The organism is Paenibacillus sp. Dod16, assembly GCF_049893405.1.
Taxonomy (GTDB): Bacteria; Bacillota; Bacilli; order Paenibacillales; family Paenibacillaceae; genus Paenibacillus_AQ.
The window spans coordinates 1-57,412 of the sequence record NZ_JBNDYG010000005.1; the positions used below are offsets into that span (position 1 = coordinate 1).

The 57,412-nt window shown below is 49.6% G+C and carries 58 protein-coding genes (1 of these 58 cut by a window edge); 18 read left to right on the forward strand and 40 right to left on the reverse strand.

All coding sequences use genetic code 11. The features are described 5' to 3' along the window. From ACPV3A_RS04700 to ACPV3A_RS04760, 13 genes are all read right to left on the reverse strand, one after another. The coding region (locus ACPV3A_RS04700) for a transglycosylase domain-containing protein (protein ID WP_426198540.1) at positions 1–517 on the reverse strand (517 nt) is incomplete at its 3' end. A 207-nt stretch (positions 518–724) separates the two neighbouring features. Beyond that, a complete protein-coding gene (hfq, locus tag ACPV3A_RS04705) occupies positions 725–964 on the reverse strand; it encodes an RNA chaperone Hfq (RefSeq protein ID WP_071218242.1) in 240 nt (79 codons plus the stop codon). Between the two features lie 53 nt (positions 965–1,017). Further along, positions 1,018–1,965, reverse strand: coding sequence for a tRNA (adenosine(37)-N6)-dimethylallyltransferase MiaA (gene miaA / locus ACPV3A_RS04710; protein ID WP_426198333.1), 948 nt, complete (start codon positions 1,963–1,965; stop codon positions 1,018–1,020). Beyond that, positions 1,955–2,734: a class I SAM-dependent methyltransferase gene (locus ACPV3A_RS04715; RefSeq protein WP_426198334.1), complete on the reverse strand. Its 780-nt coding sequence runs from the start codon at positions 2,732–2,734 to the stop codon at positions 1,955–1,957. The genes miaA and ACPV3A_RS04715 overlap by 11 nt, the downstream gene beginning before the upstream one ends. 17 nt (positions 2,735–2,751) lie before the next feature. Further along, complete coding sequence (mutL, locus tag ACPV3A_RS04720) at positions 2,752–4,737, reverse strand: DNA mismatch repair endonuclease MutL (protein ID WP_426198335.1); 1,986 nt, start codon at positions 4,735–4,737, stop codon at positions 2,752–2,754. A gap of 38 nt (positions 4,738–4,775) precedes the next feature. Next, complete coding sequence (gene mutS, locus ACPV3A_RS04725; protein ID WP_426198336.1) at positions 4,776–7,544, reverse strand: DNA mismatch repair protein MutS; 2,769 nt, start codon at positions 7,542–7,544, stop codon at positions 4,776–4,778. A 363-nt stretch (positions 7,545–7,907) separates the two neighbouring features. Then, positions 7,908–9,158, reverse strand: a complete 1,251-nt coding sequence (locus tag ACPV3A_RS04730; RefSeq protein ID WP_426198337.1) for a putative amidoligase domain-containing protein — start codon at positions 9,156–9,158, stop codon at positions 7,908–7,910. Positions 9,159–9,264: 106 nt separating this feature from the next. Next, positions 9,265–9,831 (reverse strand): outer spore coat protein CotE, encoded by a 567-nt coding sequence (locus tag ACPV3A_RS04735; RefSeq protein ID WP_071218248.1) that lies wholly within the window; start codon positions 9,829–9,831, stop codon positions 9,265–9,267. 128 nt (positions 9,832–9,959) lie between these two features. Continuing rightward, a complete protein-coding gene (locus ACPV3A_RS04740; protein WP_426198338.1) occupies positions 9,960–10,940 on the reverse strand; it encodes an aromatic acid exporter family protein in 981 nt (326 codons plus the stop codon). Positions 10,941–11,077: 137 nt separating this feature from the next. Continuing rightward, the gene (locus tag ACPV3A_RS04745) at positions 11,078–11,842 is read right to left on the reverse strand and encodes an ABC transporter permease (protein WP_426198542.1); all 765 of its coding nucleotides are present in this window, start codon (positions 11,840–11,842) and stop codon (positions 11,078–11,080) included. Between the two features lie 74 nt (positions 11,843–11,916). After that, positions 11,917–12,690, reverse strand: a complete 774-nt coding sequence (locus tag ACPV3A_RS04750) for an ABC transporter ATP-binding protein (RefSeq protein WP_426198339.1) — start codon at positions 12,688–12,690, stop codon at positions 11,917–11,919. 41 nt (positions 12,691–12,731) lie between these two features. Then, positions 12,732–13,733 (reverse strand): ABC transporter substrate-binding protein, encoded by a 1,002-nt coding sequence (locus ACPV3A_RS04755; protein ID WP_426198340.1) that lies wholly within the window; start codon positions 13,731–13,733, stop codon positions 12,732–12,734. 259 nt (positions 13,734–13,992) lie between these two features. Then, a complete protein-coding gene (locus ACPV3A_RS04760) occupies positions 13,993–15,510 on the reverse strand; it encodes a carboxypeptidase M32 (RefSeq protein WP_426198341.1) in 1,518 nt (505 codons plus the stop codon). A gap of 129 nt (positions 15,511–15,639) precedes the next feature. On the opposite strand from ACPV3A_RS04760, the gene ACPV3A_RS04765 reads away from it, so the two are divergent. From ACPV3A_RS04765 to ACPV3A_RS04785, 5 genes are all read left to right on the forward strand, one after another. After that, positions 15,640–15,969: an iron-sulfur cluster biosynthesis family protein gene (locus tag ACPV3A_RS04765; protein WP_426198342.1), complete on the forward strand. Its 330-nt coding sequence runs from the start codon at positions 15,640–15,642 to the stop codon at positions 15,967–15,969. A 40-nt stretch (positions 15,970–16,009) separates the two neighbouring features. After that, complete coding sequence (locus tag ACPV3A_RS04770; RefSeq protein WP_426198343.1) at positions 16,010–16,579, forward strand: beta-class carbonic anhydrase; 570 nt, start codon at positions 16,010–16,012, stop codon at positions 16,577–16,579. 204 nt (positions 16,580–16,783) lie between these two features. Continuing rightward, positions 16,784–17,362: a PadR family transcriptional regulator gene (locus ACPV3A_RS04775; protein ID WP_426198344.1), complete on the forward strand. Its 579-nt coding sequence runs from the start codon at positions 16,784–16,786 to the stop codon at positions 17,360–17,362. Between the two features lie 56 nt (positions 17,363–17,418). Continuing rightward, on the forward strand, positions 17,419–17,859 hold the full coding sequence (locus tag ACPV3A_RS04780; protein WP_426198345.1) for a hypothetical protein: 441 nt from the start codon (positions 17,419–17,421) through the stop codon (positions 17,857–17,859). 3 nt (positions 17,860–17,862) lie between these two features. Next, positions 17,863–18,141 carry a YxcD family protein gene (locus ACPV3A_RS04785; RefSeq protein ID WP_071218258.1) on the forward strand — a complete coding sequence of 93 codons (279 nt, stop codon included), beginning with the start codon at positions 17,863–17,865 and terminating at the stop codon, positions 18,139–18,141. A 136-nt stretch (positions 18,142–18,277) separates the two neighbouring features. On the opposite strand, the gene ACPV3A_RS04790 is transcribed toward ACPV3A_RS04785, so the two are convergent. Both ACPV3A_RS04790 and ACPV3A_RS04795 read right to left on the reverse strand, forming a co-directional pair. Next, positions 18,278–18,490 carry a bacteriocin immunity protein gene (locus ACPV3A_RS04790; RefSeq protein ID WP_426198346.1) on the reverse strand — a complete coding sequence of 71 codons (213 nt, stop codon included), beginning with the start codon at positions 18,488–18,490 and terminating at the stop codon, positions 18,278–18,280. Between the two features lie 78 nt (positions 18,491–18,568). Beyond that, on the reverse strand, positions 18,569–19,171 hold the full coding sequence (locus ACPV3A_RS04795; protein ID WP_426198347.1) for a TetR/AcrR family transcriptional regulator: 603 nt from the start codon (positions 19,169–19,171) through the stop codon (positions 18,569–18,571). 168 nt (positions 19,172–19,339) lie between these two features. On the opposite strand from ACPV3A_RS04795, the gene ACPV3A_RS04800 reads away from it, so the two are divergent. From ACPV3A_RS04800 to ACPV3A_RS04810, 3 genes are all read left to right on the forward strand, one after another. Beyond that, the gene (locus ACPV3A_RS04800) at positions 19,340–19,897 is read left to right on the forward strand and encodes a hypothetical protein (protein WP_426198348.1); all 558 of its coding nucleotides are present in this window, start codon (positions 19,340–19,342) and stop codon (positions 19,895–19,897) included. Positions 19,898–20,035: 138 nt separating this feature from the next. Next, a complete protein-coding gene (locus ACPV3A_RS04805) occupies positions 20,036–21,874 on the forward strand; it encodes a UbiD family decarboxylase (protein WP_426198349.1) in 1,839 nt (612 codons plus the stop codon). Between the two features lie 120 nt (positions 21,875–21,994). Then, entirely contained in the window at positions 21,995–22,522 is a 528-nt protein-coding gene (locus ACPV3A_RS04810; RefSeq protein ID WP_426198350.1) for a GNAT family N-acetyltransferase, read from the forward strand. A 40-nt stretch (positions 22,523–22,562) separates the two neighbouring features. Here the strand turns inward: ACPV3A_RS04810 and ACPV3A_RS04815 are convergent, their stop codons facing one another. Continuing rightward, positions 22,563–23,360, reverse strand: a complete 798-nt coding sequence (locus ACPV3A_RS04815; RefSeq protein WP_426198351.1) for a formate/nitrite transporter family protein — start codon at positions 23,358–23,360, stop codon at positions 22,563–22,565. A 270-nt stretch (positions 23,361–23,630) separates the two neighbouring features. Between ACPV3A_RS04815 and ACPV3A_RS04820 the strand changes: the two genes are divergently transcribed. Next, on the forward strand, positions 23,631–24,233 hold the full coding sequence (locus ACPV3A_RS04820) for a YjgB family protein (protein ID WP_426198352.1): 603 nt from the start codon (positions 23,631–23,633) through the stop codon (positions 24,231–24,233). 94 nt (positions 24,234–24,327) lie between these two features. Here the strand turns inward: ACPV3A_RS04820 and ACPV3A_RS04825 are convergent, their stop codons facing one another. The 4 genes from ACPV3A_RS04825 to ACPV3A_RS04840 all read right to left on the reverse strand — a co-directional run bounded on the left by ACPV3A_RS04825 (position 24,328) and on the right by ACPV3A_RS04840 (position 28,886). After that, positions 24,328–25,329 (reverse strand): phosphotransferase, encoded by a 1,002-nt coding sequence (locus ACPV3A_RS04825; protein ID WP_426198353.1) that lies wholly within the window; start codon positions 25,327–25,329, stop codon positions 24,328–24,330. Positions 25,330–25,387: 58 nt separating this feature from the next. Next, the gene (locus ACPV3A_RS04830; protein WP_426198544.1) at positions 25,388–26,170 is read right to left on the reverse strand and encodes a DeoR/GlpR family DNA-binding transcription regulator; all 783 of its coding nucleotides are present in this window, start codon (positions 26,168–26,170) and stop codon (positions 25,388–25,390) included. Positions 26,171–26,359: 189 nt separating this feature from the next. Further along, complete coding sequence (locus ACPV3A_RS04835) at positions 26,360–27,343, reverse strand: formylglycine-generating enzyme family protein (protein ID WP_426198354.1); 984 nt, start codon at positions 27,341–27,343, stop codon at positions 26,360–26,362. An 82-nt stretch (positions 27,344–27,425) separates the two neighbouring features. Then, a complete protein-coding gene (locus ACPV3A_RS04840) occupies positions 27,426–28,886 on the reverse strand; it encodes a sulfatase (RefSeq protein WP_426198355.1) in 1,461 nt (486 codons plus the stop codon). Positions 28,887–29,142: 256 nt separating this feature from the next. Here ACPV3A_RS04840 and ACPV3A_RS04845 point away from each other — a divergent pair, with 256 nt between their 5' ends. After that, positions 29,143–29,946, forward strand: coding sequence for a helix-turn-helix domain-containing protein (locus tag ACPV3A_RS04845; RefSeq protein ID WP_426198356.1), 804 nt, complete (start codon positions 29,143–29,145; stop codon positions 29,944–29,946). Positions 29,947–29,963: 17 nt separating this feature from the next. Here the strand turns inward: ACPV3A_RS04845 and ACPV3A_RS04850 are convergent, their stop codons facing one another. The 9 genes from ACPV3A_RS04850 to ACPV3A_RS04890 form a co-directional block, all read right to left on the reverse strand. Continuing rightward, positions 29,964–30,569 carry a class I SAM-dependent methyltransferase gene (locus ACPV3A_RS04850; protein WP_426198357.1) on the reverse strand — a complete coding sequence of 202 codons (606 nt, stop codon included), beginning with the start codon at positions 30,567–30,569 and terminating at the stop codon, positions 29,964–29,966. Positions 30,570–30,754: 185 nt separating this feature from the next. Beyond that, positions 30,755–31,537 (reverse strand): sulfite exporter TauE/SafE family protein, encoded by a 783-nt coding sequence (locus tag ACPV3A_RS04855; protein ID WP_426198358.1) that lies wholly within the window; start codon positions 31,535–31,537, stop codon positions 30,755–30,757. A gap of 172 nt (positions 31,538–31,709) precedes the next feature. Beyond that, the gene (locus ACPV3A_RS04860; RefSeq protein WP_426198359.1) at positions 31,710–32,837 is read right to left on the reverse strand and encodes an MBL fold metallo-hydrolase; all 1,128 of its coding nucleotides are present in this window, start codon (positions 32,835–32,837) and stop codon (positions 31,710–31,712) included. Positions 32,838–32,921: 84 nt separating this feature from the next. After that, positions 32,922–33,518: a sulfurtransferase TusA family protein gene (locus tag ACPV3A_RS04865; protein ID WP_426198360.1), complete on the reverse strand. Its 597-nt coding sequence runs from the start codon at positions 33,516–33,518 to the stop codon at positions 32,922–32,924. Positions 33,519–33,627: 109 nt separating this feature from the next. Continuing rightward, positions 33,628–33,924 carry a rhodanese-like domain-containing protein gene (locus tag ACPV3A_RS04870; RefSeq protein ID WP_426198361.1) on the reverse strand — a complete coding sequence of 99 codons (297 nt, stop codon included), beginning with the start codon at positions 33,922–33,924 and terminating at the stop codon, positions 33,628–33,630. Between the two features lie 31 nt (positions 33,925–33,955). Continuing rightward, positions 33,956–34,210, reverse strand: a complete 255-nt coding sequence (locus ACPV3A_RS04875) for a rhodanese-like domain-containing protein (RefSeq protein ID WP_426198362.1) — start codon at positions 34,208–34,210, stop codon at positions 33,956–33,958. Between the two features lie 45 nt (positions 34,211–34,255). Continuing rightward, positions 34,256–34,741 carry a DsrE/DsrF/DrsH-like family protein gene (locus ACPV3A_RS04880; protein ID WP_220685784.1) on the reverse strand — a complete coding sequence of 162 codons (486 nt, stop codon included), beginning with the start codon at positions 34,739–34,741 and terminating at the stop codon, positions 34,256–34,258. A gap of 85 nt (positions 34,742–34,826) precedes the next feature. Further along, a complete protein-coding gene (locus tag ACPV3A_RS04885) occupies positions 34,827–35,054 on the reverse strand; it encodes a sulfurtransferase TusA family protein (protein WP_426198363.1) in 228 nt (75 codons plus the stop codon). Positions 35,055–35,192: 138 nt separating this feature from the next. Then, positions 35,193–35,453: a metal-sensitive transcriptional regulator gene (locus ACPV3A_RS04890; RefSeq protein WP_071218276.1), complete on the reverse strand. Its 261-nt coding sequence runs from the start codon at positions 35,451–35,453 to the stop codon at positions 35,193–35,195. Positions 35,454–35,688: 235 nt separating this feature from the next. Here ACPV3A_RS04890 and ACPV3A_RS04895 point away from each other — a divergent pair, with 235 nt between their 5' ends. Then, a complete protein-coding gene (locus tag ACPV3A_RS04895) occupies positions 35,689–37,341 on the forward strand; it encodes a CoA-disulfide reductase (protein ID WP_426198364.1) in 1,653 nt (550 codons plus the stop codon). Positions 37,342–37,457: 116 nt separating this feature from the next. Here ACPV3A_RS04895 and ACPV3A_RS04900 read toward each other — a convergent pair whose 3' ends face one another. The 3 genes from ACPV3A_RS04900 to ACPV3A_RS04910 all read right to left on the reverse strand — a co-directional run bounded on the left by ACPV3A_RS04900 (position 37,458) and on the right by ACPV3A_RS04910 (position 41,974). Then, positions 37,458–38,843, reverse strand: coding sequence for an MATE family efflux transporter (locus ACPV3A_RS04900; RefSeq protein ID WP_426198365.1), 1,386 nt, complete (start codon positions 38,841–38,843; stop codon positions 37,458–37,460). A 430-nt stretch (positions 38,844–39,273) separates the two neighbouring features. Continuing rightward, a complete protein-coding gene (locus ACPV3A_RS04905) occupies positions 39,274–40,629 on the reverse strand; it encodes an MFS transporter (RefSeq protein WP_426198546.1) in 1,356 nt (451 codons plus the stop codon). Positions 40,630–40,885: 256 nt separating this feature from the next. Further along, positions 40,886–41,974 carry a saccharopine dehydrogenase family protein gene (locus ACPV3A_RS04910; RefSeq protein WP_426198366.1) on the reverse strand — a complete coding sequence of 363 codons (1,089 nt, stop codon included), beginning with the start codon at positions 41,972–41,974 and terminating at the stop codon, positions 40,886–40,888. A 268-nt stretch (positions 41,975–42,242) separates the two neighbouring features. Between ACPV3A_RS04910 and ACPV3A_RS04915 the strand changes: the two genes are divergently transcribed. The 3 genes from ACPV3A_RS04915 to ACPV3A_RS04925 all read left to right on the forward strand — a co-directional run bounded on the left by ACPV3A_RS04915 (position 42,243) and on the right by ACPV3A_RS04925 (position 45,120). Then, positions 42,243–43,322, forward strand: a complete 1,080-nt coding sequence (locus ACPV3A_RS04915) for a LuxR C-terminal-related transcriptional regulator (protein ID WP_426198367.1) — start codon at positions 42,243–42,245, stop codon at positions 43,320–43,322. A gap of 175 nt (positions 43,323–43,497) precedes the next feature. After that, the gene (locus tag ACPV3A_RS04920; RefSeq protein WP_194542012.1) at positions 43,498–44,118 is read left to right on the forward strand and encodes a DUF1796 family putative cysteine peptidase; all 621 of its coding nucleotides are present in this window, start codon (positions 43,498–43,500) and stop codon (positions 44,116–44,118) included. A gap of 189 nt (positions 44,119–44,307) precedes the next feature. Then, positions 44,308–45,120, forward strand: a complete 813-nt coding sequence (locus tag ACPV3A_RS04925; RefSeq protein ID WP_426198368.1) for a hypothetical protein — start codon at positions 44,308–44,310, stop codon at positions 45,118–45,120. Positions 45,121–45,207: 87 nt separating this feature from the next. Here ACPV3A_RS04925 and ACPV3A_RS04930 read toward each other — a convergent pair whose 3' ends face one another. Further along, positions 45,208–45,798 carry a hypothetical protein gene (locus ACPV3A_RS04930; RefSeq protein WP_194542010.1) on the reverse strand — a complete coding sequence of 197 codons (591 nt, stop codon included), beginning with the start codon at positions 45,796–45,798 and terminating at the stop codon, positions 45,208–45,210. Between the two features lie 171 nt (positions 45,799–45,969). Further along, entirely contained in the window at positions 45,970–46,806 is an 837-nt protein-coding gene (locus ACPV3A_RS04935) for a helix-turn-helix transcriptional regulator (RefSeq protein WP_194545133.1), read from the reverse strand. A 122-nt stretch (positions 46,807–46,928) separates the two neighbouring features. On the opposite strand from ACPV3A_RS04935, the gene ACPV3A_RS04940 reads away from it, so the two are divergent. Both ACPV3A_RS04940 and ACPV3A_RS04945 read left to right on the forward strand, forming a co-directional pair. Next, positions 46,929–47,924, forward strand: coding sequence for a Gfo/Idh/MocA family oxidoreductase (locus ACPV3A_RS04940; protein ID WP_339223158.1), 996 nt, complete (start codon positions 46,929–46,931; stop codon positions 47,922–47,924). Positions 47,925–47,947: 23 nt separating this feature from the next. After that, a complete protein-coding gene (locus ACPV3A_RS04945; RefSeq protein WP_426198369.1) occupies positions 47,948–48,895 on the forward strand; it encodes an aldo/keto reductase in 948 nt (315 codons plus the stop codon). 140 nt (positions 48,896–49,035) lie between these two features. Here the strand turns inward: ACPV3A_RS04945 and ACPV3A_RS04950 are convergent, their stop codons facing one another. From ACPV3A_RS04950 to ACPV3A_RS04970, 5 genes are all read right to left on the reverse strand, one after another. Continuing rightward, on the reverse strand, positions 49,036–49,578 hold the full coding sequence (locus ACPV3A_RS04950; protein ID WP_426198370.1) for a DUF6022 family protein: 543 nt from the start codon (positions 49,576–49,578) through the stop codon (positions 49,036–49,038). Positions 49,579–49,775: 197 nt separating this feature from the next. After that, entirely contained in the window at positions 49,776–50,363 is a 588-nt protein-coding gene (locus ACPV3A_RS04955; protein ID WP_339223154.1) for a TetR/AcrR family transcriptional regulator, read from the reverse strand. Positions 50,364–50,388: 25 nt separating this feature from the next. Beyond that, entirely contained in the window at positions 50,389–51,183 is a 795-nt protein-coding gene (locus ACPV3A_RS04960; RefSeq protein ID WP_426198371.1) for a DNA alkylation repair protein, read from the reverse strand. Continuing rightward, positions 51,180–51,635, reverse strand: coding sequence for a VOC family protein (locus tag ACPV3A_RS04965; protein ID WP_426198372.1), 456 nt, complete (start codon positions 51,633–51,635; stop codon positions 51,180–51,182). Before ACPV3A_RS04965 ends, ACPV3A_RS04960 begins: the two co-directional genes overlap by 4 nt. A gap of 158 nt (positions 51,636–51,793) precedes the next feature. After that, positions 51,794–52,138, reverse strand: coding sequence for a hypothetical protein (locus ACPV3A_RS04970; RefSeq protein WP_194542004.1), 345 nt, complete (start codon positions 52,136–52,138; stop codon positions 51,794–51,796). 133 nt (positions 52,139–52,271) lie between these two features. Here ACPV3A_RS04970 and ACPV3A_RS04975 point away from each other — a divergent pair, with 133 nt between their 5' ends. Then, complete coding sequence (locus ACPV3A_RS04975) at positions 52,272–52,553, forward strand: GNAT family N-acetyltransferase (protein WP_426198373.1); 282 nt, start codon at positions 52,272–52,274, stop codon at positions 52,551–52,553. A gap of 205 nt (positions 52,554–52,758) precedes the next feature. Then, the gene (locus ACPV3A_RS04980; RefSeq protein WP_426198374.1) at positions 52,759–55,779 is read left to right on the forward strand and encodes a PAS domain S-box protein; all 3,021 of its coding nucleotides are present in this window, start codon (positions 52,759–52,761) and stop codon (positions 55,777–55,779) included. Between the two features lie 85 nt (positions 55,780–55,864). Here ACPV3A_RS04980 and pepF read toward each other — a convergent pair whose 3' ends face one another. After that, positions 55,865–57,412, reverse strand: the 3' portion of a protein-coding gene (pepF, locus tag ACPV3A_RS04985) for an oligoendopeptidase F (RefSeq protein ID WP_426198375.1). 255 nt of this gene lie beyond the right edge of the window; 1,548 of the gene's 1,803 nt are visible here — the last part of the coding sequence; the start codon falls outside the window, past its right edge; its stop codon occupies positions 55,865–55,867.

Here is a 57,412-nt window from a genome sequence, read left to right on the forward strand (position 1 = left end):
CGATCGACATTTCCGTCGCCTTCCGGAAGAAGGTTTTATCCCTGGTCAAGAATATATTCTTCGCCAGCTGCTGTGTGATCGTGCTTCCGCCTTCAACCATGGAACGGGCCATGATATCCTTTACCGCTGCGCGGCCGATCGACCACATGTCCACGCCGTTGTGCTCCATGAACCGTTTATCTTCTGTTGCAATGAATGCTTGTATCAATTTCTCAGGAATATCCTCGTACTTCACGGGATCACTCTTCTGGAGGGATAGTTCGCCCATCAGCGCGCCATTACGGTCATATACCTTGGAAGTACCGTATGCGGTCAGCTTATCCTGATTCTGCTCCAGCAGCTTTTCACCGCTGATCAGGATGAACAAATAACCTGCAAGCGCACAGAAGATCGCAATGACGGCCGTGAAAAACAACGCCCACGCGATTCGCTTTCCCTTGCCCTTTTTCTTCTTCGCATTCGGTTTCGTGGTTTTGGATGTCTTCGAGTTGTCTTTGTTTTTATTCAACCGTGACATCTGATTATCTTTTCCAGCCATTTGTCCCCCTCCTTACTCCCTTGCGGGATCAAGCCTTCTGACTTTAAGTCGTGCCTCGGAAAGAAAAGAACAACCTTCTCAGGTTGCTCTCTGCACTCCTTATAAGCTAAACGAATTATAAACCAAAAAGTTTCAAATTAATCAGTTGACGGTATGATTCTGCTCTTTATAAAACCATTCTAAAATCTATTGATCGCTGCTGTTATCCTGCATCAGGGACACATTACGCTGCGGCATGAACGTGGAGATAGCATGCTTGTACACCATTTGCTGACGGCCGTCGCTGTCAATCACGATGGTAAAATTGTCAAAAGCTTTGATCGTTCCACGGATCTGAAAGCCGTTTGTAAGGTATACCGTGGCCGGAATGTTCTCTTTGCGCAGTTGGTTCAAGAACGTGTCTTGGATGTTAATGGACTTGTTCATTAGCCGTACCCCCAATGGTTCATTTAGATTGTTTTGAAAATATATTCAAGATTTCAGTGAAACTTTCCTGCTATTATAGCACGGATTTTTTGATAGTTTGCAGAAAAATTTCCCGAGTCGGTGACGTCTACCCACTCGATGTCCTTCATGTGGCGAAACCAAGATAGCTGCCGCTTAGCGAATCGGCGTGTATCGCGCTTGAGCAGCACGACGGCCTCCTCGTAGCTGAATTCTCCGTTAAGGTATGAAACGATTTCCTTATAACCCAACCCTTGCATGGATACAAGTCCCGGAGCGAACCCTTTGTCCATGAGCTCCGCCACCTCATCAACAAGTCCCTGGCTCAGCATAAGATCAATTCGCTCTTCAATACGGTTATATAGCATTTGCCTGTCCATTGTCAAACCGACCAAGCATAAGTCATAGGGAGATTGCTTGGTTTGGGGCGCCAGTTGGGCCGAAAGTGGGACGCCGGTCATATGGTATATTTCTAAAGCACGAACGACCCGACGTAGGTCATTAGGGTGAAGCCGTTCGGCCGTTTCAGGATCAACCTCTGCCAATTTTTGATGAAGAGCCTCGGCTCCGTGTTCATTGGCATAGCGGAACTGCTCTTCCCTAAAAACTTCATCCGCTCCGGTCTCGCTAAACTGATAGCCGTAGCACACCGACTCCACATAAAGGCCGGTTCCGCCAACAATGAACGGAAGTTTTCCCCGCTGCGTGATCTCCGTAATGAGCCTTTGGCTTTGCTCTTGAAATTCGGCTACCGAATAGGGGTGATCGGGCTCGTGAATGTCAATGAGATGATGGGGGACGCCTTCCATTTCTTCGACTGAAATTTTGGCTGTTCCGATATCCATTCCCCGGTATACCTGCATCGAATCGCCCGAGATAATCTCACATCCGAATTCCTTCGCAATTTCAATGCTCATTTTGGTTTTACCTACAGCTGTCGGTCCTATAAGAACGAGCAGTTTCGGTTTGGTTTCAACTGTCAATGGAAATCACTCCGTACGTTATTTTCGATTTTCCCCGTTCAGGCAATGTAAAGCCAAGCCGTTCAAACTCTCCGCTGGATCGCGCTTCCTTCATGACAACGGTTTTGCGCGCGACCCTGACCGCTTCTCTCACACTTTCCATTTCCAGCGGCTCCCCGTTTGCATAATGTCTCAAAGGATGGATGGAAGCCGATTCGGCGATCGGTTCACGGAACATCGGATCAAAATAAACAATGTCTACGCTCCGGTCCGGCAGCGACTTCAAATAATCCAAGTGATGGCTGTGCCTGACCTCGATTCGCCTCATCGCCTGATCACTGGCCTCCAAATGGCTTTCATAGGTCCGAAGCCCTTCTTTCAGCAGCGCATACAAGGGAAGCGAGCTTTCCAGAGCAGTGATCCGACTGTTCGGGCCGCCCTTGCCCGAAAATACCAGGGAGTCGGCTCCAAGCCCCGCCGTACAATCCAGTACGGAATCCCCTTCCTCCATTCCGGAAGCCTCCAGCATGGGATCGGGTTTTCCGCTCAGTACGCGTTTCAATCGGACAAACCCCATACTCGGATGAAATTCCATGACCGAGCCGTCCGGTCCGCTAAGACGTACATGTCCGTTGAGTACGACCAACACGTCGTCATCTCCGAATCTGCGTGCTAATTTTCGCAATGAATGACCGCCGCGCTGGACATAACGGCAGCCGGTTTCCCGGGCTAAACTTATCGCGCGCTCCACAATGTCCGGCGCTTCCGCTTCTCCAGTTGTTATTATCATGAAGGTCCTCCTTGCTGTTACATAACGCGCTTAAACATTTTCTCCAAATCATAAGCCGAGAAGGAAACCACAATCGGTCGTCCATGCGGACATGTGTATGGCTGCCGGCAGGCGCCCAAACGCTGTATCAACGTCATCGCCTCCTGCTCCGTCAGCTTCTGATTGGCTTTGATGGAAGCCTTGCAGGAACACATGATCGACGAGGTTTCTCTCAGCTTGGCGATATCGATATTGCGTTCGCTCAACACCCATTCAGCCATCTCTTCGATAATGGCCTTCTCGTCGCCCTTGGGGAACCAGAACGGATGGGAGCGCACCAGGAAGGTATGACCGCCAAAAAACTCCATATACACGCCAACCTTTTCAAACCAGTGCAGCCGTTCCTTCACCTTTTCCGATTCCGAGGGCGTAAATTCCAGCGTAATCGGCAGCAGCAGCTCCTGGGATGCGTCTGCCGGGTTGCCAAACTGTTCGTAGTAATACTCGTAGTTAATCCGCTCATGCGCGGCATGCTGATCAATCAGGTACAGCCCGGTATCATTCTGCGCTATGAGATAAGTGCCGTGATGCTGGCCGATAAGCGTGAGCTCCGGAAATGGCGGGATCTCTGGAGCTGGTCCTGAGGCCGACTGCAGCCACTCTTTCGTTACGGCAGGAATTCCGGCATTCCCCCTGGTCTCATTGCGGTATTCACTGCGATAAGAAGAAGCTGCTGCCGTTTCCCGCATTTGCGAGGTGGCGGATGTACCTGCTGCTCCGGACCCATAAGCGCGCTTGATATCCGGCTCAGACCGGGTGAAGACCTGCCCCTCCGGCCATGTCGCTGCAGGTGGCGCCTTGAGAGGCATGTTTCCGCCAATTGAAGGCTCGCCGCTTCCGGGGATCGCGATATCCCGTTCACTGCTGCTGTCGTTCGGCGAGGCATGGCTTTGCGCAGGAGAAAATTGCAGCTGTTCCTGGATATAGGCGTTGTCGCTTTTGCCAATATTTTGTTTGGCCGGGCGTGGAATCAGGATTTCCTGCTGCAGCACCTTGCGAATTTCTTCCTCCACCAAAGCGAACAGCTCCTGCTCTTTACTGAACCGCACCTCCAGCTTGGAGGGATGCACATTCACATCAATCAAAGAGGGGTGCATGGACAACTGAATGACAACGAGCGGAAACCGGTTGATTGGCAGCAGCGTATGATAACCTCTCAAAATCGCCTGCATCAAGCCGTAGTTCCGAATATACCTCCCATTGATGATCAGCGACATGCCGTTACGGTTTGCCCGGGTATAATCCGGGCGGCTGATATATCCGCTTAGCGTGTAGTCCATATTCTCCGCTTCAAACGGCAGCATCGCTTTGGCCGATTGGGTACCGTATATGGCCGCAATGACCTGAAGGGCATCGCCGTTGCCCAGCGTCTGCAGCAGCGAGTTTCCATTGTGCCTGAGCGTAAAGGCAATATCCGGCCGGGAAAGGGCCAGACGATACATATAGTCGGATATATGCCCCAGCTCGGTTTGGATCGTTTTCATATATTTCAGCCTTGCCGGCGTATTGAAGAACAATTCCTTCACGAGAAAATCCGTTCCTCGGGGTGCAGCCGTTTCTTCGTTCACGCGCAGATGACCGCCTTCGATTTCGAGCACCCGTCCGCGGCCATCCTGAGCATTGGACGTAACCAGACGCACCTTGGATACGGCCGCGATGGATGGCAGGGCTTCGCCCCGGAATCCAAGGCTGGTGATTTGAAACAGATCGCGGCCTTCAGCGATTTTGCTTGTCGCATGGCGGTAAAAAGCCGTCTCGCAATCCTCCGGATCAATGCCGGCGCCGTTATCCGTTACGCGAATGCTGTCCAGTCCGCCTTCTTCGACCGTTACGTCAATCTTGGTGCTCCCGGCATCAATGGCGTTCTCGACTAGCTCCTTTACAACGGAGGCAGGCCGCTCCACCACCTCACCGGCAGCAATCTGGTTTGCAATATGCTCGTCCAAAATCCGAATAATCCCCATCGTTCCTACCTCCGTTTCATTTCATCCCCATGCCAAAATCACATATCCTTCGCTTGAAGCTTCAGGTCGTTCAGGAATTGCATGGCCTGAAGCGGCGTCATATTCATCACGTCCGCGCCTTTAACGGCAGCAATGAGGCTCTTGACGGCAGGATCTTGAGAAGTTTCCTGCGCCATGGAATGCTGATCCTTGCCAGGCTTAACACTCGGTTCAGGCACTTCCTCCTCGCCAAAAATGGAGAGCTGCACCACGCCGCCCTTCCGGTCGGCGCCGCTCAAGCTTTCGGTATACGGCATCTTATCATCACGATGCTCATATACAGCTTCCGATCCGCTTCGTCTCTCATCGGAAGGAGCTGCGGCAGCTGGCTGCTCGCGCTGCATCACAATCCCTTGCTCCGATGCCACCGCGGCCAGCGAGGCCATCTCCAGGCCCTGCAGGAGCCCATAGGCGCGGTCAATGATGCTGCCGGGCAATCCTGCCAATCTCGCACAGTAAATGCCGTAGCTGCTGTCAGCCGCGCCAGGGATCAGCTTGCGGAGAAAATGCACTTTATCTCCGCTTTCCTGAACCGCCATGGAATAATTTTTGAGACCGCCAAGGCTTTCCTGAAGATGGGCGAGCTCATGGAAATGCGTGGATACCAACGCCTTACAGCCGATATGGTCATGCACATACTCAATCACGGCTTGCGCAATCGCCATGCCTTCACTCGTCGACGTACCGCGTCCCAGCTCGTCGATGATAATCAGGCTGCGGGGCGTTGCTTTTTCCGTCATGACCTGAATATCCGCCATTTCCACCATAAAAGTGCTCTGGCCGCCGATCAGATCGTCTGCCGCTCCGATGCGGGTAAAGATCCGGTCCACCAGCGGGATAACCGCGCCCTCTGCCGGAACAAAGCAGCCCATCTGGGCCAAAATCGATAACAAGGCAACCTGGCGCATGTATGTGCTTTTTCCAGCCATATTCGGACCGGTAATCAGCAGGATCGAGGAGCCGTCCTTGCGTAAATCCGTCCCGTTCGCGATAAACGATGAATCCTTCATGACGGCTTCCACGACAGGATGACGACCGCCTTCAACGATATAATCATACCCTTCGCTCAGCTCCGGCTTCACGAACCGGTATTCCGCGCTGACCGCGGCCAGGGATTGATAGACGTCAATCTCGGCAATGCGCTCCGCGAGCTTTTGGAGCCGGCTCACTTGGGTATTCAGCTTGTCCCTGAGCTCGGTAAAGAGAGCGTACTCCAGATCCACCATCTTCTCCTGTGCCTCAAGGATCAATCCTTCCTTCTCCTTCAGCTCGGGCGTGACATAACGCTCCGCGTTCGCCAGCGTCTGCTTGCGCTCATACCGGCCTTCCGGCAGGGACGACAGATTGGACTTCGTCACCTCGATATAATAGCCGAACACCTTGTTGTAACCGATCTTTAGCGACTTGATCCCCGTAGCGGCGCGTTCCTTGGCTTCCAGCTCGGCGATCCAGCGTTTGCCGCTGGTGCTCGCTTCACGAAACTCATCCAGCCGCTCGTGATAACCCGGCTTGATGATGCCTCCGTCACGCACGGATACCGGCGGTTCGTCAACAATCGCATTCTCGATCAATTCGCACAGATCGTCGCAAATATCCGTATCCGCAGCCACCCGGCGCAGCGTCTCGGAAGCAGACTCGGCACACAGCTCTTTCAGAGAAGGAATTTGTCTTAATGACAGCTTGAGCGCGTTCAAATCCCGTCCGTTCGCGCTGCCGAACGCAATCCGGCCAACCAACCGCTCCAGATCGTATATCTCTTTAAGCGCCATCCGCAAATCTTCACGCAGTATGTACTGGTTATACAAATGCTCAACAGCCTCCAGCCGCTCTTCAATCCGGCTGCGGGACAGCAGCGGTTTATCGATTCTCCGCCGCAGGAGTCTGGCTCCCATCGAGGTTTCCGTGCGATCCAGAAGCCACAGGAGCGAACCTTTCTTCGAACGCTCACGAACCGTCTCAACCAGCTCCAGGTTGCGTCTGGTGAACGGATCCAGAACCATGTATTGTCCCGGTTCATAGGAAGCAATCTGTGTCAGCTGCCCCAGCGACCGCTTCTGCGTCTCGCTTAAATACGAGATCAGCAGGGATATGCAGGCTCTTCGCTCCTCTTCCAGGCGGGCCCAAGCCGGCTCACCGAACTGGGTGCGTACCAATGCATCCTCCCTACGATCCCATGCCGTATAGACGATGTTGCGGCTGCCTAGAAGCGCCTGAGATGAAATGATATCAAGCAGCGCCGCGTCCCCAATAATCTCGGAAGGCTCATAGAGGCCAATCTCATCCCGCAGCCATTCCTCCGAAGATGGAACTGACGTCACATAAAGCTCCCCGGTTGACAGATCGCATGCCGATAAAGACATCAAGCCGCCCGTTTCCGTGACACACACCATGTAATTGTTCGACTTGTCGTGCACAACCTTGCCGTCCATGATGGTCCCCGGCGTGACGACCCGAACGATTTCCCGCCGCACCATGCCTTTCGTGACTGAAGCATCCTCCATCTGTTCGCAGATGGCGACTTTGTACCCCTTCTCAATCAACCGCTGAATATAACCCTCCGCGGAATGATAAGGGACTCCGCACATCGGTATTTTCTCTGCACCGCCGCCTTCGCGGCCGGTCAGCGTAATCTCCAATTCCTTCGATGCAAGGATTGCATCATCAAAAAACATTTCGTAAAAATCGCCTAAGCGGAAAAAAAGAAACGCATCGCGCGCTTGTTCTTTGACCTTCAAATATTGTTCAATCATCGGCGTATATTTAGCCATGACGTACCTCCATTACCTTCTAGCTTGACCTCCATTATAACAGAAATTGACCGCAAGGCATTACGGTTTAACGTGCGCGTTCAAAAAGGTCGGTTTTCAGCACCGAGAAGGTTGGATGAAGCTAGGGAGTGAGGAGCGGAGCGTACGTAGTTTGTACGTGAGCACCGGAAGGCCCGGCTGAATTCAAGATTCGATGCCGAGTTGCTTCTTGATTCACTTCGTGTTAGATATAGAATTTATTCGTTATCAGCAGAGCTGATGAAATTCTATATCGCAAGAAAACCTACCTTTGAATCGCGGTCGCTCATCCTTGATTGGCCTCGATTGGTTTTCTTATCAAAATCGGACTTTTTGAACAACCTCTTAAACGGGAATATTCCACAGCAGCCTGATATCTCTGCTTTCATCCCAGGCCCGCCCCGCTTCCATGTGAGCAAGCGCCAGTTCGATTTCGCGGGCAAAGTCCGAATATTCCGGCAGCGCTGATAAATCCCTGTGCCAGCCTGCGATACATTCTTTAAGCACGGACTTGTCGCCTTCGTAATAAGCGCGATGGTAACGCTCCGTATTGAATGGCCTCGCCAGCAAACGGTCGCTGTATCGAGCTGCCAGGTAGGCAACATACAGTGACACCTTCGCGACAAGCGGGGAAACGAGAAAGCTGGGAAGCGTACGGTATTCAAACCCGCCATACGGCTGCCTCCGAAAATCCCCCAGGAACCCATAACGGGGTCTGCGAAAACGCCCATTGGGGTCTTCGAGCAGCGCCAGCGGCAGAGCCAGATAATTATCCAGCGTCTGAAGAAGAGACAGGGAGAGCGGTACTCCGCTAAAATGAATATGGCCGCCTAGCGGGAAATCAACATAAGGCAGAGCTCCTGCCCTCCATGTCAGTGAACGATCGGTAATCAGGCTCTGGGCTTGACGCAGAGCTTTTTGCATTTCAATCATTAACGCCTTCGGATTCGCTCTCGGTAACGGTCTGAGCTCGGCAATGGGGTAAATGACCTCCCCCCGAAAACGAACGGCGTCACTGCCGACCGATCCGCCGCGCTCCATAAATTCGGATGCAAACACAATCTCCCCGTTATCCTTCATCAGCACAAACTCGGGATCCATCCCCATGAGCAGCGGCGCAGCCAAAGGGGATTCACTGTCTTCGTTATGCGCGTGAAAACCTGCCGCCGGCACCCCCTTCGCACTCATGACGGTTTTAATCCGGCCCGCTTTCATGCGGATGTCCTCGACTACATATCTTCGCCCGGCCCGGGCATTGATGATAACCTCTCCTTCATCCACACCCAGCGTATACAGCGACCGCAGGGCCGCTTTCTCCAATCGCCGATGCAGGCCATCCTCATACCTCCCGTTCTCGGGGTCAGGCTCAAACATGACTTCACTTCCCCCGAGCTGAGAGGAGCGGATCGAGACTGCGGACAGCTGCTCAACATGGACGGCGTAGCTGGCCGTGTAATGCTTTTCCTCAACCGAGCTCATGCCCAGAAGGGACGGTATCCCGGATCTGGACAGACGCGCTTGAGCGAGAAGCACAGCAGCTCCCTTCAATGGTACATATTCTTTTACAGCAGCTGGTTTTACTTTAAATTGAGCCATCTCCTAGTCCCCCTGTAAAAAAAATAAAAAAGAGGGCATCCGCCCTCCGCAAAGCTGCCCTCACTGCATATGCTAAGATTAGAATCATTCCTACAGGAGGGTTATCTTACAGTTCATCCTCCAGACCCTCGTAATCAAGGTCTTCGTAATCATCGACTTCGTCTCCCAGGACGTAATCGAATTCTTTGTCCTCGTAATCGCCATGATGATGGCTGCATACTTTGACAACGACCTTGGTTTCGGCAATCAGCTCCACCGCGTACTCTCTCTCTACCCGCAGAATGACACTCGTGCCATTCGAGGATACGCTGGCCTCAACGCAGCTCGGCTCCTGTGTCGCTTCAGCCGACACTTCCACCGTGGATGCACGATGCTTCGGATCCAGATAGGAAAGAGGCACGCGTTCTACATACGATACCGTTTCTTTCGCCACATCGGTCTGTGAATTTTTGTCATAGGAATACCAGATGTTAACATCGTAAGTACCAATAACTTCAATTCCGTCTCCGGCGGCAACCGCCTCGTATTGATGGTTTATAATCCAAGCCCCCAAAATACTGGTCGGATTATTAGGCGGAGTCACGGTATGTGTTACGGTAGAGAATTTACGACCCTTGCCGCAGATCGCCTTCGTGATGATTTCTCTACATTGGTGTTTATGACTCAATGACATCTTCGAACCTCCTCCATACAATCATTCCATACATGTGTATGCAAGACATGGGCGAATGTTGAATGAAGTGGTCCAAATAAATTCATATGATGCTAAAAATATCAGATTTTTTTTTGCAAATCCTAGAGCTATATGGCCGAATCCGCGCGCTTCTGCGGTTTTTTTGCTGTGGGCGCCTTATACTTCTTTGAGATATTCAAATAGTATTCCAGCTCATGACATAGCTGCAGGATCGCGGACCGGACCTCGAATTCTTCGCGGGTCGTCGGCAGTTCCATCTCCTTGAACCTGTCCTCCAGCTCAATCAGCAGTCCTTCGGACTTGCCCGTATATCCTTCGGCAACGACATCCTTGCTTAATTGATCGAATATTTCCGCCGTCAGCACACCGTGAGGAAGCCGCTCGTACACCTGGGATATTTGATGCATCATGCTCTGGATATTCTCCATCTGTTCCTTCCGCATATAAAAATAGATGTTCCAGGAGCCGTCCGGATGAATCATCTGGTTCTCCGATGCCCGCTTCGCTTCCTCAATTCCTTTCTCAATCTGCCGGTTGGCCTCAATCAGCTCTTTACCGTCCCATATATGTTCAGGATCCCGAAGCGTAAGCGAGAAGTGACGGAAAATGACGGAGAAGAGCCCGTCCACCTTCTGGCGGATCTCCATCATCGCTCCCTCGCTGTTCGGCATATAAACCAGGTTCACAAGCATCGCCGATCCGAGACCGATGATCAACAGTTCAATTTGGGTGAGCAAAATGTCCATCCCGATCTCTTCCCCCTGGAACACCCGAAACACCACGACCGAGCTGGTTACGATGCCTTCCTTGAAGTTCGCCTTCGAAATCGCGGGAAAGGCAAGCAATATGTATAGAGCCAATACCCAATAATGAAAGCCGAGAAAATAAAATAGAATACACGCCAGCACCAGGCCCAGCAATGAAGCGAACAATCTGGACGATATGGAGCGCACACTCCGTTTTCGCGTGACGTCAACGCCAAGTATAGCAAGAAGACCGGCGGACGTAGCCCCCGGTATGTTCAAGGCATCTGTAATTAAGATGGCAAGCAGGCTTGCCGCAGCCGTTTTGATGACACGAAATCCCATGTGATGAAGAGCCTCCAGGCGAGTTGATGATGACTATATATGTTTCCTTTTTATGTGACCACATATATAAGGTATCTTCATCCTAGCTTATTTTTATGCCATAAACAACCATGCCTGGGGGCAATAGACCAAGCCCATTAACGATGAGTCAGCAATTTCCTTTCTATATATACCACCATTTGATACATGGCTGTAGCCACAACGGCGATAATGAGCAGACTCGACAGCACAAGCGTGAAATTGAATACCTGAAACCCGTACATAATCAAGTAACCGAGGCCCGATTTGGCGACCAGAAATTCGCCGACGATGACCCCGACCCACGCCATGCCCACATTGACCTTGAGCGTTGATACGATCGCCGGATACGAAGCTGGCAAAATAACCCGCTGAAACACCTGGCGCTTGGATCCGCCAAACGTCCGGACCACCTTGATCAGATTGGAATCCACCTCATGAAAACTGTTGTATACAACGAGCGTGGTCACGATGACCGTGATGGATAACGTAGTGACAACAATAGCCGTAAAACCTGCGCCAAACATCACGATAAATATCGGACCCAGCGCTACTTTCGGCATACTGTTGAACACAACCATATAAGGGTCCAGAACCCTGTTAAGAAACGGTGACCACCAGATCAATACGGCCAGCAGCGTGCCTACCAGCGTTCCGAGCAGGAATCCGACAACCGTCTCCCCTACCGTAATCCCCAAGTGCCCCCATAACTCGCCGCTGATCATATTCCCCCATATGTTGGCAATAATTTTGGTCGGATAGCTGAAGAGCAGCACGTCTATCCATTTGAATCTTCCCGCCGCTTCCCACCAGATAAAGAATAGCAGCAGCAAGCTAAGCTGGACGGTCAGCACGCGTCTGCGTAAACTTTTCTTGCGCTTCATGTGTTTTACATAAATATCCTGGAGCCAGCCCTTCGAAGAAGAAGCATGAGGCTCATCCCTTGATGTCATAGGCTTCACTCCTTCCCGATCGTTTGCATTTCGCCCCAGATCTCATGAAACAATTCGTTGAACCCCGACTCCTTACGAGCATAAAAAGGCTGTACCCGACGTATGTTCTCAGGAATATTGAACATTCGGTGAATCCTCCCCGGGTTGCGGTTCAGGAGAATGACCCGATCGCTCATCGCAATGGCTTCGGACAAATCATGGGTCACCAGGATGGCGGTCTTCCCGCGCTCCTTCAAGGTATCCACGATCAGATCCTCAAGCTGCAACTTCGTCTGATAATCCAGTGCGGAGAAAGGTTCATCGAGCAGCAGCAGGCCCGGGTCCGTCGCCAAGGTCCTTACAAGTGCAACCCGCTGTCTCATTCCGCCTGACAACTGGGCGGGATAGAGGTTACCGCTGTCCCCAAGGCCCATCTCCTTGAGCAAACTCTGTACGATACCGCGACTTTCCGGATCCAACCGCTCCGTCAGTTCCAAGCCGATCAAGGCGTTATCCATAATGGTGCGCCAAGGAAATAAATAGTCCTGCTGCAGCATGTACCCGACCGCCGGCGACGGCCCGGTTACCGGTTTGCCATTCACATAAGCGGCTCCTTGGGATGGCTGCAGCAAGCCGGCAATGACAGACAAAATCGTTGTCTTGCCGCAGCCGCTAGGCCCAACCAGGCTGATGAACTCCCCCGGTTCCACCTTCAATTGAATCCCTTCCACAGCCAGAGAGGCTTCCCGATCCGTGACATATACGTGAGCGATATCATTCAATTCAACTACCGGTACCATTGGTGCTCTCTCCCTTCGTTCTATGGATTAGGCTTAATTCATCATTTGGCTTGTTTCGCTTTCTCGGCAAAACTGTTGTTGACGATCGTGTCAGGCGCTACCCGTTCTTTCAGTTCCCCGGCCTGCTCCATCACGTCCAGCAGATTGTTCCATTCCGCCTCGTCCACGATCGGATCGGTCGCATAGCTGCCCTGCTCCTTGTATCGTTTAACGGAAGACACTACGATGTCGCGGTCGCTATCCTTAAAATAAGGCATGATCGCATCCGCGATATCTTCGGGGCTGTTCGCATCCACCCATTGCTGTGCCTTGTACAGGGCATTCGTAAACTTCTGCACCGTGGCATCGTTTTTGTCGATAAAGCTCTGTTTTGTCATGAATACGGTATATGGCAGTCGTCCGCTTTCAACGCCAAAGGAAGCGACCACCTTGCCTCGGCCTTCTTTTTCAAAGATGGAGGCCTGCGGCTCAAAGAGCTGAACAAATTCACCGGTGCCGGAAGCATAAGCAGAGGCGATATTTGCAAAATCGATATTCTGAATCAGTTCCAGGTCCGCATGCGGATCGATTCCTTTTTTACGGAGCGTAAACTCGCCTGCCATCTGCGGCATTCCGCCCTTACGCTGACCGAGGAATACTTTACCCTTCAGGTTGTTCCAGTCAAAAGCGCCCGCATCCCTGGCCATCAAAAATGTCCCGTCTGTCTGCGTCACCTGTCCGAAGTTAATGACCGGATCTTCAGAGCCCTGTTGATACACGTAAATCGAAGTTTCCGAGCCGACAAGTGCCACATCGATGGCTCCCGACAGCAGGGCCGTCATCGTTTTGTCTCCGCCAGGGGTCGTCTGCAGATCGACATCAAGCCCCTCTTCCTTAAAAAATCCTTTTTCCAATGCGACATACTGCGGCGCGTAGAAGATCGAGCGCGTCACTTCGCCAATCTTGACCTTCGTAGCCGATCCGCCGCCACCGCACCCGGCAAGCGCCACTCCGCAAACAAGCAGCATGGTTAACGCCAGCCCCCACCATTTTTGACGCTTCATCGTAACCCTCCATTCCCATTGACCCTTTGTTTCTTTTCAGCATATGCATGTGCCTGCCCAAAGGTTAAACGCCTGATAGATATGCTGGAGACTATTAATTGGCATGATGGATCATAAACCGTCTATCGACGTATTTTCTCGGAGGACAGACCACTTTAAGTGGAAGCTTTTCTAGCGAGATAAGGGTTGAGGCTTCAGAGTTGTATACTGTTTGAATACAAAAAAAACGCAGCCACTTGGGCTGCGTTTATAATGTGAATCAAAGTTTGTAAATCTCTTTATACTTCTCTTCGAGATAATCGGCCAGATAGTCCGGATTCAGTTCTTCTCCGGTGACGCGCACGATGATCTCGGACGGCTTCTCGCTCTTTCCGTACTTGTAAACCTTGTCCGTCAGCCATTCCTTGATCGGAGCCAGGTTCCCCTCTTCGATAAGCTGGTCGAGGTGCGGCAGTTCTTTACGCATCGTATGAAGCATCTGAGCCGCATACATATTCCCGAGGGAATACGAAGCGAAATATCCGAAATCCCCGCCGGACCAGTGAACGTCCTGCAGAACGCCCATTCCGTCATTTGGCGGCATAATGCCGAGGTATTCTTTATACTTCGCGTTCCAGGTCTCCGGCAGATCCTTCACGGCCAAACCTTCGTTAAAGAGTTTCTTTTCGATCTCGTAACGAATGATGATGTGCAGGTTATAAGTAAGCTCATCCGCCTCAATTCGAATCAGAGAGTTTTCTACCTTGTTCGCGGCCAAATAAAAATCCTCGATGCCCACGTCCTTCAATTGTTCTGGGAAGTGCTGCTGCAAATCCGCGAAATAACGGCGCCAGAACGGACGGCTGCGACCAATCATATTTTCCCACAGACGGGATTGAGATTCATGGATGCCCATCGAAGTACCACCGGAGAGCGGCGTTCCTGCAAGCTCTTTATCGATATTTTGCTCATAAAGGGCATGCCCGCCCTCATGCAAAGAGCTGAATACCGCACTTAGCACATCGTCCGGAAGATACATGGTCGTAATGCGCACGTCTCCAGGGTTTAAGCCCGTTGCAAATGGATGCACACTCTCGTCCAAACGTCCCGCTTCAAAGTCGTAGCCCATTTGCTCCAGCAGGAACAAGCTGAATTTCTCCTGCTGTTCTTTCGGGAACAGCTGCTTCAAGAAGTCCGTTTTCGGCTTGAAGGTCGATTTCTGGATCGCATGAACCAGCGGTACCAGACGCGCTTTCAGACGGTCAAAGATGGCATCCACCTTTTCCACCGTTAAATCCGGCTCATACATATCAAGGAGTGTGTCGTATCTGGTGTTTTTCACGCCCCAATAATCAATAAACTCTTGTTTGAACGCAACGATCTTCGTTAAGTAAGGTTCGAAACCTTCAAAATCGCTGTTCTTCTTCGCTTCCTCCCACTTCGTCTCCGATTGGGCAGCGAGAATGGAATACTCCTGAAAGCGTTCAGGCGGGATGGATTTGCTCTGATCGTACACCTTCCTCACTTCCGCAATCATGCGGCGTTTGCGGTCATCCAGCTGCTGCGCCTGTTTCGGCTCCGCAAAAAATGATAACAGCTGTCCCATCTCTTCCGATATTTGCAGTTTAAACGCCTCTGTGGATAAAACCCCGATCGTTTCCGAACGGATTTCGGTTCCCTTGCGTGGAGCACCCGTCCGTAAATCCCAATGAAGTAGGCCAATAGCTTCGTAATAACTCATAATTTTGCGAACCAATCGATCAAATTGTTCCCATTGTGGTAAATGTTGTACTGCCATTCCGGCACACCTTCTTTTTTTAATAATAGGATTCTTCTATACTCTATTGATGATACGTTTTACAAGGTATATAATCAACTTCCAGAAAGAATAAATAACAATATACATATAAAGGAGTGTCAGGAGGCCGTGAATATTCAACTCACCCGGCAAGCCGAGCTGAAGCTGAAGGACAAGCTTGGGGACAAGCCGGGCGTAATCAGGCTGATCTATGACACGGAGGGATGCGGATGTGCCGTCAACGGCGTCCCAAGCCTGCGTATTGTAGATGAGCCGACGACGGAAGATATCGCTGTCGAGACAGGCAGCCCGGTGCCGTTTATCGTAAACCGCAAGCAGGCCGTTTTTTTCGAAGAGAAGATGAGGCTCGATGCAGATCCAGCCACTTACTCCTTCCGGCTGGACAGCAGCGGACAGAACTATGGCACCAATATTCAAGTATTAGATGCCAGAGCGTAACTACAACAAATAAATTATAGATACAAAGGAGAGAAAATCGATGGAAAAACACCTTAACAGCATACTGGAACACAATCGCTGCTTTGTAGAGAATAAAGAGTACGAATCCTACCTGACAGGGCGTTTTCCTGAGAAGAAACTCGTCATTATTACTTGTATGGATACACGATTGGTTGAACTGCTCCCTAAAGCGATGAATTTCAAAAATGGCGACGTCAAAATCATTAAAAACGCCGGCGCGATCATTTCACAGCCCTTCGGAAGTGTTATGCGAAGCGTCATGGTTGCACTGTACGAGCTGCACGCCGAAGAAGTCATCGTTGTGGGTCACTACGAATGCGGCATGGCTTCCTTGAACGCGGATGATATGATCCAGCATATGAGAGACCGCGGCATATCCGACGAAGTGTTATCCACGCTGGAAAACTCCGGCATCCGGTTATCCAAATGGCTTCGCGGTTTCGATAACATTACGGACGGCGTAAAAAATACGGTGAGCCTGATCAAAAACCACCCGCTTCTTCCTCCAAACGTTCCCGTTCATGGCATGGTCATCGACCCTAACACCGGCGCGCTTGATCTCGTCGTAGAAGGATACGAGAACCAATAAATCATTCAAAGTCAAATGGAAGCACAAACGCTTACGCGTTTGTGCTTTTTTAGTCACAATTTTGCCAAAAGCAGAGAGAAAGCCCCCTCCCCCAGTTGTCAAACCATACAGTTTCAGTGTACACTTTTTATCAACCGGACCGATAGGCGGATGACCATCCACGCCTTAGCGTCCACGATATGCGTTTCAAAGGGAGTTATGTCCATGAATACGTTGTCATACGGCTTGTTAGGATTACTAGCAAGAAGAGAATCATCAGGATACGATTTGATGCTTCGAATACAGCCCTTTTGGCAGGCCAAACACAGTCAAATCTATCCCCTGCTGTCCAGCATGGAGGAGAAACAGCTATTGTCCTCGCATTGGGTTCAGCAAAGTGATAAACCGGACAAGAAAATTTATGCGATTACAGAAAAAGGCATGCAGAAGCTGCGTGAATGGATGTACCAACCGATCGCGCCTGCAGTCACCAAGGATGAACTTTCTCTTCGAACCTTTTGCTTGTGGCTGACGGAGATCGGCATCGCCGTCGATATTTTCGAGGACCGCAGAATCGGGTATCTGGAGAAAAAACGTTATTATGAGCAGATTTTAGAGGGAATTCCGGAGGATACCCGCGAGATTGGAAGCAAGGCTTTCAGCAATTATGTACTCGCTACCAAAGGGCTGATGATGGCTGAAACCGAGCTGAAATGGTGTGATTGGGTACTGGAATTACTGAGACAGCAGCAGCATACAGCAGCCTCAAAACATGGTCGCTCAAATTTTGAAACCTTATCGTGACTCGTCCGTATTACTCTTTATTACTCTAAATTTACTGGGAGGTTCGACAGAACACGATGAAAAAAGTATTGACAATTCTTGTAGCGATTACACTGTTCTTTGTAGCGCTGACGCCTGATTCCGCAGATGCCAGAAGAGGTGGCGGAGGTTTCAAATCCGGGACCAAGTCATACAACAGCACTCCGAAAAAGGATACTAATAATGTTCAACAAACGAACAACCGTTCCAATACAGGGGCAGCCGGCAACACGAAAAAACCAGGATTTTTCAGCGGCGGCAGCTTGATGAAAGGACTTATGATCGGTGGTCTGGCCGGTTTGCTCTTCGGCAGCATGTTCGCCGGCATGGGCTTCATGGGCGAAATCATGGGATTGCTCATTAACCTGATAGCAATCTGGGCTTTGATTATGATCGTTATGGCTGTTGTACGCTCCGTGAAGAATCGCCGTAAACAAAACGATCCTCGCGACAACAACAATAACAACAATCGGTACTAATCCATGGTTCTAAGCATGGACGAAATCGTCAATGCGGTCTGCCTTCATCAGGCGGAACGCAGAGGCGTCAAACCAACCGATGTATCGCTTGAGCTTAGCTGGGACGAAGATACCGGATATACAGCTGAAGTATGGGTCGGCGGAAGAACGCAATATTTGATTGAGGCTAACCTCATCGAAGCAATTCTCCGCTACCTGTACTCCGAGTACAATATCCGCGCTTACAGTGAGCAAGTACGACTTGAGCTGGAAGACGAAATTATCGCAATCGTTCAGCAATAATACCATCTATCGATAAAGCAGCCGCTTCGCTAATATGCGAAGCGGCCGCTTTTTTGATTACCTGAGATAAGTTCGTACATATGATATCCCCTACTCGCGTACAGCCGAGACACCAAATGCACGATCATCAACGAGCTCATAGTACGATTGGTTTATAATTCAATGCCTTTTCAACGATTTCCTCAGGTGTCAGATCTTTTTCCGGCCAAAAAATCAAATTGCTAATGTCGGGGTGGGGAACATTCCGCTGCAGCAATTCGATCCATTCCCCCACCTCTTCCTCGCTGCCTTCCCCATTATACAGTCTTGTCACCAGATCAACGATTTGCGCTTTCGTGAATTCGTTCATGTACGGCTCCTTTCTAGTCATCGACCCAGCGCCGAATAAATTCCTTCTCAGAGTTATTCAACCGCTCCCCCCTCGATATCAACTGCCTTCATGTTTTTGTCCGGCTAAACCATAAAAGAAAAGCTCCATCAAGGTTTCCATGCTGCCGTTGGCATATTCCCGGCTCCCCGAATCCCACCGTCGCCCCAGCTCATGCATGAACATCGAGAAGTACAGCATCGTTACCTCTTCGGTTTGATCCTTATGAATATACCCTTCTTGTTTCCCCAGCGCGACATACTTCATGAAAAAATCTTTCACCTTCTCCTCGCTATACTGCTGGATGGTCTGACTTATGCCGCGCTCCTCGGAGGTTTGGAAATTCCGAAACTCTTCCGATAAAAAGGTCAGATTTTTAGCCTCCAACAGCATGATTTCTTGGGTCTTCTCGGCAAATGAGCGCGCGGAATCCAAAATGCGCTCATACACCGCCAACTGCTTGTCCGTCCAGTCCATGATCATATCCATATAGAGCTGATCTTTGGTTCCAAAATAGTTATATATCGTTGCAGGCGACACGCCTGCCTGTTGGGCGATTTCGTTGACGCTAACCTTTTGGTAACCGTGCCTTGAAAAAAGCTGGAAAGCGACAGCGTAGATTTGTTCCATTTTTTTATGCTTTCTGCGTTCATACCCGTTCATGTGTTCTCCACCTCAAATGAAGTATAAACCAAGTTTTAGAGTGATTCAATATTCTCACTACAAAACAATTGACATTCACCTACTCGAAGTTATACTATCTTTGTAGTACATCGCTCTATTTACTACATAACTTCAAATTAAATTACGAAGAAATGAGGGCGGTAAGAAATGAAAGCAATAAAGATTCCTTCGATTCTGCATGAGGTTTTCGGTGAACAGCAATCCGTTGGCACGATTCTTGTCATCTTGGCGTTCGGCGGATGTCTGACCCTAGCGGTAAGCCTTGTTTTTCCGGATATCCTGCATTCTTTGCCTTTATGGCGAGGTATCCTTGCTTTATTGCTTATTTTCGATATTTTCTGCGGCTGTATCGCCAACTTCACCCGCTCGACCAGTAATTTCTATGCAGCCCGTAAAAAACAGCGGATTGTGTTCATCGCCATTCATGTTCATATTCTCCTGGTCGCCGTATTGCTGGATACCAACATGGTGTATGCGGTGGGGATATGGGCATATACCATCGCTGGAGCTATGATCGTGAATGCGCTGATCGGGAAATCATCGCAGCATTTTATAGGAGGCTTGCTCCTATCGATCGGCATAGGGGGTACGTTCTTGCTGTCCAACATCCAGCCCTACATGTTATTGGCCGGCACCCTGTTTATGCTGAAAGTATTGTTCAGCTTCGCTGTCGATCATTATGGGGGCGCAGAACAACGGGCATGAATCCTGCCCCGCACTCTATCAAGATCCGTTTCCCATTCTTCCAGTCTATATCGGGTGTCATTGACCTGTGCTGTGAGATTGTCGATAATAGTAGATAGTAGAATAAGTTCACTATCTTCAAGGGATTGGAGCTATGTAATGAAATATCATAATCTGGAAGAATGCATTATGGATCTGGAGAAACATGGGCATTTGGTTCGTATACATGAAGAGGTTGATCCTCATTTGGAAATGGCAGCCATACATATGAAGGTCTATGCTGCAGGCGGCCCGGCACTGCTGTTTGAAAATGTAAAAGGTTCGAGGTTCCGTGCGGTCTCCAACCTGTTCGGGACGATCGAGCGTAGTAAATTCATTTTTCGGGATACCTTTGCATCCACGCAAGACGTCATTGCGCTGCGCAACGATCCGATGAAGGCGCTCAAAAATCCGTTCAAATATGTCGGGACAGGATTAGCAGCCAAAACCGCGTTACCTATCAAAAAAACGGGGGCTCTGCCGCCTGGGTTTCAGGAAATCCAAATTTCTGATATGCCGCTAATTAAACACTGGAAGGACGATGGCGGTGCTTTTGTCACGCTGCCTCAAGTCTATTCGGAAGATCCGGAGAAGCCCGGCGTCATGAATTCCAATCTGGGCATGTACCGGGTGCAGCTGACAGGCAACGAATATGAAACGAACAAGGAAGTCGGCATCCATTACCAGATCCACCGGGGCATCGGCATTCATCAAGCGAAGGCTAATAAATTGGGGCAGCCGCTTAAAGTAAGCTGTTTCATCGGGGGCCCCCCTGCCCATACGATTTCAGCGGTTATGCCGCTGCCGGAAGGCATGAGCGAACTAACCTTTGCCGGCTTGCTGTCCGGACGCCATTTCCGGTACAGCTATGTTGACGGCTACTGCATTAGCCACGATGCGGATTTCGTCATAACAGGGGAGATCCATCCCGGCGAAACCAAGCCCGAGGGACCTTTTGGCGATCATCTGGGCTATTACAGCCTGGTCCATCCGTTTCCCGTCATGCGCGTGCACAAGGTTTACGCCAAACAGCAGGCAATCTATCCATTTACGGTAGTCGGAAGACCGCCTCAGGAAGATACGTCCTTCGGCGAACTGATTCATGAACTGACCGGCGGTGCCATCCGGCAAGAAATCCCGGGTGTCAAAGAGGTGCATGCAGTGGACGCTGCAGGAGTACACCCCTTGCTCTTTGCCATCGGCAGCGAACGATATACCCCTTATCAACAAGTAAAACAACCGGCTGAGCTTCTCACGATTGCCAATCGGATACTGGGCACGGGTCAATTAAGCTTAGCCAAGTATTTGTTCATCGCGGCGGAAGAGAAAGAGCCTTTAAGCACACATCGCATCGAGGACTTCTTGACCTATATATTGGAACGCATCGATCTGCAGCGGGACATCCATTTTCAGACCAATACCACGATCGATACACTCGATTATTCTGGGACCGGACTCAACACCGGCAGCAAGGTCGTATTCGCGGCAGTCGGGGATAAAAAAAGGGATTTGTGCCATGAGGTGCCTGAAGCCCTAAAGGATCTCCCGGGATACACGCCAGCAAAATGGATCATGCCCGGCATTGTTGCGATCCAGGGAGTCCCTTTTGCGAGTTATGCCGAAGTGGAGCAGGAAATGGCTAGCCTAAGCGATGCAATTCGCGAGCGAGGTTCGCTCCCGTCTTGTCCGATGATCATTCTGTGCGATGACAGTGAATTCATGAGTGCGACCGTGAATAATTTTCTGTGGGCAACCTTTACGCGCAGCAATCCTTCCCATGACATTCACGGTGTGAACAGCCGCTATGAGCACAAGCATTGGGGCTGTGATACGGTCATTATCGATGCCCGTACGAAGCCGCATCAGGCCCCGCCATTAATACCGGATGAAGAGGTCGAACGCAGCATCAAGCGTTTATTTGCAGACGGAGGCAGTTTAAGTCGGATTCCGATACGATAAGTGCTGGGCAATCCTAAAGCGGACGACTAACATTAAAATGAATGCAATTTAAATGGGCTGGTCCTTTTAAGGCCAGCCCGTTGTTATATAATATTTTATTATTTACTTGGGAGGATGAACATGTTTCCAATACTAGAGACCCAACGATTAAGGCTGCGGGAGATTCAGAATCAGGATGCCGGGGCTATCTACAACTGCTTCTCGAATGATGACGTGACTCGCTATTACGGACAAGACACACTGACCACCATCGAGCAGGCTCTCCAATTCGTTGAGCTCTTCGCTAACAATTACAGGGAGAAACGCGGAATTCGATGGGGCATCGAACGGAAAGATGCGCAGGGCCTCATCGGCACGATTGGGTATAACGTATGGTCCCCGCGGCATAAGAGGGCCGAGATCGGATATGAATTACATCCTGAATTCTGGGGGCAAGGTTATGCAAGCGAAGCCGCCTCCGCCGTTATCGCATACGGTTTTCAAGTGCTTGGCTTGACCCGCATCGGTGCCGTTGTTTTTATCGACAACCAGGCTTCTCACGCCCTGCTGACCAAACTCGGTTTTGAAGTGGAAGGTATTCTTCGCCAGTATATATATCAAAATGGCGTGGCGCACGATACGCGGGTGTACTCATTATTAAAGTACTAACTTCATTTGCGTTAGAGGTTGTGCATAAACCGCCGAAGTTTTATTCACCCGGGGATTCCTTGGCATCCAGAAACGGTTTGTTCACAAAATAATACATAAAACCCATCAGCAGCACGCCGCCAATCAAATTGCCAATCGTTACCGGAATCAGGTTATGCAGTACGCCTTCCAATGAAATCGTGCCGGGATGATTCAGCACGAGCGCAATGGCAAAGGTGCACATATTGGCAACGCTGTGCTCGTATCCTGAAATGAAGAAGCAGAATACAAACAGCATCATGGCAAACATTTTGGCCCCGTCGCCCTTCAATGACATCGGGATAAAAAAGGCAAGGCACACGAGCCAGTTACAGAGAATAGCCCTGAAAAACAGCTGCACCGTCGGGGTGGTCATTTTGTGCTCAACCACATCAAGCAGAAAACCGTTCACGGATGAATCCATGAAAAGTCCGGTCAAAAAAATCAGCAGCGCAAACGTGCACGCCCCCAAAATATTCCCCGCGTAGCTGAAGACCCACAGCTTGAAGACCTCCAGCCACCTTAGTTTCTTGCGCAGAGCAGCATACGTGTAGTAGAACGTGTTCCCCGTAAACAAATCCCCTCCCCCATACGCGATTAGAATGATCGCCGCGCCAAAGGTAATGGCGGCCATCGGGTAAGTCAGAGGGGAATGCTCCAGATAAAAGAAGTTGCCTGTCTTAAACGCAACAATGACGCCGAAGCCGATAAACATGCTGGCGAGCATGGAGCGGGCGATGTAACGAAGATGGCTTTGTTTGAAAATTTTGTGTTTTTTGAGAGCAAGCTGCTCCACCTTGAGTAATGATTCGGTTTCCATAATTCCTCCTGAAAAAGTCGGTTCTATATAGATTACACGATTTTTCCAATAATTCATATCACCTCATGCATCATTACCCCATTCTCCCCGATGAAACATACATGGTGGGCAGAACTCGATCCACTCCGGGTATCAATTCTGATATTTCATCTTCATAGAATCGTAACCCAATGCCGCTTCGCTTCCACTATTATGGGAAGATAAGTTTAACACACTTGTTTAATGCACAGTGCATGTGGTAATTAGTTGTTACAAAGGAGAGGATGCAACATGAACTTGAAACATCCAGCAAAAAAAGCAATCGTCGCCTTGACCATGGCAGGCGTCTTCGGCGTTAGTGCAATCGGCGTAAATCATGCTGTTTTTCCGCTTCAGCAAGCAGAAGCCGCCCAGGCCGCAAATACCGGCGATTATGCCGCGAAGCAAGCGCTCAAGACGCTTAACAGCTTCTATAAACCCGCTTTAAAGGGACAATTCCCTGGAGCCGTCAGCGGTTTAACGATTGGCAAAAGTACGAAGCAGGATGTGTACAAAACCATTGGCGAGCCTTCCGTGCCCGGCAAGCATGCCGATGCCTTCGATGTATACGGGGCAAACATGGGGAATCCAGGCTACGCCTTTTCCTATAAACTGAACAAAATCCGCGAGATGCGTTATTTTGGCACGAACGTGGAACGGCAGACCAACATCGGCGGCATCACCATGAAAATGCTGAAGCAGAACTGGTTTGCACCGGATGCCACAACCACTTTCAAAACCGGGAAAATCAAACAAACCAAGCTCACTTACAACCGGGGAGAGTATAAATTGGAGTTCATCTTTAACAGCAGCACAGAGCTGGACCATATTAATCTGCTGAAAAAACAACCGTGATTGGAAACTCTTACTTTCCAAATAGCATGTCCAGAATACATCGGAAAGGCCCGGTCTCTTAGAGAGCCGGGCTTTTCCGATTCATGAGAGATTTTCACAGCAAACACTGAAACAACATATCATCCAGCCACTCCTGGCTGTATTCCATCCGCTTAAATCCGGCAGCCAGCATATCCACTTGTTCGACTAACACATGAGACTCATCGGTCCCTTCCCGATAGCGGCTCAAAAAATGAAGAAATACATCCACCATACGCAAGCGCATGAGAACCGGAATCGCACCAATCTCCTCGGCGCTCAGCCGTACACGATTGGCAAATCCTTCGCAAAACCGCCTGATGGCCTCTCTCTCGTCCGCCATTCCCATAAACCCCGATATGACGACCGCAGGCTCCATCGCTCTTACATCCTGTGTACAAAATTCAAAATCAAGCAAAGCGGTGACCGTGTGCGGGTGCTCTGCGTCTACCAGCAGGTTCGAAAAGTTCAGATCGCCATGAACCAGCTGCTGCGGCAGATTTTTTAGCGATTCAAGGCTGCTGCATATATCGATGTATGCTTCTTTTAGCAAATGGAGTGCCTCTCCTTGATCCTTGAATGCCAGTGGCGGCTGCATGCAAAAATCAAGTATGAACGTCTCGTTGCACACAGGATAAGACTGAAGCAGCTCGTAATACGGCGGGTACACCGGCTTCATTTCGATTGAACAAACCGCCAGGGCATTCACCAGCTCCCCCGTCTTCTCCCCGAAGGAATACGCTGCTTGAATGCTGCCTTCTTCCGGACGTACTCCCTCAATGTAGGCAAACAGGCAGGCGTAACGCTCACTCCCGTCCTGAACCCGAACCATCTTATCGCCAGACATGGATGGAATAGGAGCCGGAATCTTAAAGCTCAGCGGCACCCGCTGCAGCGAGTCCAGTACCGCAAACTCGAATTCGATTCTTGCCCTGTCTCGATGTGTATTGTAAATGCGCATGACCGAACGGCGTTGTTCATTATGAATAAAATGGGTCGTATTGTTCCAACCCGTAGGACCTTTAGCCAGTTGACCGTTCCACTCCGGCCAGTTCGCTTGCAGAAGCTGCTGAATCATGATTTTACCTCGCTTACCTGTTAAATCTTATCTTATATAAAGTTATATCAATGGATCATCATGTCTGTGCAACTTCTTCCGTTTTCGTCACAATGACCTTTACGCCAAGCTCCTGAATCCGGTCCATAACCTCCTGATCTGCCTTCTGATCGGTAATTAACACATCCAGATCTTCGACGGCACCAGCTCTGGCAAAACCATCCTGTCCAAGGATCCGATGCGTTGCCAAGCCAATTCTGCGGCGGGATACGGCAGAGACCGCGCGTCCAAAAGCGGCAACTTCTGGTGTAGCGACGAATATTCCCTCATCGGAAATACCGCCTCCGCTAACGAAACTGATATCAAATTTAAATTGACGAATAAATTCGTTAGCCAGCACGTCCGTGATATTTCCGGAAGGCTTCACCCGTCCGCCAATTAAATAAGTGTCAATCCATTCGCGCTCTCGCAGGGCATCCGCTACACGCATGCAGTTGGTCACGATTGTCAAGGGCATCTGCTCCGGAAGATGCTTCAGCAGTAAGTAGGTAAGCGAGCTGCTGCCAATGAATACGGTATCTCTTTCTCGGACGTATGAAACGGCTAATTGAGCAATGGCGTGCCCTTCCGGAGAGCCTTCACCATACCGCTGTTCCGGAGCCAAGGGCGGCTGCCTGACTTTCATGGAGGGGATGGCGCCTCCGTGCGTTTTCTGGAGTAAACCTTGCTCCTCCATGATTGTCAAATCCCGACGAATCGAATCAATCGATATTTCAAACCGCTCGGCCAAGTCCTTGGCAATCACCCGTTTATCTTGATGCAGCAAAGCAAGAATTTTCTGACGACGTTCCTCGGCAAACATTCCTGATTGATCTTGCACCATACATTCACCCTCCCGTTTATTCATTTTATTTCCACTTTACACCTTAATTATATTCATTTATACTCCGCATTTCAAGTGATGATTTTCCGTTTTATTCATTTATATGCATTATCAGGCGCGCATAATCCTGAGTGTGCATCATAATCATAATACAACATATTTCACATTCTACTTTCTCTCCCTCACCACACGGAAACCGCAATTGCCCGTCGAGCTGTCAGGCGTATTCCCGCTGCGTGCCGCGACTCGATAACGGTTGCAATAGGATCTGTGGCACAGGTACGAACCGCCGCGCATCGACCTTCTACCCGTAGACTCACCAAAGAACGGATTGATGGCCGAGGTCATTTGATGATAAGTCGGGCTGAACCAATCGCCGCACCATTCCCATACGTTGCCGGACATGTTATATAGTCCGTAACCATTCGGTTTATAGGCATCTACCGGCGCGGTACCGATAAATCCATCGCTTGCGTTATTTTTAACTGGAAATTTACCCTGCCATATGTTGCATTGATGCTCTCCGTCCTGCTTCAGCAGATCTCCCCAAGGATAGGTCCTGCCCTCCAAACCGCCGCGCGCCGCATACTCCCATTCCGCTTCTGTGGGAAGCCGCACACCGGCCCAATGGCAATAAACAACCGCGTCGTTCCAGGATATATGTACAACCGGGTGGTCCATTCGGTCTTCGATGCTCGAATCCGCTCCCTCGGGTGCAGCCCAGTATGCGCCTTCGACCACCAGCCACCAAGGCACTTCCTGCGGAACTTGTGCAACTCTTGCCTTGGTCTCCTCCGAAGCCAGCAGTTCAAATACAAACGACCATCCGAAATGCTCCGCTTCCGTGACATAACCGGTAGCTTCCACGAACCGTTGAAACTGTTCATTCGTAACGGCATACGGTGAGATTTCAAATCCGGAAACGGTTACGCTGCGAGCCGGACCCTCGCCGTCACGCGGGAACCCTTCATGTGAATTCGTGCCCATCGTAAACGTCCCTCCAGGGATCGTGATCATGTTGGAATGGAGCTCAAGATGAGACTGGTCATGATATTGGCCTTCACTTAGACTGTCTTGATGATCCTTCGGATCGGCTTCTCCCAACTGTACTTTCGCTCTCACGCCGGCGCAGCAAGAATGTTGTTCTCCCATGCTCGGTTCCTCCTATGCTAGATACAGAGAACAGGACAACCACTACCGGAGCGGTTATCCTGCTTCACTTTAACTATATATTTTATACGAATTCCTGCGGATGGCGACGCATCAATTCCGGCACCGCTTCCCCTCGGCCTGTATTCTTCAAACGCTCGATATACCGGGGCAGATGACCTTTGGCATGGTAAGGTCCCCCCTCCTTCATGACCGTCCACAACGGGTCCACGTCATACGGCATCGTTGACATCATATGATCATGCCATTCATTCAGAAGATATACAGCCTCCCTGCACAGATCCGGTCTTTCAGCTGCCCGATTGTACTGCTCGTGGACATCCTCGGTGATATGGAACAGCATTTCTTTGTCGAACAGATGATAGCCGTCATGATACGTTCGAATGTAGAGCCATTCTCCAAATCGCACGCTTCGCTGACAGACATGGGCGCATTGAGAAACCACCAGATACTCCCTGCCGCCGCCGTTACCGGTCCGCAGGCTCTCCGCATAACTGATGCCATCCCAGCTACGTACCGGTGCAACGTTCAAATATTCCGCCATCGTTGGCAAAAGATCCAGATGATAGTGGAGCTCGCGATCCGTTACCCCCTTCACGATGCCAGGCCCCCGAATGATCATCGGAATACGGCAAGTGCCCTGATCCGCTGTTCCGTGTTCTCCATAAATGCCAAGCTCCCCCATGTTCTCACCATGATCCGCGGTAATGATGACAACCAAATCATCCATTACTCCCTTGTTCTCCAGCAATTCGAAGATCGCACCGATATGCTCGTCCATATGGCGAATGCCGCAATCATAGCCATCCACCATGGTCCGCAGATCCTCCATCGTCCTGATCTCTCCGGGATGACGCGGATAATCGGGGGATACTTCACTATTATACATGTTAATTTCGTTCACTCCATGCGGTCCGACCTTCTTCTGATGCTCCTGAAGCACCTCTTCGGTAATCCAATCAGGAAGCGGCTCATGCTCGAAGGGATTTCCCAGCGACTGGGGTGCGCGATACGGTGTGTGCGGATCCCAGAAGTTCACATAGAGCATCCAGTTATCTTCATCGGCGTTGCGATCCAGCCAATCCAGCACGACCGGAGATACTTCTTCTGCCGACTCCAACCCGCCCTTACCCGTATTATACATTTCATTGAAGCCCGCGTAGAAGGTCCAGGCCGAATGACGTTCACCGAACGGACTGATCAAGGCGGTCTTCATGCCGGCCCTGCGGAATATAGCTGGAAAGCTCTCCGACCCCAGCTTGTCGCGGAAGTCACGGGTGATACCTTCATGGCGCACATCGGCAGCCGTGCCTCCATGACCGACGACACCGTTATGAATGCCGAACTTACCTGTCATTAATGCGGTTCTTGAAGGAAAACATGGAGCATCCGAGGTATAGTAATTGTCAAAACGCACGCCTTCCGCCGCAATTCGGTCAATATTCGGCGACGTATTCCGATGATAGCCATAACAGCCTAAATGATCCGGCCTTGTCGAATCCAAATCCAGCAATAATACTCTCATATCCTCATCGATTCCTTCCTCATCTGAATTCACTTGATATTTCTCAAGACTTCACATGTCAGCGTTTACAATTTTTCTGCATTTGTTTGAAATTATAGGCCGCGATCCCTGCAGAGTCGATGTACATTTCGTCACTATGTTGTACGATTCTACTCCGATTTGAAATAACAGGATCACATAATCGAATCAATGAGTACTCAAATGAAGCATTATTGTGCTAGGCTATAGGTATAAAATCACTGCGGGGTGTTGTCCTATGATCCAATTGATGAGCGTGAATTTTGATGATTACATACCGAATTGGCGAACCCAGCTGGAGACGATTGAGTACAATGTCCTTGTTGTGGTTAGAGAAGGCAAGGTGAGATACGAAATCAACGGGGAAGACATCATTGCCGAGCAAGAAGACGTACTCTATATCCCTCAGTCGACGAGACGAAGCGGAGGCAACTGGAAGGACACTTCACATCAGAAGCATACCATTCTCTTTACATTGGATCGTCAAGAACCCACAGGAATTCCATTTCTGGATGCGGGTCGATTCATGAAATTCAATCTCTCTCATATCCAATATGTCTACAGGCGCTGTGAGCGCCTGTATGAGGAAATGCGGGGTGGCAAAAGCTACCGTACCATGATCTGTCAGGGCATTATGCAGGAGCTCATCGGCATGCTGGCCCGCGAGCTCGAGAAGAATGAGCTGGCACCCAGCAAACGAAACTACGCGGATACCATCAAATCGTATCTGCTGGAGCATTACCGCGAACCCATCGAAATCGATCGATTAGCGAAACTAATCCATCGCTCTCCAAGTTATGCTGCAGCCCTCTTCAAAGAGGTGTACGGTCTTTCACCGATCCGGTATATGCATCAGTTGCGCGTGCTGGAAGCGTGCAGCCTGCTGCTTCATTCGGACATGACCATCGCTCATATCGCCCACTATTTGGGTTATTATGACACGTCCTATTTTTATCGGATGTTTAAAAAACACACCGGCCTGTCGCCCTCCGACTATGTACAGCAAGACGATCGGTCCGACATTTCCATGCTGTTCACTTAATCCTCGCTCGTCTTCATTCATGTTCTTAACGGCTTCTGCCCCGCAAACTGAATGACATGGGACAAGCCCTGATGCCCCTGGCCCTCATGACGAACGACCTCTCCCATAAAAAAGTGGACTATGCGCCAATCTGCAAAGGGCTCGAGGAAATCCTCAGGCACGTATAAAAATTGCTGTTCCTGCGGTCCCCCGCTGCGATAAGGAATCTGGTACGGTGAATATACCTCAGTGAGGAAATATCCTCCCGGCTTCACCGCTGTCTTCACGCCTTCTAAAGTCCTCGTTCTCAATGCCTTGGGAAAATGTCCAAACACGCAAATGATCTCATCCCATTGGTCCTGCTTCCACAACGCATCGTGGAGATCCACAAGCTCCGTGCGAATCTGCACACCGCTTGCTTCCGCCAGTCGAATGGCTTTGTTCAGGCCGGATTCCGCGTAATCCCATACGGTAACGTTCATGCCTTCCCCGGCCAGGAACACCGCATTCCGTCCCTCTCCCTCTGCGATAGCCAGTGCGTCTCCAGTTAAGCCTAATTTCTTATGCATATCGGCAATAAATACATTCGGGTCCGTTCCAAACACGTATTCATCTCCCTGAAATCGCTCATTCCATGGATTCATCGTTTTAGCACCTCTTTCTTTAAAATCAACGCCATTCTGTACACACTGAAGCTCATCCCCATCTTACCATTCCTGCCGCATCGATGTTAGCGGGACTTCCGAATGGTTCGGGGAATTAGCCTCTTTGCGCGTGATCTCAACTGGGCTCGGTTAGGATTAACCAGAGTGATTTCTGGGGTCCGTCATCATAGAATGTCCAGCCAAATTTTGACGGCCGTTGCCAGAATCAAAACTGCCAGAATGATCTGCAGGATCTTCGTGTTCATCTTCTTCCCCGCGACCGCTCCCAGTGGAGAAGCGATCAAGCTGGCAACAACCATAATAAGGGCAGGGATATAATCCACTTGTCCCGTCGTCAGCTTCCCTACCGTCGAACCGATGGATGAGATGAAGGTGATCGCGAGCGAGCTGGCAATGGTCATCCGGGTCGGTATTTTCAACACGACCAGCATGATCGGAACGAGCAGGAACGCCCCGGCCGCCCCGACGATGCCGGCTCCGATACCGACCACAAGAGCCAGCGAAGCGGCCAGCCATTTATTGAACTTGACCTGATCCAGCGGAATATCGTCCACCCCTTTGTTCGGGATGAACATCATAATGGCCGCGATCAGCGCCAATATGCCGTAGATGAGATTGATGCCGCCTTCGCTCATCATCTTGGAGCCGAAACCGCCGATGAAGCTGCCCAGCAGTATGGCCGAACCCATATAGATAATGAGCGTTTTGTTCAGATATCCGCCCTTGCGGTATGCCCACACGCCGCCGATCGTGGCGAAGAATACCTGTACGGCGCTGATGCCCGATACTTCATGCGCCGTGAAAGCCGCAAGGCCGAATAACGGCGGGATATACAGCAGCATCGGGTATTTGATGATCGAGCCTCCAATGCCAACCATCCCTGATATAAAAGAGCCAATGAACCCGATTAACAATATCGTAATGATGAAGGAAATGCTTAGTTCCATCGTGCTGCCCCCTTATTTCTCTTTAGAAAAGGGAACCTGTCTGGTTCCCTTGATCTCTTTTTCTCTTGTTTCATCCGTTTATATCCGTGACCGATCTTGTTAGCGACCCTTGCAATGAGCGCTTTACAATTCATATTTCTACCTCTTAACATCAGATCGTCATTTGTCAAGATTAACGTACCGCGCAGCGGTTCGGCCCGATCTCCATCTCTCGCTGCTGCTCCGCATCCGGATTCATTTTCCCCATGTTCGTTTGCCGTATTTCCTGATAGCTGTTAGGCTGCGGCGGCAGATTCTGCGTGACCAACGTCCGGAATTCTGCCTCGTCGGCGATGTTGAGTCCATGGTTTTCCCGGTAAAGCTCGCCCAGTTTCTTCGCGACGGTTCCGTCCTCGTTCAGTTCGTCCATGACCATGAAATGCGCCGGCAGCACGGTCAGATCATCCGATAGATGGGTGTAGCGGGCATAGAGCGTTTCCCGCAAGTCGCCAACCCAATCCTCCGCCAGCCCCGCCAGATCCGGACGGCCGATGGAATCGATAAACAGAATATCGCCTGTCAGCAAATATTGATCATCAATTACAAACGAGGTGGACCCGATGGTATGGCCCGGAGAATGGAGCGCTTCAATGTGAATTGTGCTGCCGCCGATCACCACTTCGCTTCCGTTCTTGAGCGGTTCGTACTTAAACATCACCTCGCCGGCATCCTTTGGCGAAAGCCAGTATACGGCTCCTGTCTGCTTAGCAATCATTCGTCCGCCGGAAATATGGTCCGCATGGAGATGGGTATCAAACACATGCTTGATTTTTGCATTCAGGCTTTTTGCGAATTCAAGATACACCTCCGTCATACGGGTTGCGTCAAACAATGCTGCTTCACCGTTCGATACCGCCATATAAGACAAGCAGCCTTTGCCTATACGAACAAACTGATAAAGCGTGCCTCCATCTGCCAAACTGCCGATCTTCAGGGGAACAAGGTGTTCACTCCAGGCCTTCATACCGCCTTTCAAATACGCCACATGCCGGCCGTGCTCGGCCAGCATCTCAGCCACCATCACTGACGAGCCTTCCTTGGCGCATACGACCAGCACTTCTTGATCCTTCGGGAGTCGATCCAAAATTTCTTCCACGCCGTCAATCAAATCAAAGTAGGGAATATTCAAATGCTGAATTCCTTCGCCTTCAATCTTCCAGTCCTCGTAATCCGATGGGTTCCGCACATCCAATATGAACAGGCTCTCTTTGCGAATCGCCTTCATGGCCACTTCTTGCGCTTGCATTTCTCTTACTGTCATGTCGCCTTCCTCCTCATAATTTCAAATGGATCTGAAAAGTTAAATTCCTTCCGGCTGCCTATTAAAAGCGCTCAGCATGTTTTTTCAACAGCCATCATAATCTGCGCTATCGTGCAAGCCCACAGTTTCTCCACACCAGCCGCTCATGCCCGGTACGACGTTTATAATGCCTGCATAGCCGTTAGCTGAAAGCTTTTGCGCAGCCAGGTCGCTCCGCGTTCCGGTACGGCAGATGACATAGATTTCATCCTCTTTGTTCAGCTCAGCCATACGTTCATCCAGATCACCAAGAGGAATCGATACGGCATTGCGAATATGCTTGAAAGCAAACTCCGCCGCTTCCCTTACATCCAGGACGATGATTGACGCTCCGGACGCAAGTTTCTCCTCCAGCTGATCATTAGACGCTACATGCGGATAAGTGCGTTCTGCCGTTTCTTCTCCTGATGATTTGCGAAGGTAGTGCTTCAGCACATCCCCCTCTTCAATCGTTCCGAGATATTGATGCCCCGTGCTTTCCGCCCATGCCTGCATGTCGGCCTTGGAGCCTTTGTCGGTTGCCACTACCTCCAGTACATGTCCGGCTTCAAGATCCTTCATCGCTTTTTTCGTGCGGACGATGGGCATCGGGCAAGCCAGCCCCTTAGCATCCAGCCTCATATTCGTTTCAATTGCTGCCATATTACATCGAACCTCCATTGTTTTTTTGGGCACATATACCACCCAGGGTATGATTCAGATCAAAAAAAAGGGGGTGCCTAACACCCCATTCTTTTTCAAATAGACACAGTTACTCTGTTTTGCCCTCCCATGCGAGCATACCGCCCGTCATATTGACGACTTGATAGCCTTGACCTTCCAAGTATTCGGCTGCACGGCCGCTGCGCCCCCCGGAACGGCATACTAAGACATACTCTTTCGACCGATCAAGATCCTGCTTGCGGAATTCAATCAAACCTAAAGGAATGTTGACGACGCCCGGAATTTTACCTTCCGCGACTTCCTCCGCTTCCCGAACATCGATGATATTCATGTCAGCTCCGTCACTCAGCATATGCTCTACTTCTTTTGGAGAAATCTCTTTCATGTTGATCAGCACTCCCTTTACTTTTTTAAGTTTAAGACCAGCGATTCATGCCGCCCTTCACGTTAGTCACCATCTCAAAGCCTAATTTCTTTAATGTTCCCCGAATGTGAATCCCCTTGAACTCTCCCGGCGTCCGGACATCGATGAACTGCTTGTTTGTGTATCTGTCTTTAAGCTCTTGCTTCAGCTGTGCCGAGGTAATCTGCCTGACTCCCTGAGCCGGGAGGATTCTCCAAACGACAAACAGAATGATAAGTGCAATGAACGATACATTGAGAATATCCATCTTTATTCCCTCTCTTTATAACAGCAACCGTCGCCGCTGTTTTACTTAAATGAACAAGTTAACATGGCCATCCTGAGCATCGCCCAAATATGCAGCAACCCCCGCATACTCAATGCCGTCAAGCAGTTCTTCTTGCTGCAGCCCAAGCAGATCCATCGTCATGGTGCATGCAACAAGCTTGATGTCCTGCTCCTGCGCCATCTCGATCAATTGCGGCAGCGGAACGGCGTTGTGTTTCTTGATCACATCCTTGATCATTTTTGGACCCATCCCGGCAAAATTCATTTTGGAGAGACCCATGTTATCGGATCCGCGCGGCATCATTTTCCCAAACATCTTCTCGATGAAACTTTTCTTCTTGGGCAGCATGACATCCTCGTCCTTACGCAGTGCGTTCAGTCCCCAGAAGGTATGAAATATCGTCACCTCATGGTCATAAGCGGCAGCGCCGTTCGCGATGATATAGGCGGCCATGGCTTTGTCATAATCGCCGCTGAATAATACAATCGTTGTCTTTTTTGTTTCCGTCACGTCGTGATCTCCTCCTGAAATAAATGATTTATAAATCTCAATGAATGCGTTTATACCCCCATGGGTATATTTTCATTCAAAAAAATTATCCCTTTCTAATCCAAAATTTCAATACGCCCCCATCCTCTGCCTGCTCCAGCATCTCGTTACCCGTCGACTTGGCCCATGCCGTCAAATCGCCCTTCGCGCCTCGATCCGTTGCATGAATCTCAAGCACTTGGCCTTGTTGCATCTCATTGATCTGTTTCTTTGTTTTCACGATCGGCATGGGACATGCCAAGCCTTTCACATCCAATACTTTATCCGCGTTCATTATAATTCCTCCTTAAAATGATGACTATATGTTTCTTTATTTACCTGTGGGGGTATTTCAAGCAATGTCGTAAGTCCTGTCAATCCTGATTGAACTTCCTACTGCCTGATATTCAATTGAGGGAACGTTGTCCTCACGTTATCTGCTTTTCACTAGCAAATTGACCGCTTCAACCACAAGCTTCTCCGTGTCCTGCCCGGTCTCTTCAGCTTTCTGTACGCATTCAACAAGGTTGGAGCTGACGACAACGCCGATCGTCCGATCTATCGCCGTCCGCGTTGCCGAGAGCTGGGTAATCACTTCCTTGCAATCCTTGTTCTCTTCCATCATTTTCAGAATGCCGCGCAGCTGACCTTCGATGCGTTTCACCCGATTTTTCATCTGATCATTGTAATCCATCTCGATCCCCTCCTGTCTCTGCACTTTTTAGGATGCATGATTAAAAGCATACGGGCTTGCATGTCCTCAATATATACCCCCAAGGGTATGTTGTCAAATGGATAATTCTAACTTTACGCTTATCAGGACATGTCTGATAATTGTCACACTCTTCCGTGCTGCCATATGTTATGATACCCCATAGGGTATGCAAAAATCCATTCATCATATACACAAAATCAGGGAGGAATATTCGATGGGCAAAAAAATTCTCATTGTCGGCGGCGTAGCGGGAGGAGCCTCGGCAGCTGCCAGACTGCGGAGATTGGATGAGGACTCTGCCATTGTTTTAGTGGAGCGCGGTGAATATATTTCGTTTGCCAACTGCGGTCTGCCCTATTATATAGGAGAAACGATAACCGACCGCGATAAGCTCATGGTGCAGACCGTACCCGGCCTTAGCCGCCGTTATGAGCTGGATATTCGGAATCATAGCGAAGTTACGTCCATACTGCGTGATGAAAAAATGGTTACGATTAAAAACCTTATTACCGGAGAAACCTACACCGAGAGTTATGATTATCTGATCCTGTCACCCGGCGCGAAGCCGATTACGCCGGATATTCGCGGTCTGACCGGATCGCCAAACGTCTTCACTTTGCGCAATATCCCCGATACGGACCGGATTAAGCAGTACGTGGATGAAGCCCAGCCGAAGGAAGCCGTTATTGTCGGGGGTGGATTTATCGGGCTGGAAATGGCCGAGAATCTGGCGGATCGCGGCGTTCAGGTGACAGTCATTGAAATGGCCAACCAGGTGATGGCTCCGCTCGACTACGAAATGGCCGCAATCGTCCAATCGCATCTTAAGGAAAAAGGAGTCCGTCTGATTCTTGAGGATGGCGTAAAAGAGTTTCATGAGGGCGGTCAACAAATCGAGCTTTCCAGCGGCAAACGATTATCAACCGATATGACTTTGCTTTCGATAGGCGTTCAGCCGGAGAGCTTGCTGGCGTCAGCTGCCGGACTTCCCGTCAATGATCGCGGCGGGATTCAAGTTAACGAATATATGCAGACCGCTGACCCGAGCATTTATGCCATCGGCGATGCGATTGAGGTAAAGGATTATGTCCTTCAGAGCCAGGCCTTTATCCCGCTCGCCGGTCCTGCCAACCGGCAGGGGCGCCTGGTTGCAGACCACATCTACGGCAAAACCAATCGTTACAAAGGCACGCTCGGCTCGTCGATTGCCAAGGTCTTTGATCTAACGGTTGCTGCAACAGGCGTTAACGAAAAGCGCCTCAAGCAAATGAACATCCCTTATCAAGCCATCCATATTCACCCCTCGTCTCATGCCGGATACTACCCCGGGGCGTATCCCATTTCCTTGAAGCTGTTATTCCATCCGGAAACAGGTCAAATCTATGGGGCGCAAGCGATTGGAGCAGATGGCGTGGATAAGCGAATCGATGTCATTGCTACAGCAATCAAGGGAAATCTCAATGTATGGGACTTGACTGAGCTGGAGCTTTCCTACGCGCCCCCTTATTCCTCCGCCAAAGACCCGGTTAATTATGCCGGATATGTTGCCGCCAACATCTTGGACGGTTTGGTTGAAACGGTGCAGTGGCATGAAATCGACGACCTGGTCGGAAACGGTGCAACCTTGATCGACGTTCGTGAGCCTAGGGAAAGGGAAGCGGGTTATATCCCGGGTTCCGTCAACATTCCGCTTAACGATCTGCGCAGCCGACTGAAGGAATTGCCGGAGAATGAATTGCTGTACGTGACTTGCCAGGTTGGGCTGCGCGGATACTTGGCGGCTCGTATTTTGGCCGAGCATGGCTTCCGGGTTAAGAATCTCGACGGCGGCTGGAAAACATACGCAGCGGTTTACAAGCCATCCTAATCGTTCCTAACTTAATCTGTTTGGAACTGATGGAACATGCAGCTTGCAGTAAAAAACATGCAAAAAAGCCCCGGAAACACGGGGCTTTTCTTGCTTTATATACAATAGATAAGGGCTTAAATCAGCTTGTGCGCATACCATTTCTTGCCGCGGAAGCGCCATAGGAAAATCGCTCCCCGCACTCCCCATTCACAATTCATGGCCAGCCATACGCCAAGGATGCTCCAGCCCAGAACGATCCCCATAATATAACCGAGAATCACCCGGAACAGCCACATGGTCAGCATCGAAGTGATAGAGGTAAAACGCGAGTCGCCTGCCGCACGCAGCGCCGAAGGCAGAATAAAGCTTATCGACCACAACGGAACCTGCACGAGCGTGTTGATCAACAGCACCACGAACAGATCGTTCACGATTTCCGGAGGCGGATTGAATAGCCCTACCAACGGCCGGTAGAGCGGCATCAATATCAGCCCCATCAGGGCCAGCGAGATTGCGCCAAGCCATAGAAAGGATTTGATGAACTTACGGGCATCCGCTATATTGCCGCGGCCGATGCATTGACCAACAACGGTCACAATCGTTAATGACAACGCGCTGGCTGGAATTTGAAATACGGCGGCAAGCGAAGACCCGATCGCGTTCGTTGCTATGGCGTACGTACCCAAGCTGACGATAAACACTTGGGTTAACAGCTTTCCCCCGTTAAAAAACATCTGTTCGGCTGCAAACGGAAGCCCGATAAACATAATTTTGCGCAGCATGGATATCGGGAAATGAAACAGATCTCGCAGGCGGATATGAAGCGTGGCGTCCACTCTGAACAGATAGTAGAGCGCGCAGGCCGCACCGGCAAAGCGGGCGATGTTAATCGCCAGCGTCATGCCCATAACGCCCATATTCAGCAGGGTGATGAACACGATGTTGAGCAGAACGTAGAGCAGGTTCATGATTAACGACAATGCCAGTGAAGCCCGGGTCTTGCCGATCCCCCGCAGCGCGCCGCAAACCGCCTGCACGATGGCAATTCCGATGAAGGAAGTACTGCTTCCGATCAGATACACTCGCGCACTCTCCAGCACCTCGGGTGACGCTGAGCCGAACAGCAGATTCAGCACCGGCTGGTGAAGCCCAATGATCAGCAGCGCGATCGCTAAAGCGATCATCGCCACGGATGTAACAGTGGCCGCAGAAGCCCGCGATACCATCATGGCATTGCCGCTTCCCTTATATTGTGCAACGACGACGGTGCCTCCGGTTGCTACCGCCACGAACACATTGATCAGGAAAATATTCAGGGAGTCCACCATGTTCACGGCGCTGACCGCCGATACGCCCGACGAACTGATCATGGCGGTGTTGACCAGATTCAAACCGATGATGAATGCCTGATCAATCAAGATCGGAAAAAATAAAGCGAAAATCTGCCGGTAGTCCATCGACTCCCCGGATAAATGATGTTGAAGCAAACCGTTCATTTGGGTTCGTAATCGAACCAACATCTGTCATCACATTCTTTTCGTTGTAATATAAAAGAAAAAAACTCTTCAAACGAAGAGCTTCAGACTTACGGTATTCAGAAATGGCTGCCGCAACCGTCGCTTGGGAGAGCTCTCCCTCGCCAAGGGGACAATACGGATTAATTCATTTGATCCCGGATAAACCCCGTCTTTGATTGGAGGATATCACCAGACCCGAGTTCTGTCAACGAATGCAAGCCACAGGAAATGACCGTAATCCGCTGTTAAACGGAGCAACATGATAGTCTGGACTTGACGAAGACGTTTCGACAGCTATCCAGACTATTCTCCCCCAATGATCAATACAGAAGCGGCACAATGGCGTATGAAGAGCTTGTTACCAAAAAAAATCCCGCTCTCTCCGTTGTTACAAGAGAGATCGGGATTTGGAGCACAAATATGCTTCTATGCTTTAGATTCGTCTGCTTCTTTTTCCGACATAAGTCAATGTATAGATCATACTTCCAGCTACGATAACCAACGAAAACAGAAGCAGCAAGTTGCTGTATAAGTCTGTCCCAGCATTCCGTAACATCGGAAGAAGTGGGAATTCCAGCAATCCTCTGGAAAGCAAACCTCCTACAATTGCCACTCCGATTCCCTCAGATAAGAAGCATGCAAAATTGAGCATTCCCATCCCTGCTCCCGCTTCCTTCTCTTCCAGAGAATCGGAAACGACGGTTGAAATCACCGTCTTCACAAAAGAAAGGCCTCCAAATACAAAAATCAGCATGGCCGTTACAATCCAAGGTGATTGATCCTTCAGCATAGCCATAGTTAAAAAACCACCGATAATCATCAAGGTGCCTATATAGAACACAAGATGATGACCTTTCTTATCAACGAGTGTGCCCCCTAATATGCCAAACAGCATGACACTCATGGCACCAGGGAACATAACCCCCGCGCCAATCATGCCCGTTGACAGATGGTGGACGCTTCTCATCATATAAGGCACCATGGATAGAAATCCGGCTACCATGCCCAAAATAACGCAGCCCGCGATCGTCCCGGCGATGAACTTCTTCCTTACAAATAAATACGGTTCGATAAATGGATTGGAAACCCGCTTGATACGTAAGGCGAATAATACGAGCGCTGCTAAACAGCCAGCCAGATACATCCAATGTTCATTGGTCGTAAACAAGGTAAATAGCACTACGCCAACCGAGAGCAGAACTGCCCCCGTAACATCAATGGTCCCTTTCTGTTCAGTTTCATCCGGTAGCACTTTTAAGAAGAAAGGAATCGTGGCAAGTGTCATAAGAGGAAAAACAAACAACATGGACCAGTGCACATAATGGGCAACGACGCCTCCGATGACAGGCCCGATGCCTTCGCCCGTTGCAACCAGTGATCCTATAAGACCAAACGCTCTTCCGCGTTGATTGGCATCGAAATAACGTACAATCATGACCATGACCAGCGCAGGGATGGCAGAGGCTCCCGCCCCCTGAATAAATCTTGCCGCAATCACAGCAGGTAAATAGGCATGTCCCGCTAATCCCAGCATAGAGCCGCTGCCGTACGTTACGATACCTATCATGAGCATTATTTTGATCCCGTACAGATCCGATATTTTTCCGTACACAAATGAACCTATGGCAAACGTCAGCATAAAGCCTGTATTGACCCAATTGGCCGTCGATGGCTCCACATGAAATTGCCTGGCGATATCCGGCAGTGCCACATTAAACACGGTTTCATTCAAAACGCTGAAAAACACCAAAAATCCCAGCCAGGCAAACGCGCCTTTCACATTTGTGATCCGTAATTTTTGACTTGGTTGAGTAATCTCTTCCACTTGGTAGTGCCCCCATAAATTTAGGGGAATACGCAGTTTATAGGGTCAATGATGCGATTTCCCTCAAATTTTGTACCCAAATCCATCTTTTTTGCCGCATGCAATAATCCTCCTTTGAATATTCTAAGGCTTAATATAACATACGGATGAGGAAGACGAAAAATACAATGATATAGAAGCAGAGGAGCATTCACATGATGTTTGCGCCTTTAGAAGGCGGCTACATACTCCCTCTCTTCCCATCCCGCCATACCTCCATGCGAACCTCTTTCTCCAGCCACCCCTTCATACTCGCTAATTCAAACACTTGTTCAATATGAAACACCCCGCACGCGATATTCCCACTGTATACAGCATCCGCAACACTCGCCGCTACCTTAGCCGTTAATCTGGACTGATCCCGCCCGACCAGCAAAAATTCAACTGTACTGTTTTTGCCACGGCGCTTGCCCTGCGCTTCAACTTTTAGAGCAACATCATCGGATCCCATCCGTATATTCATAAAAGCTTTCACGGCAGCGTTCCGTATCCATTTAACCTTAAGCAAATGATGCAGACCGGATGCACGGAATCCTGCAAGCATGGTAGTTAGAGGGGAAGAATCAAAACCCAACCGGGTCGATACGGTGGGAACTTCCAAGGTGTTGGGCAATGTGGATTGATCCGAGAATGGGAAACGATACACGGATTTACGTCCTATTTTTTCGCCAAAAAAAACCGACCTTCCATCCGAAAAACTCGCAACCGTCTTAACGCGATGGTTCTCCATCACCTGAAAGGTGGACAGTAGATTGTCCACGGTCCACTCTACGGCAGCCTTGCCGTGCCGATCCCCTAATCCCAGCATAATCGAGATATCAACCGACTCTGTTACATCCAGACCTTTGCTCGCCCAGCTTGCCATGAGATTGGTTAAACCCGGGGCCAGGCCTACACTCAGAATAGCTGACGACCCGGATTCCTCGGCTGCGTCCTTCCACTTCGACACTTGGTTCAAAAACTCGGCTTTTGCCGATATATCCACATAGTGGGTCCCGCTCCGGATGCAAGCTCCGACCCAGGCATCGTCCGCCTGATCCAGACACATGACCACGAGTTTGATCCGTTCCCACTCACTCGCCATGAGTGGCTGCCCCATATCCAATCGCATGGGGAGCACCTTCCCGCTTGTCTCCTGACTGAAACGCTCGGCTCTTTCCAAACTTCTTCCTGCAGCGTACACAAGACCGGGATATTTCTCCCCTAACTCCTCGCATATAATCCTTCCTACATGCCCATATCCGCCTACAACCACAATACGTTCCTTCATGATACTTCCTCTCCATCTCTAAAAAAATCTATATAAGTAACGAGCCCCCGCTCAGACTTGAAAATCCTCAGCGAAGCAAGCCCTGATTTCACTTTTTCCATGGGTAAACCTCCCTTGTTCCATCATGATGCACAATATGCAGGGTCTCTTTCATTCCTTCTACATACATGACATAATAAGAATCATTCTCAATTATAAGGATGGAGAACGATAACCCTATCCCAGAAATGTGGGGTTTTCCTTAGACCGACGAAAAAGGTGACTGAATATGGGCACACAGCTTAACAGCTTATTGAATAAAATAATGGCACTTGGCGGGGCTTTATCAAATTCCCAAACCTACCGGAGCGAACTCATGAAGCAATTGCGCTGCTGGATTCCTTTCGAATCGGCTTGCTTTACGACGGTAGATCCACGTACATTGCTCTCGACGGGTGCGATCACGGATGAAGACATTGAGGCAATCCATGATCGCCTGTTCGAGTATGAATATCTGCACAGCGATTACAATCACTTTCATGAACTGGCGAACTCCATGGAGAAGGTGGCTACGCTAAGCGGAGCTACGAACGGGGCTCTGAACACAAGCCCTCGTTATCTGAACGTCCTGCAGCCGGCAGGCTTTCATGATGAGATGCGTGTCGCATTGGTAGCGGACGGCATGTGTTGGGGATATCTGACGATATTCCGTCAGGAGGGCCAGCCCTTTTTTAGCGAGGAGGAACGGCAGCTGCTCTCTTCCCTGGCACCATTCATGGCGTCCATGCTGCGTGATCGAAGTCTTCCGCGATCCCCTATGGATGGAATGGATCACATGCCTGAGCCTGGTTTATTGGTGTTATCCGAAACGCTCGATATTCTTTCATATAATGCTTCTGCACGGCAGTGGATGTCATTGCTCCAGGATGCAGAGGGTATGGATGCCGCTTCGCTCCCTCGCCCGCTGCGGGCAGTCTGCTCCCGAGCTTTGTCCGAGAGCTCCCGAGGTACGGCCTATTCGACGGGCGCTCATACTCGCGTCAGGCTAAGTAATGGCTCCTTTGCCAGCATACGGGCATGCCTTCTGCATGGTCCCGATTCTCTTGCCAAGCTTGCAGTCACGCTTGAACCTGCCAATACAACGGACATGCTGCCGCTTATCTCGGATGCGTTGGGATTAACGGAGCGCGAGAACGAAGTGATCAGCGGAATTCTGCGAGGATTATCCACCAAGGAGCTTGCTCAATCCCTGTTTATCTCCCCCTACACGATTCAGGATCATCTAAAGTCCATATTTGTTAAAACCGGCGTCAACAGCCGGAGGGAATTAATATGGCAGCTTCATTCAAAATATAGCTTGAGTCCTTGAGGGTCGGGTCCGTAATTTTCCCACCACTCCGTTTCCCCTCAAATCCGGCCCACCTCCGATTATGCTGCACGGTGGCTATGAACCGCACTCCACACCCACCCTTGGTCACTGCTCCATACCAACTCTATCGATCTGCATATGATATCTAATGATAGATTCAAGGAGGTCTGGTAGCATGACAACCCCTGTGGAGTTTGATGCCATTTTCAGTCTGGGTCACAACTGTCAGGTTGCCGCCCAGTTAAGAAGAAACCAGCTGCGTCATGCAGCTGGCCCGTTGGACTGGTTCAACTTCGCTTCGACCCATGAATTTTGTAAAGTCATTAAACGTCAATTCAGCGATTTCATGCTACGGGATAATCTCGACATATACGGCAAATCCGTGAACTGTTACTATGTGCGCGATAAACGATCTTCCTGTTTATCCTTCCATGATTTCAAGAACAATCCGGAGGAGCCTCCGTTATATGACTACCCCGCGTTTCGCGAGCGGCTGGATCGAAGAATCGAACGCTTTAACCGCTGCTTGAATTCTGAACGGAAGACTCTGCTCGTGCGGATCATCGCGAATACCAAGGATGCCGAGACGATTGATCAAGCAATACGCGAAGCCTATCCCAAAGCGGACGTAAACCTGTTATTTATTATGCTCAGCAGCAGTCCCCAAATTGTAAATCTCCCTTCGTTCTCGGATCGGGTTCTCATCAAGCAAATACCGAAAGGGCCCACATGGGAAGGAGATTCGGAGGCTTGGAAGACCATTCTTAGAGAATTTTCGCTCAGTTCAGGGGAATAAGTGTTTGACAAATCCAAAATTTACCTGTATATTTACAAAAAGTGAATCGGAACTCTTACGAAGGAAGCACCCGTAAGTCTGGCGTTGAATGCGCCTTTCTAACGGGTGCTTTTTGTCGTGGGTCCGGCCATTCTGTCATGATGCGAATACCGCTAATGATAATTATTAGTTATTTAAGGAGCGATGTTTATGTTTAGAAGATTACTCACCTCATCACTTGTGATGGCACTTTTACTCTCTTTCATCCCCATGCCTTTCGCGAATGCAGCTGCGATCGAGTTCACCGATACGGTTCAAGCCCAATTGAAAGCCACGGCGGACCGGGCTGGCGGATCCGTACGTACCAAACTCATCAAACAGTTTGATGAGTTCAAATCCGAACGAAACCAGGTAATGGATTTGGATGATCGAATCTCTTCCCTTCGCTATGCCAATGAAGCCAAAGCTTCAGAAACCCGCAAAAAAATCAGCGAAATCGATAAGGATAAAATCCGCAAGCTGGAGGATCAGCTGCAAGCAGCCAAAACCAAGTACCAGCCGCTGTTTAATACCTATTCCGCGCTCAATAAACAAATCGCCGCAGCCAAAAAACTCAAAGACAAATCGCTCTCCAAGATACTGCAGTCACAGGCCAGTGGCATGAAGATCCTGGTATCCTTGGGACGTGATGATATTCGAACTAAGCAGGCGGCGCTTACGGCGGCCAAGAAAGAGAAAGCTTCCAAAGCGGCTAAAGTCCGTTCCATCCTGTCCGAGATTGAATCCTACAAAAGCAAAATCAAAGGCGATAAAAGCGCAATCTCCACGCCGAATAAACTGATGGCAACCGAGTGGAAGAATTTCAAAGCCGCAGTAAAGACCAATGAATCGGCACGAACCAGCGATGCCCTGTCCAGGCTGCTGACACTCTCCGGTCAGATCCTGACGAAAAAGAAAAGCATCTACAGTCACGAACAAAAAATCGAGTCGATCATCGCGCGCGCAAATGCCCAATTTAAATAACGTTTTTAAGAATCCCGCTATAAAAATAACTTCTGCCGCGGGCAGAAGTTAGGGTTCGATATGCAACAAATTAGATCAAAAATCAACTCAACTTGAAGCTGTTTGTAACGGGTATTGGAATCCAGCCAACTTGGATTGATCAAGTAATGGATAGTCATATAACATGCCTTCGTATATAACCTCGAATGCCGGATGCTGAAAGAAATCATTCGGGGTTACTGCGGAGGAAGGGCGATCCCATAGATGAATTCTGCTTTGCTTCATTGCCTCCGCTACGAATTGTGAGCAGAAGTACGATCTTTCCCTCGTAATATCAAGTCTCATCAGCACGCCAAACATGCCGATAAGATTGTAGCCGTAAGCATCCTCTTCATCCTTATAGCTTTGAATCACGCGTCTCGCTGCCTCAAGTTGCTCCCGCGTGACCTTTAGACGGAGCAGAGCGCAGCGCGTGCCGGGAAAGTGACGGAAGGTTCCTTCGTATACATCCTCCTCAACAAATCCCCCTATCCAGGGATTGTTGGCGCATTTCCGGCCGAAGCTGAACACTTCATTCAAGTTCTCATCCAGCACCAGCGAAGCATGATTATAGGGCGCTGCCGTAATTCGTTTAATCAGTTTGGTAAACATCGTACCCGTATCAGTCAGAAGAACATATATATTTTGGTTATCGGACATTTGCTTTCCCCCACATACTTAATTACATATTTCATTGAAGCCGGATTTCGTCAAATCCTTCGTTAATTCCATTGTAGTAGAGGCAAGCCGTTTCCATAACCGACTATAGGTGTGAATAAGACCTAGACCTAAGTCGAGTTCTCAACTGACCTGGCGACGTGATACCCATAACTATACCCCATATAAGCGACGATAGGAAGATGGCGTCATGCCTTCATGCTCCATAAATCGCTTGTTAAAATAACTGACGCTCGGATAGCCCGCTTCCACTGCAATCTGTCCGATGGTTTTTTCTTTATGGTCGAGCAGCCACTGCTTTGCCATCTGAAGCCGGCAGCGCGTTACAAAATCCATTGGGGTCATCTCCATGACATTGCGGAATAATTTACAGAAATAGTAAGTGGTAACGCCGAGTCTGTCCGCCCACTCCTCCAAAATAAACGGTTGTGCCGCTTCCTGCTGCATGATCGGCAGCAGTTCAAGAATCCGGTTGGCCGAGTTGTTTGATTTATTATCCGATAAAGCGGATGCCTGCTCCACGAATACGGCTAACAAGGAATACGTTAGCGTGGACAGCTGCGCAGGCTTGAGCATCCGATGGGTCTCCGCCTCATATAAAAGCGCTTCGTGCGCTTCCTCAAAGGCTGATGGCTGCCGAATGCTCCACAGCTGGCTTTTATGAAATCCGCGTTCGATGAAATAGTTCTGCAGACCGCTGCCATAAAAGTGGAACCAACGCACATCCCACGGATCGTCCTCGCTGGTGTAATAACGCTGAGCCTGCATTGGAAAATACAGCACGGCTTCACCTGGGCCAAGCGTATGGACTACGTTTTCGATTTCAACATACCCTTTACCGGAAGCCACATAATGAATATTGAAATTGTTCAGAGACCCGGCTGCCCGCGTAACGGTATGGTCCGGTTCATCCCGGTATATCCCAACCGACTCAGGCAGGCAGAAGAATGGCATTTGCGGTAGGGTCAGCAGATGACTTTGTCGTTTCATCATAATACTCCTCGAATGACAATATTGTTGTATTGTACTACAAAATAATATTATATCAATTTTATTTCTTGTCTTTTATAATCGCAATATAATCTTAAAAAGTTGTATAGGAGCTGATGAACATGACTCAAAAACTTCGTTGGGGAATCCTTGGCTGCGCCAGTATTGCCAAACGCTCGGTCATACCTGGTTTACAGCAATCCCGTCTCAATGAAGTCGTTGCCATTGCCAGCCGCGATCAGGCAAAAGCAGCGCAAACGGCAGAGGAACTGAATATCCCGACTGCATACGGCAGTTACGAGTCCTTGCTCGAGGATTCTTCCATAGATGCGATCTATATTCCGCTCCCAAACCATCTACATAAAGAATGGAGCATCCGTGCGGCGGAAGCCGGTAAACACATTCTATGCGAAAAACCGCTTGCGCTGACGGAAGCAGAAGCAGCTGAAATGGCGGAAGCAGCAGCTAAAGCCGGGGTAGTGCTGGCCGAAGCCTTTATGTATCGGTATCACCCACGGTATGACTTGTTGAAGGAAATGATCAACGCTGGTGCCATCGGGGACATTCGGGGCATACGCAGCGCGTTTACCTTCAACAGTTCCGCCAATCACGGGAATGTCCGCTTTCGCAAGGATTGGGGCGGCGGCTCGATTTATGATATCGGCTGTTATCCGATCAACGCCGCGCGCATCCTGCTGGATAAAGAGCCGGAAGCTGTTACCGTTCAAGCTTTCTTCTCCCCTGAGCATGATCATGTCGACATGATGGCATCCGGATTAATCGAATTTGGAGGAAATGTAGCGCTGACATTTGATTGCGGAATGTGGGCGGCGTATCGCAATCCTCTTGAAATTGTGGGCACGGATGGCCTGATTGAAGTCCCTTACGCCTATAGCCTGCCTGAGGACGGAGCGAACTTCTTCTTAACGACCGGCGACGGACGTAAAGAAATCGAGGTCCCTCGTGCAAACGCATACAGTGAACAAGGCGACCATATGGCCGAAGCTATTTTGAACAACAAGCCTCTCCGCTACTCTGCAGAGGATGCCGTTCACAATATGAAAGTCATAGACGCCTGTCTGCAATCTGCCCATGAACGGAAGCGAATTGTGTTGTAATTACACCCAAGGAGGATATGAATATGAAATATATATCAATCAAGGGATTAAACAAACCTGTCTCTGCGCTAATGAAAGGAACGGACTACTTTTATCATGATTCGTATGAGAAAGCAGCCGCGAATATGGATGCATACTTGGCTATCGGCGGCAATTCCGTTGATACCGCCCACATCTACTGTGGAGGTCAAAGCGAAGAAGTGATCGGCAGATACATGCAGGAAAGAGGGAACCGGGATCAGATCGTCATATTGACCAAGGGTGCCCATCATGACCAGAATGGTCCGCGCGTAAATAAAAAAGACATCAAGAGCGACATCACAACGAGTTTTGAGAGACTGCAGACGAATTTCATCGATCTGTATGCTCTTCACCGTGACGACCCGGAGGTTCCGGCAGGTGAAGTTATTGAATCTCTGAATGAGTACATTGCCGATGGGAGCGTTGGCGCCATTGGGGTATCCAACTGGACGTGGGAGCGCATCCGGGATGCCAATGCCTATGCCGAAGCGAATGGACTGGTCGGTTTCTCCTTCAGCAGCCCGAATCTCAGTCTGGCCAAGCCAAACGAGCCGTTCTGGAAAGGCTGCGTCTCAGCCGATGCAGAGACGATTGCGTGGCATGAAGCAGAGCAGTTTCCGCTGCTCTCCTGGTCTTCCCAGGCGCGAGGATTCTTCACCGGCCGGTTCACACCGGAAATTCGGGACAATGCGGATCTTGTGCGGGTATTTTATAGCGATGCGAACTGGGAGCGGTTAGAGCGTGCCAAGCAGCTGGCCGCTTCGAAGAATGCGACGGCCATACAGATTGCGCTCGCTTACGTGCTGAACCAGCCCTTCCCGACCTGTGCGCTGATCGGTGCGCAGTCTGCGGAAGAATTAAAATCCTGTGATGAGGGTTCAACCATCCAGCTGACAAAGGAAGAATTGGACTGGTTAGACCTAACGATCGATCAGCTGGCTTCAATCTAAATGTTAAAAGCGCCTTGTGCCAGGATATTTTCATCCTGCTCAAGGCGCTTTTTATAGGTTAATGACCCGTCTGATATTCTACGCAAGCGCGAATCATCTCCCGGCGGGTAGAATAATCGCGCTGACAGAGCTTTCCTTCCTTACTCCTGTACACCCCGAAGATATACTTCATATTCAACCGTAAACTCGAGCGCTTCCTTAAAATCCGGGGATTTAAGCGAAAGGGCCGCGACGACTTCCTCTTTTCCTCTCTCATGCAAGGCTATGATCCGAGGCTGCCTTGGGACGCGAAACTGTGTATGGTCATGATATACAACGGTAACGATGGTGCCGAGCGGCTCCTTCACCGGTGAAAAAACCGTGCTCCACATCCAGCGCTGCTGGTCTGTCCCTTCCTGACTTCCCCATTCTCTTGAGATGTCGAAGTTACCCGGGAAATTAGGTTTAGGACGTATTCCCATCTCCTTTAATTGTTTATGAATCGGCAAGAATAACAGGTTCAAAAACGTCCCATACGCCGCATCTCCAGCCTCGTTGTATGCCTTCAGCAGTTTTTCCTGGTTTACGGTAAGTACGGTTTGCCAGTTCCCTTCAATGTGTTCGGAAATGTAGCTTCCGATGGCTTCGATCGGGTTATCCTGTTGTTCTTCCAAAAACTCCTGCAGCGGCTTCATTGATTTCATGTTTAACCCCTTCCATTTCATGGATTTTGGATGTACTTCTCCAGCATACAACATTCATGCAAATTGTAAGGTTTGCTGGATATCCGGTCCATATTAGGGGGAAAACCTTCTCTAGTGCTTTAATCTCATACGGATATGTAGGCCGCCGTAACATCATGCCCGGATCCGAATCACACCGTAGTTTAGTTATCAAGGGATCAACATACTCTAAACCCCTGTAACATGCCGGTAATCACATCCATCGTTTCCTCGATGCCCTTATCCGTTTCCGGCATTTGAGCAACCCACAGCGAGCATTCGTTTAAAGCGCCGGACAAGGCATGCGTCATAGCATCAACCGGAACGGTCTTCATCATTCCCTGATTCTGCATGAAGGCTAGCTGTTCCTTAAGGTGACTCATCGAATTCTGCTCGTCCATCTCGCGCCAAGACTCCCACCCTACGACACTCGGACCGTCAATGAGCATAATGCGCTTATTCTGCGGCTCTACCACGGTCGCAATAAAAGCCCGACAGCCATACAGAAGTTGCTCCCAAGGATCCTCAGAGCTATCCGCTTCCGCCTCCACACGCTGCCCAATTTCCGACTGCACTAATTCTAGCACGGCAAGAAACAGCCCTTGTTTATTCTTAAAATGATGATACAGCGCACCGCGGGTAACTTTAGCTTCGTCGGCAATCTCCTCTAGTGCCGCATTGGCATAGCCTTTTTCCGTGAAATGTGTTCTGGCTACCTTCAGCAGCAGCTGTATAGTTTCGTTAGCTTCGCTTTTGGTTCTTCTCATAATTAGCCTTTCTCTCTCCTATGCATCATTCGGATGCTATTCTCATGGACGTTAGTAGCTTCAGCACTTCCTGATCTCCGCTCTTGGCCATGGATCTTAGCGAATGCTGAAGTATCCAAGGACCGTACACCCCACACGATTCCAGATGTTCAAGCAGCCAGGGAAGGACGGTATCCCGGTAATCTTTGTTTAGATCATGAAGATGATTCGCAACCGATTTGCGGACATAGCCAGAGGAATCCTGCAGAAGGGGCTCTAGCAGCGCCAAATTGTGGGCGGGATCTCCCTTGATCACTGGAATTCGCTTTGCCCACGGCAGACGAGGCCGGGTACCTTCACTAACCAGGCGACGGACATGCGAATTATCATCCGAAAGCCAGTCCTTCAAAATTTCAAGACACAGATCTTCATAATGGAGCAGAAAGGGCCTAATCGCATACTCCGATGTGTGCCGTTTGGTAATTTCATATAACGCGTTCATCGATATTTCAAAGTGATCAAGCCCATATCGTTCCACAAAATATGCAATCGGCATGAGAAAATACCCTTCCGTGAACATTCCTTTCTCTGTTTCATTCTCTGATCCTATGATGCCGAGTAAAATCTCCAAACTATCCGGATAACCAAAGGGCAGGGCCTGCTGCAATTCTTCCGCAATAACGGCTACCCTTCCTTTCAATTCAAGCGTCGCTGTCTTGCGGCTTACGGCTTCAATGAAAACCTCCGAGTGAAACTCCGGAGCAAGCGGCTTAATTCGATCTGATAAAAGAATCGCCAGTTCTCTTCCAAAGTAGTCCTTTAATGCGGTGGATGTACTCATTTACCTGGTTGGTCATCATCCGTGGACCACACATCTTCATTATACAGCTCCATAAATGCTTGTGATGGCGGAATGACTTTAATCATATCGATCAGCACCCCATTCGGGTCACTGGTAATAAAATGCCGCTGCCCAAATTCCTCATCCCGTATATCCAGATGAAGCGGCAGCTTTTCGTGGATGATCAGCCTTTGATACTCGGCATCCACATCCTCCACCTCAAAATTAAGAATCAATCCCTGCACTGGTTTCTGAAAGGAAGACGGTACCGTGGGATGATTTTTGGACAAGAGGGCCATTTCATTAGCGCCTTGTCCCTGGTCTCCATTCTTCAGGCTTACATACCAATCCGCTTCAAAAACAACCTCAAATCCAAACAACCGTGTGTAAAACTCTGTGCTCTCGGCAACCTTCTCTGTCATGATAACAGGATAAAATCCTTGCAGTTTCATCTGGAAAACATCTCCTTCTAAATGGGATGAATCCAATTTAACATACAAACAGAATGTATGTAAATAGTTATATCTGAAATTGGTCTGATACCCTCAACTCCTTTCCAACAAAAAAACCTGCAGACAAAATCTGCAGGTTTTTACTTAAACGATACTCACTACCACAGCAAGCTCACCGCGAGCAGATCAAACAACGCCAGTGGCAGAATCACATTGCTGTAATACGGATTGTACGGGTATGGCGGGTATGGTGGTCTTGGTCTCGGATAAGGGCCGGGATAAAAACCTCGATCCCCTTGCTCGATTTGAATGTACACATTTTTGGCATCCAGGTTAATAATGATACCCTCAAAGACTTCATCGTCCAAGGTTTGCACTCTAACTTTTCGGTTCACGGCTTTTTTGAGCGCTGCGTGAGCATGTTCCTTATGCTTTTTCATGGAATGTACCAGATGGTGATCGCATTGAAACAGCATTTGCGGTTGCGTTGAATAATTGTTCATGATGCTCCTCCTTCGTTCTCTTCTACCCGCATTGTATGCAAATGTCCCGTCAAGGGTGTTCGCCTATGTGAAATCCGTTTAATGCATCGTAGATACGGGTATAGTACAACCAGATGAAGGAGGGTTAAACATCATGGACAATCGAAATATACAGACAAAGCCCGGCAGTTTTTTTATTGAAAACAATGGAAAAACGGTAGCCAAAATCTCCTACTCGCCTCAAGGAAACGGAGTGATCAGTATCGATCATACCTATATCTCACCCAGCCTGCGAGGGCAAGGAATCGCCGACGAACTCGTGCGAAAAGTAATAGGATACGCTCGGGAAGAACATTTGAAAATCATCCCCGCTTGCTCTTATGCCGGGCATTATTTTGACAAAAACGTCGACGAGCGTGACCTGCTGCACAAATAAAAAAGAGGATTAAAACATCATTCGTAAACGGATGTACCGTAAGGTTAATCTCGCCAGCCATAAGGATGCTCCTCTTATCGGTTGGCTTTCACGCGCCTTGATGTCCAAGTTCAAATGCAGCACTGGTATTTACTATTGCGATAGAGTGATCCTATCCTCTATGATCAAAGGGTATAGCTTAAGTTAGGGAGGCATCTATATAATCATGAGGCAAACAGCGGAACATTGGGTCTGGGAACAGATGTTTGATAAATTGCCTATGGGGGCGATCCTGATCTCTGCGGTTGACGAGCCTGTGGCGAAGGTTAATGATCGTTTCTGCGAACTTACCGAATCCAAACGTTCAGACCTGCTTCAGCTCAAACCTTCCGAAATCCAAGTTCTATCTAATCTATCGATTCAACAAATATTGCAATCATTGACATATGAACAAACGTCCACGCTCAAGAGAGACTCATATTTTATCCGCCGTAACGGAGATCAAGTCCATGTCTCTGTCTCGATTTCCCTGCTGAACCATCCCGCCCCTGGAGAGGCTCCATGGATATTATGCTGTATAGAGCCCGAGACCGTACAGGAGAAATCGTCTTTGCCTCCGACCATTAAGAATGATGAACTCCTTGCACTCATTTCCAAGAGCGGACAAGATCTTATATCCATCAGCAGCGCTGATGGCATCATCGAATACATCTCACCATCTGTGACGGAAATACTCGGATACACCCAAGAAGAAATGACGGGCCAATGCCGGCTCGATTACTATCACCAGGTGGATTCCGAGCAAATGAAAGAACCGGGCAAGCTATTTTCAGAGGAAGATAGTTTCGTTCGTCGCATTCGCCATAAGGACGGGCATTATTTATGGTTTGAAACGTCTTTTCAGTTAATTCGGGGAGCTCACGGCGAGGTTAACAAGGTTCTGGCCATTGGACGAAACATTACCAAGCGCAAAACGGATGAGGATACGCTGGCCCATGCGCAGCGGATTGCCAAGATCGGTTCCTGGCGTTGGGACTTGATCACGCATACGCTCACCTACAGCGATGAAATGAGGCGAATTTACGGATATCAGATCCGTGCCACTGAACCAAACCATAACACGCTGCTGTCATTGGTCGTCCCGGAGGACCGTGAGCGGCTGGAGGCAACCGTGAGCAGAGCCATGCTAGGAAAGGCGGATGAAATCATCTATCGGATCCAGCTTCAGGACGGTCAAATCCGAACCATTCGAGCTCAATGGGAAGTCTCCGTTACGAAGGAAGGCAGACCCATGGAGATGGTCGGTATGGCGCAGGACATCACCGAGCAGGTGCAGATTGAACAGCAGTCGCTGGAGAATGAAAACAAGTACAAGCTCATAACCGAAAATTCCCTTGATTTCATATCGAGCAGCACCATAGACTGTTCAACGTTTCTTTATTGTTCACCTTCCTGTTATTCACTGCTTGGATATCGTCCGGATGAGATGGTTGGCACCAGTATATTCGATTATGTATACGCGGAGGATATCATACCGCTACAGGACTATTTTAACAATTGCCTGGACGGCAAATTGCTCACACCGATCACCTTCCGTTATATACATAAGGATGTCAGGCACATCTGGTTTGAAATCAATTGCAAGTACATCAGCACGCAGGACGGCCAAAAGAACGAGATCATTTCGATTGCACGCGACATCTCCGAACGAAAACTGATGGAATTTAAGCTAAAGGAAAGCGAGCAGCGATACCGTTCTCTATTTGAATATAATCCGTCGGCCGTATACTCCATGAATTTGGATGGCGACTACTTAACGGCCAACCAGAATCTGCAGGAACTGACGGGATATACACTGGACGAGCTGATCGGGATGTATTTCGGACCGATTGTAGCGGAAAAGGACATGGCTCGCACGTTGTTTCATTTTAACCAGGCAACTGAAGGCATACCTCAGAGCTATGATCTAACGATTATCCATAAGGATGGACATCCCATCGACATCAATACGATTAACATCCCGATTTTCGTAGATGACGAAGTCGTCGGCGTCTATGGCATTACCCGGGATATCACCGAGCGCATACGAACCATGGAAGAGATCAAGAAGCTGAGCCGGGAGCTCACCCTTTTGCTGAATACGGTGTCCGAAGGCATTATCGGGCTGGACATTCACGGACACGTCGCATTTATCAATCCGGCAGGCGCAGCGATGCTGGATTATGAACCGGCCACCACCATCGGAAGACCTTGCGACCAGATCATCAAAGAAATTCGCCATGACGGCACTTTTTATCGGGGGGATGATTCTCCGCTTGTTCGAGCCGTCCAACAAGGCGTACCGCTGTCCAGAGCCGAAATCGTGCTTTGGCGGGGCGACGGCACCAGCTTTCTGGCAGATTATCAGGTCAATCCAATCTGGGACCAAGGCGAGCGCAAAGGCGCCGTTATGGTATTCCGCGATATTACCGACGAGAAAGAAATCATCCGGGCGAAGGAGAATGCCGAGCGGGCAGATCAAGCGAAAACGGAGTTTCTGACCATGATGAGTCACGAACTCCGCACGCCGATGAACGGCATCATCGGCATGATTGAGCTATTACGAACGACCCATCTTGACGAGGATCAGCTGAATTATACCGATATTTTGATGGAGAGCAGCAGCTCGCTGCTGCACATCCTGAACGAGATTCTCGATTTCAGCAAAATCGAGACCGGCAATATGACACTCATTCAGGAACCGATCGATTTACGTTCCTTGCTTGAAGTCGTCGTAGATTTATTCTCGGCGAAAGCCAAAGAAAAAGGGTTATCATTATCCTGCAGCATCAACGGCTCCACTGTTCCCGATGTGATCATCGGCGACGCTCTGCGGCTGCGGCAAGTGCTTGTTAATCTCATCAGCAATGCCATCAAATTCACGCATGAGGGCAGCATCACGATGAGTGTCGAGGGACTGCGCAGGACCGGGACCCAGGAAATCACGCTTGCTTTTCAAGTAAAGGATACGGGAATTGGCATCCCTGCTGAACAGCAGCATCAGCTGTTTACCTCCTTCTCGCAGCTTCACCCATCCTTGAATCGCAAATATGGGGGTACGGGATTGGGGCTGGCGATCAGTAAAAAACTGGTCGAGCTGATGGGCGGGGTCATCGGCGTCGAGAGTCGCGAAAATGTCGGATCCTCCTTCTACTTTACGATCCCGACCCGTACGCTGCAGGAGGATGTCACGGACAAACAAGCATAGGCGTCTCTCCCCTATTCTCTACAAGAAAAGGGTGATCTACAGCGATGAGCTGTGGACCACCCTTTTCCCATATATGCAAATGGTATTATTCCTCGTACAGGGACTCCAGTTCGTCGACAAGCGATCCAACATATGCAACCGCTTTGGAGATCGGCTCGGAAGTGGACATATCGACCCCTGCCATAGCCATTAATTCCAGCGGACTCTTGCTGCCTCCGGCCTTGAGGACTTGGAGCCAGCGGTCTACAGCCGGTTGACCTTCCTCGCGAATCAATTGTGCTGCAGCTGTTGATGCGGTTAGTCCAGCGGCATACGTATATGGATAAAGACCCATATAATAATGCGGCTGTCGCATCCAGGTAAGCTTTGCTCCTTCATCGAGCTCAACCACGTCACCCCAGAAATCGGATAACACAGCACCTTTTAGCTCAGATAGCTTATCTGCGGTAATCGGCTCATCGGCCATCGCATGGCGGTATACCCGTCGCTGCATTTCCGCTTCCAGAAGGTGAGTCACATAGTTATGGTAATACGTGCTCAGAAGCTGAAGAATAACAGAGCGCCGCATCCGCTTATCCTCGGATTGACTGAGCAGGTGATCTGCCAGCAGCAGCTCGTTCATCGTGGAAGGCGCCTCGATAAAATACAAGGAAGGACGGGCGTTGGTGATACGCTGATGGTCCGCTGCCAGCATCAAATGACCAGCATGCCCGACTTCATGCGCTAAGGTGAAGGCATTTCGCATATTGTCCGCCCATGCCATCAGGATATAAGAATGCACTCCGTATACGGAGGAACAGAACGCTCCTGTAGACTTACCAATATTATCGGCATAATCCACCCAGCGCTTGGAGAACGCGGATTGAACGATTTCGCCGTATTCAGGACCCAGTATCGACAAAGCACTGGAAATCGTGGAGCACGCTTCTTCATAAGTAATGCTTGGATTGAAATCCGTGTCCATCGGCGCTTTCAAATCGCAGAACAGCATTTGATCCAGCCCGAGCACGCGCTTCTTCAGCTTCATCAGTCTTCGCATATGCGGAGCTAACTCCGTCAGAATGGTATCATGAATGTTGTTGTACATCTCCATCGTCACTTGCTGCGGCTTCAGCAGCATGTCCGTTACGGAATCATACCCGCGAAGCCGGGACATCACCACCTGTTTCTTCACTTCGGTGGCGTATGCCTCGGCAAATGTATGGCGCGATCCCTGCAGTGTCTTCGTGAACGAGGCATAGGCCTCGCGCCGAAGCTGCGTATCCTCTGACATTTCGTAAGAATTCTCGTACAGGCGGAACGAGACCGGCTTGGTTCCGTCATTCACTTGAATATCGTCAAAAGTCATATCCGACAGCTTGCTGCGCAAATAGATGCGGTAAGGGGAACCGAGCACCTCTCCCAGCGATGCCAACACGCTTTCCGTCTCAGGACTCAAGCGGTGAGGCTTCGATTCCAGCAGCAATGTCAAACTTCGGGCATAAGGAACAAGCCCGTCTTCCTTCGTTATGTATTGTTCGATGATGCCATCCTCGAGATCCAGCAGCTCCGATTCAATAAACGTCAGGGAAGATTGGATGCGTGAGAGAACATCGCCCGTTCTGGCCGAATTTGCCAGGTTGGCCGGATTGGT

Excerpts from the sequence above, each read along its gene's own strand:
- hfq (WP_071218242.1), bottom strand. The coding sequence starts at position 964 with ATGAACAAGTCCATTAACATCCAAGACACGTTCTTGAACCAACTGCGC.
- ACPV3A_RS04715 (WP_426198334.1), bottom strand. The coding sequence starts at position 2,734 with ATGATAATAACAACTGGAGAAGCGGAAGCGCCGGACATTGTGGAGCGC.
- mutL (WP_426198335.1), bottom strand. The coding sequence starts at position 4,737 with ATGGGGATTATTCGGATTTTGGACGAGCATATTGCAAACCAGATTGCT.
- mutS (WP_426198336.1), bottom strand. The coding sequence starts at position 7,544 with ATGGCTAAATATACGCCGATGATTGAACAATATTTGAAGGTCAAAGAA.
- ACPV3A_RS04730 (WP_426198337.1), bottom strand. The coding sequence starts at position 9,158 with ATGGCTCAATTTAAAGTAAAACCAGCTGCTGTAAAAGAATATGTACCA.
- ACPV3A_RS04735 (WP_071218248.1), bottom strand. The coding sequence starts at position 9,831 with ATGTCATTGAGTCATAAACACCAATGTAGAGAAATCATCACGAAGGCG.
- ACPV3A_RS04740 (WP_426198338.1), bottom strand. The coding sequence starts at position 10,940 with ATGGGATTTCGTGTCATCAAAACGGCTGCGGCAAGCCTGCTTGCCATC.
- ACPV3A_RS04745 (WP_426198542.1), bottom strand. The coding sequence starts at position 11,842 with ATGAAGCGCAAGAAAAGTTTACGCAGACGCGTGCTGACCGTCCAGCTT.
- ACPV3A_RS04750 (WP_426198339.1), bottom strand. The coding sequence starts at position 12,690 with ATGGTACCGGTAGTTGAATTGAATGATATCGCTCACGTATATGTCACG.
- ACPV3A_RS04755 (WP_426198340.1), bottom strand. The coding sequence starts at position 13,733 with ATGAAGCGTCAAAAATGGTGGGGGCTGGCGTTAACCATGCTGCTTGTT.
- ACPV3A_RS04760 (WP_426198341.1), bottom strand. The coding sequence starts at position 15,510 with ATGGCAGTACAACATTTACCACAATGGGAACAATTTGATCGATTGGTT.
- ACPV3A_RS04770 (WP_426198343.1), top strand. The coding sequence starts at position 16,010 with ATGGAAAAACACCTTAACAGCATACTGGAACACAATCGCTGCTTTGTA.
- ACPV3A_RS04775 (WP_426198344.1), top strand. The coding sequence starts at position 16,784 with ATGAATACGTTGTCATACGGCTTGTTAGGATTACTAGCAAGAAGAGAA.
- ACPV3A_RS04780 (WP_426198345.1), top strand. The coding sequence starts at position 17,419 with ATGAAAAAAGTATTGACAATTCTTGTAGCGATTACACTGTTCTTTGTA.
- ACPV3A_RS04785 (WP_071218258.1), top strand. The coding sequence starts at position 17,863 with ATGGTTCTAAGCATGGACGAAATCGTCAATGCGGTCTGCCTTCATCAG.
- ACPV3A_RS04790 (WP_426198346.1), bottom strand. The coding sequence starts at position 18,490 with ATGAACGAATTCACGAAAGCGCAAATCGTTGATCTGGTGACAAGACTG.
- ACPV3A_RS04795 (WP_426198347.1), bottom strand. The coding sequence starts at position 19,171 with ATGAACGGGTATGAACGCAGAAAGCATAAAAAAATGGAACAAATCTAC.
- ACPV3A_RS04800 (WP_426198348.1), top strand. The coding sequence starts at position 19,340 with ATGAAAGCAATAAAGATTCCTTCGATTCTGCATGAGGTTTTCGGTGAA.
- ACPV3A_RS04805 (WP_426198349.1), top strand. The coding sequence starts at position 20,036 with ATGAAATATCATAATCTGGAAGAATGCATTATGGATCTGGAGAAACAT.
- ACPV3A_RS04810 (WP_426198350.1), top strand. The coding sequence starts at position 21,995 with ATGTTTCCAATACTAGAGACCCAACGATTAAGGCTGCGGGAGATTCAG.
- ACPV3A_RS04815 (WP_426198351.1), bottom strand. The coding sequence starts at position 23,360 with ATGGAAACCGAATCATTACTCAAGGTGGAGCAGCTTGCTCTCAAAAAA.
- ACPV3A_RS04820 (WP_426198352.1), top strand. The coding sequence starts at position 23,631 with ATGAACTTGAAACATCCAGCAAAAAAAGCAATCGTCGCCTTGACCATG.
- ACPV3A_RS04825 (WP_426198353.1), bottom strand. The coding sequence starts at position 25,329 with ATGATTCAGCAGCTTCTGCAAGCGAACTGGCCGGAGTGGAACGGTCAA.
- ACPV3A_RS04830 (WP_426198544.1), bottom strand. The coding sequence starts at position 26,170 with ATGTTTGCCGAGGAACGTCGTCAGAAAATTCTTGCTTTGCTGCATCAA.
- ACPV3A_RS04835 (WP_426198354.1), bottom strand. The coding sequence starts at position 27,343 with ATGGGAGAACAACATTCTTGCTGCGCCGGCGTGAGAGCGAAAGTACAG.
- ACPV3A_RS04840 (WP_426198355.1), bottom strand. The coding sequence starts at position 28,886 with ATGAGAGTATTATTGCTGGATTTGGATTCGACAAGGCCGGATCATTTA.
- ACPV3A_RS04845 (WP_426198356.1), top strand. The coding sequence starts at position 29,143 with ATGATCCAATTGATGAGCGTGAATTTTGATGATTACATACCGAATTGG.
- ACPV3A_RS04850 (WP_426198357.1), bottom strand. The coding sequence starts at position 30,569 with ATGAATCCATGGAATGAGCGATTTCAGGGAGATGAATACGTGTTTGGA.
- ACPV3A_RS04855 (WP_426198358.1), bottom strand. The coding sequence starts at position 31,537 with ATGGAACTAAGCATTTCCTTCATCATTACGATATTGTTAATCGGGTTC.
- ACPV3A_RS04860 (WP_426198359.1), bottom strand. The coding sequence starts at position 32,837 with ATGACAGTAAGAGAAATGCAAGCGCAAGAAGTGGCCATGAAGGCGATT.
- ACPV3A_RS04865 (WP_426198360.1), bottom strand. The coding sequence starts at position 33,518 with ATGGCAGCAATTGAAACGAATATGAGGCTGGATGCTAAGGGGCTGGCT.
- ACPV3A_RS04870 (WP_426198361.1), bottom strand. The coding sequence starts at position 33,924 with ATGAAAGAGATTTCTCCAAAAGAAGTAGAGCATATGCTGAGTGACGGA.
- ACPV3A_RS04875 (WP_426198362.1), bottom strand. The coding sequence starts at position 34,210 with ATGGATATTCTCAATGTATCGTTCATTGCACTTATCATTCTGTTTGTC.
- ACPV3A_RS04885 (WP_426198363.1), bottom strand. The coding sequence starts at position 35,054 with ATGAACGCGGATAAAGTATTGGATGTGAAAGGCTTGGCATGTCCCATG.
- ACPV3A_RS04890 (WP_071218276.1), bottom strand. The coding sequence starts at position 35,453 with ATGGATTACAATGATCAGATGAAAAATCGGGTGAAACGCATCGAAGGT.
- ACPV3A_RS04895 (WP_426198364.1), top strand. The coding sequence starts at position 35,689 with ATGGGCAAAAAAATTCTCATTGTCGGCGGCGTAGCGGGAGGAGCCTCG.
- ACPV3A_RS04900 (WP_426198365.1), bottom strand. The coding sequence starts at position 38,843 with ATGTTGGTTCGATTACGAACCCAAATGAACGGTTTGCTTCAACATCAT.
- ACPV3A_RS04910 (WP_426198366.1), bottom strand. The coding sequence starts at position 41,974 with ATGAAGGAACGTATTGTGGTTGTAGGCGGATATGGGCATGTAGGAAGG.
- ACPV3A_RS04915 (WP_426198367.1), top strand. The coding sequence starts at position 42,243 with ATGGGCACACAGCTTAACAGCTTATTGAATAAAATAATGGCACTTGGC.
- ACPV3A_RS04920 (WP_194542012.1), top strand. The coding sequence starts at position 43,498 with ATGACAACCCCTGTGGAGTTTGATGCCATTTTCAGTCTGGGTCACAAC.
- ACPV3A_RS04925 (WP_426198368.1), top strand. The coding sequence starts at position 44,308 with ATGTTTAGAAGATTACTCACCTCATCACTTGTGATGGCACTTTTACTC.
- ACPV3A_RS04930 (WP_194542010.1), bottom strand. The coding sequence starts at position 45,798 with ATGTCCGATAACCAAAATATATATGTTCTTCTGACTGATACGGGTACG.
- ACPV3A_RS04935 (WP_194545133.1), bottom strand. The coding sequence starts at position 46,806 with ATGAAACGACAAAGTCATCTGCTGACCCTACCGCAAATGCCATTCTTC.
- ACPV3A_RS04940 (WP_339223158.1), top strand. The coding sequence starts at position 46,929 with ATGACTCAAAAACTTCGTTGGGGAATCCTTGGCTGCGCCAGTATTGCC.
- ACPV3A_RS04945 (WP_426198369.1), top strand. The coding sequence starts at position 47,948 with ATGAAATATATATCAATCAAGGGATTAAACAAACCTGTCTCTGCGCTA.
- ACPV3A_RS04950 (WP_426198370.1), bottom strand. The coding sequence starts at position 49,578 with ATGAAATCAATGAAGCCGCTGCAGGAGTTTTTGGAAGAACAACAGGAT.
- ACPV3A_RS04955 (WP_339223154.1), bottom strand. The coding sequence starts at position 50,363 with ATGAGAAGAACCAAAAGCGAAGCTAACGAAACTATACAGCTGCTGCTG.
- ACPV3A_RS04960 (WP_426198371.1), bottom strand. The coding sequence starts at position 51,183 with ATGAGTACATCCACCGCATTAAAGGACTACTTTGGAAGAGAACTGGCG.
- ACPV3A_RS04965 (WP_426198372.1), bottom strand. The coding sequence starts at position 51,635 with ATGAAACTGCAAGGATTTTATCCTGTTATCATGACAGAGAAGGTTGCC.
- ACPV3A_RS04970 (WP_194542004.1), bottom strand. The coding sequence starts at position 52,138 with ATGAACAATTATTCAACGCAACCGCAAATGCTGTTTCAATGCGATCAC.
- ACPV3A_RS04975 (WP_426198373.1), top strand. The coding sequence starts at position 52,272 with ATGGACAATCGAAATATACAGACAAAGCCCGGCAGTTTTTTTATTGAA.
- ACPV3A_RS04980 (WP_426198374.1), top strand. The coding sequence starts at position 52,759 with ATGAGGCAAACAGCGGAACATTGGGTCTGGGAACAGATGTTTGATAAA.